This is a genomic window from Amycolatopsis sp. NPDC114505 (genome assembly GCF_055633615.1).
Genome location: NZ_JBVKDV010000003.1, coordinates 109701 through 166773 on the forward strand (window position 1 = coordinate 109701; position 57073 = coordinate 166773).

Consider the following 57073-nt stretch of genomic DNA (forward strand, 5'->3'; position numbering starts at 1 on the left):
AGCTGCGGCTGCTCCTGCGGGGCCCGCGCGGGGTGTGGGGGACGCTCGCGCTGTTCCGGGAGCACGGCGGCAGGCCCTTCGAGCAGGACGACGTCGGCCGCGTCGCCCGGCTCGTCGCCCCGCTCGTGGCGGCGTCGCGCAGCTACATCAAGGCACCCGCCTTGCGGCCGCCCGACCGGGACCTGCCCCCGGGCGTCATCCTGGTGGGCGCCGACCACGCGGTCCGCGGGATCACGCCGGAGGGGCACGCGTGGCTGCGGGAGATCCGCCTGCCGGGGTCGCTGGCCGATCCCGGGTGGGCGGCGACGGCCCTCTCGTGCGAGGTGGCGATGGCCAGCCGGCGGTTCGCGCGCGATCCGGCGACCCCGCGCCCGGTGGCCTGCCTGCCCTCGGCCTACGCCGGGCGCTGGGTCAGCGTCCACGGCCAGCCCCTCGACCCCGGCGGCCGGGGCGACGTCGCGGTGATCGTCCAGGCGGCCGGCGTGGAGCTGCTGCCCGCGCTGTCGTCGTGGTACGACATCACCGGACGCGAGCGCACCGTCATCGGCCACCTGCGCGACGGCATCCCCGCCAAGCAGATCGCGCGGCGGCTCGACGTGTCGGTGCACACCGTGAACGAGCACCTCAAAGCCGTCTACCGGAAGGCCGGCATCAGCAGCCGCGAGGAGATGGTGGCCGTGCTGTCCCGGTGACACCCCGGCGTCACGGGTGCGGGTTGCGCCGGAAGAAGGTCCACATGCGATCGGTGATGTCGGTCCGGTCGTCGCCCCCGGGCCAGAAGTGGGTGCCGCGGTAGACCCGCCAGACCACCTCGACGCCCCCTCGGCACGGGCCGTACGCGGCGGCTTCCACCGGCACCCCGGGTTCCGTGACCGGGGTCGCCGGGCAGCCGTCGCGCCGCACCCAGTCGTCGCGGTGCGCGACGGCCAGCGGCGGAAGGCTGATCAGGTCGCCGTCGCTGTGGAACAGGCCCACCGAGATCGGGCGGCCCGGTTCGCAGGGACTGCCGGTGAACGAGGGCGACACCCCCGCGTAGGCGGCGACCGAGGCGAAGACGTCGGACGCGTCGCACGCGAGCCGCGCGGACATGTTGGCGCCGCTGGAGAAACCCTCGACGTGGACCCGGCGGGGATCGACGCACCAGGTCCGAGAGACGTCCTCGACCACCGCGCGAAGGTAGGCGACGTCCTCGGAGTTCCGGGCGGCGTCCCACACCAGCCCGGCCGCCGCGGACGGATAGGCGACGACGAAGTGCCGATCGGCCGCGATCGACGACCACCGGGTTTCCCTTTCGTGCAGGGCATACGGCTGGAGCGCGCCGTGCAGGCTGAGCAGCAACGGCACCGAAGCTCCGGACAGGCCTGGCGGCACGTTCACGTGGTAGGCCCGGCCCGCCGCCTCGCGGGCGACGGTCCCCGATGTGGGTGACAGGGTGCAGGCCGAGCCGCTGGCCGTGGCAGCGGCGGACGGTCCGGCGCCGAGGAAGCCCACGCCCATCAGGACGGCGAGAACCCCGGCGACGAGCCGCCTGCGGACGCGGGTGGATGTGGGCACCATGGTTCGAACTCCTCTTCGACGGTCTGCCGCGGTCGGTCGTGAGTGAGAAACAGTGTTCTAACGCTGTTTCTCACTCACGACCCTGGGGTGGGATCAGCCGAAGTTGCCGGTGGCGACGGCCTTCCAGTCGTTCGCGCAGCCGGGGCCGCACTTCCAGGACAGGCGCGGGTCTCCGGTCACGCCGCCGCGGCCGTCCAGCGTCCAGGTCGCGACTTCACCCGTGGTGGCGTTGTGCCAGACCACGTCGTTCTTGAAGTCGTTGTTGAAGTCGTTCACCCCGACGATCTTCCACTGGTTCGCGCAGTCGGGCCCGCACTTCCAGGACAGCTTCAGGTCGCCGGTCACCGTCTGCTTGCCGTTCAGCAGCCAGGCGGCCACTTCGCCGGTGGTGGCGTTGTGCCACAACAGGTCGTCGAGGCCGTCCTCGTCGAAGTCGCCGGCCCCGACGACCTTCCACTGGTTCGCGCAGGTGGGCCCGCACTTCCAGCTGAGGTCGGGGTTGCCGGTGACGCGCCCCTTGCCGTCGAGCAGCCACGTGCTCACCTGGCCGGTGGTGGCGTTGTGCCAGACGATGTCCGACTTGTTGTCGGCGTTGAAGTCCCCGATGGCGACGGCCTTCCACTGGTTGGCGCAGTCCGGACCGCACTTCCAGTCGAGGGTCAGCGCCTCCGTGACGGTGCCCTTGCCGTCCAGGATCCAGGCCGACAGCTCACCCGTCGTGGCGTTGTGCCACAGCACGTCCGAGGTGAAGTCGTTGTTGAAGTCACCCGCGCCGACCACCCGCCACTGGTTCGCGCACTCGGGCCCGCATTTCCACGACAGCCGGTTTTCGCCGACCACCGTGCCGTGCCCGTCGGTGAGCCAGGCACCGACGTCACCGGTCCTCGGGTTGTGCCACAGCAGATCCGCGTTGCCCGCCACGGCCTGGGCCGGCGCGACGGTGAACGCGAGCGCCGCCGCGGTCACCCCGAGCACGGCCGCGATCTTCTTTCCCAGCATGGTTTCTCCCCCTCATGGTCAACGATGTCGACCACCGAAGGGTCCGCCGGCGCGGGGGAGCGCGGGAACCCCCAGCGTTGAGGGTTGACAGGACGAGGTGCCGCCGGTAAGCCGGAGTCAGCCGCGGATCGGCACGTCTGCCCCATCGCGCAGGAACACCGGGATCCGGTCCGCCGGCGCCGCCGCCGCGACCGTGACCCCGCCCTCGCGCCGGGCGCCGGTCACCGCGTCCGTCCACACCGCACCCGCCGGAAGGTACACCTGCCGGGAAACGACGCCCGGCGACAGCACCGGCGCGACCAGGATGTCCGGCCCGAGCAGGAACTGGTCGTCGACGTCCCACGCCGGCGCGTCCGCGGGGAAGTCGACGAACAGCGGCCGCATCGGGGGGACGCCGTGTTCGTGCGCGACCCGCATCTGGGCCATCAGGTACGGCCGCAGCCGCTCCCGCAGCCGCAGGGACTCGGTGATCGCCGCGTACGCGGGAGCGCCGTAGGACCAGGCTTCGTTGGGCCCGCCGGTCATCTCCGGGCCGAACGGTGGCCGCGGGTCGCGGAAGCCGTGCAGGCGGAACAGCGGGCAGAACACGCCGTACTGGAACCACCGGACCATCAGTTCCCGGTAGGAGGGCGACGCCGGGTCGCCGCCGTGGAAGCCGCCGATGTCCGTCGTCCACCAGGGGATCCCGGCCAGCGCCACGTTCAGCCCCGCGCGGACCTGCACCCGCAGCGACGCCCACGTCGCCGGGACGTCACCCGACCACAGCGCCGCGCCGAACCGCTGGCTGCCCGCCCACGCCGAGCGGGACAGCAGTACCACCTCATCGTCGCCCTCGGCGCGGATGCCGTCGTGGAACGTCTGCGCGTTCGCCTGCGGGTAGAGGTTGAACACCTCCGCGCCCGGGCCCGCGTGGAAGCCGAGGTTGTGCGGGTGGCCGGGCTGGATCTCCGGCTCGTCGCCGTCCAGCCACCACGCGCGCACGCCGAGGTCGTAGTAGTTCTCCTTGACCTTCGACCAGACGAACCGCCGCGCCGCCGGGTTGGTCGCGTCGTAGAACGCGACCGGCATCTCGGTGCCGAACCCCTTGTCCTTCCACGGCGCGTGCGCCGGGACCCCGCTCTCGGCGGCGACGAGCAGCCCCTTCTCGTGCAGCTCGCGGTAGTTCGAGGACAGCGGGCTCACCGACGGCCACACCGACACCATCAGCTTGACGCCCAGCTCGTCGAGCTCGCGTACCAGCCCGGCCGGGTCGGGCCACTCGGCGAGGTCGAACTTCCAGTCGCCCAGGTGCGTCCAGTGGAAGAAGTCCGCCACGATCACCGACAGCGGCAACCCGCGTGCGTGGTATTCGCGCGCCACGGACAGGAGCTCGTCCTGGGTGCGGTAGCGCAGCTTCGACTGCCAGAACCCGGCCGCCCACTCCGGCAGCATCGGCGCGTAGCCGGTCGCGTCGGCGTAGTGGCCGAGGATCTCGCGTGGGCCGTCGCCGGTGGTGACCCAGTAGTCGAGCTGGCGGGCGTCGTCGGCGACCCAGCGGGTGCCGTTGGCGGCGAGCTCCACCCGGCCGACCGCGGGGTTGTTCCAGAGGAACCCGTAGCCGCGGCTGGACAGCAGGAACGGCACCGTCACCTCGGCGTTGCGCTGCACCAGGTCGAGCACGAGGCCCTTCTGGTCGAGCCGGCCGTGCGTGTGCTGGCCGAGACCGTAGATCCGCTCGTGGTCATAGGCGGTGAACCGCTGCTCGAGGCGGCCGTACCCGTTGCGCGAGGGCATGAACAGCCGTGCGCCGGGCCACCAGAAGTGCGCGCGCTGCTCGGACAGCAGTTCCTCGCCGGTGCCGGTCCGGACGAACTTCAGCTGCGCGTCGATCCCGGTGTCGGTGTCGGCGATCTCGACGATCGCGGTGAGCGGGCCGTTGACGAGCTTGCCGATCCGCTCGTCGGCCGAGGCGGTGGCGGCCGACGGCTTCGCGGGCAGCAGCGCTCCCGGGACGTCGTCGAGGATGCGGTGCCGGCCGGCGCGCACGCGCACGCTGCCGTCACCCCACGGTTCGACGCGCAGGACCTCGTGCCGCACGGTGACTTCGAGCGAGCGGCCGTCTTCCGAAGTGATCACGCGGTCTCCTTAGTCTTTGACGGCGCCGCTGGTCAGCCCGGCGACGACGTACCGCTGGGCGACGACGAGCAGGACGGCCGCGGGGACCGCGGCGAGGACGGCGGTGGCCATGATCCCGTTCCAGTCGGCGGACTGGTTGCCGACGAACCGGTAGATGCCGACCGTGATGGGCTCGAAAGACTGCCCGGTGGTGAGGGTGACGGCGAACAGGAAGTCCGCCCAGGCGAACAGGAACGAGAACAGCCCGGCGGTGACCAGGGCGTTGCGGCTGACCGGGAGGATGATCGAGCGGAACGTCCGCCAGTACCCGGCACCGTCCACTCGCGACGCTTCGGTGAGCTCCCTCGGCACCGAGATCATGAACGCCCGCAGCAGGAGCACCGCGAAAGGGATGGTCGCGGTCGAGTCCGCCAGGACGAGCCCTAGGTAGTTGTCGATCAGGCCGAGGTTGCTGAACACGGTGTAGAGCGCGTTGGCCATCACGATGCCCGGGATCATCTGCACGATGAGCAGCACGAACACCAGCACCGGCCCACCGCGGACCTTCAGCTGGGCCAGCGCGTACGACGCGGGCGCGGCGATCACCAGCGACACGAGCACGGTGCCGAGCGCGATGACGACGCTGGAGAGCAGGTGCGGCCCTTGGGACGAGACCGCCTTGCGATACCCCTCCAGGGTGCCGCCGACGGGGAAGAACGCCGGCTCCGGGGCCAGCAGCGCGCCGCTGGGCTGCAGGGACGCGTTGACCATCCAGTACAGCGGGAACAGCAGGACCGCGACGATCAGGACTCCGGCCACCGTCCGGGCTTTCACGCCGCCGCCTCGGCCAGGGTCGCCTTCGCCGAGCGCAGGTACAGCAGCCCGAACGCGGTCGCCACGAGGATGAGGACGTTGCCGACGGCGGCGCCTTGCCCGAACGCGAAGTCCCCGAAGCTCAGCCGGTAGGACCACGTCGTGAGCGTCTGCGTCGCGTTGGCCGGGCCGCCGCCGGTGACGACCATGATCACGTCGAACACCTTGATCGTGTAGACCAGCCCGAGCATGAGGACGATGCCGGTGACCGGCCGCAGCAACGGCCAGGTGACGTGCCGGAACCGCTGCCACGCGCCCGCGCCGTCCAGCGACGCGGCTTCGTAGAGCGACGCGGGGATAGCGCGCAGCCCGCCGTGCAGGATCACCAGGTTGAACGGGATGCCGATCCAGATGTTGGTGAGGATCACCGCCGGCAGTGCCCAGCTCGTGCTGCTCAGCCACGGCACCGCGTCGAAGCCCAGCAGCCGCAGGGCCGCGTTCAGCACGCCGTGGTCCTGGTCGAACATCCACCGCCAGACCGCGCCGCTGACCACCAGCGGCAGCAGCCAGGGCAGCAGGAGCAGCGACCGCAGCAGCTGGCTGCCGAGGAACCGGCCGCTGAAGAAGACCGCGAGCGCGAGGCCGATGCCGAACTGGAAGACGAGCGACCCGGCGGTGAACAGGACGGTGTTGAGGACCGCCGTCGAGAAGAGCGGGTTGTCGAACACGGCGGCGTAGTTGGCGAAGCCGACGAAGGGCGCTTCGCCGGTGTAGAACGACTTCACCGTGTAGTTCTGCGTGCTCATCACGACGTTCGCGGCGAGCGGGTAGCCGAAGAACACCCCGATGTAGACCAAGGCCGGCAGCAGGAACAACCACGCGGCGGACCGGTTGTCCCGCCGGGGTTTCCGGCCGGCGCGGGGAGGTGCCGCGACGGCCGGAGCCACCAGGGTCACGAACCGCTCGCCTGTTGCGCGGCCTTCAGGGCCTGGTCGGCCGGCTGCTTCCCGGTCAGGGCCGCCTGCAGCGCGTCGGCCAGTGCTTGCGAGACCTTCGGGTACTTCTCGCCGAGCTCGGCGGTGCGGGAGCGGGCGGTGCCGACTTCGTCGACGAACGCCTGCATGGCGGGCTGCTCCGCGCCGAACTTGGTCGCGGCGGCCGTCTTCGACGGGATGTAGGCGTGGGCTTTGCTCCACTCGAGCATCGTCGGCTCGGAGAGGATGCAGGAGAGCACCTTGCCGGCCGCCTGCTGGGCGGGGCCGCTGGTGACCGGCACGGTGCCGACCTCGCCGCCGAGCGCGACCACCGGCTTCGCGCCCGCCTGCGGCACCGGGATCGGCACGACGCCGTAGTGCAGGGACTTCTGCTCGTCGAGCCGGGCCAGGTTCCAGGACCCGTTGACCATCATCGCCGCGTTGCCCGCGACGAACTGGTCGGCGACGTCGTTCTGGTTCCACGTCACCACGGACTTCGACGCCGAGCCGGAGTTCACGAGGTCCGTGACGAATTGAAGCGCTTTCACGGACTGCGCGGAGTCCAGCTGGGACAGTTCGGCGCCGTTGCTCCAGAAGAACGGGAGGAACTGCCAGGTGCCCTCTTCGGACGGGATGGCGGAGAAGGCGAGGCCGTACTTGCCGTCCTTGGTGAGCTTCGCCGCGGCGGCCTTCAGCTCGTCCCAGGTTTTCGGCGGTTCCACGCCCGCCGCGGTCAGGAGGTCCTTGTTGTAGATGAGCGCGAGGCCGTTGACGCCGGGGGCGACGCCGTACACCTTGTCCTGGTAGGTCCCGGCCTTGACGATGCTCGGGTAGTAGCCGTCGGTGGTGATGCCGTAGCCGTCCAGCGGGGTGAGCGCGCCGGTCGCGGCGACCTGCTGCAACGTCGGGTTGTCGGTGAAGAGCAGGTCCGGCAGCGTCTTGGAGCTGGCGCCCTGCAGGACCTTGGGCAGCATCTGCGCGGTCGGCACGGTCTGGCGCTGGATCTTGATCCCGGTCTGCGACGCGCAGGCGTCGAGGATCTTCTGCCACGCCGCGGAACCCTGCTCGTCGGCGTAGTAGTCGAGTTCGGTGATGGACGAAGCGGGCGCGGCACCCGAGCCGGTGGACGGGGGAGCGGGGCTGGGGCTGCAGGCGGCCAGCAAGGCGGCGCTCGCGGCCAGGATCAGGGCGCGACGGGGTAGGGACATGGTGATCCTCCTTCGACGCTGGAGCAGAACCGGGGCTAGGCGCGGGGCGCGGCGGTGCTGTCGCGCCGGGTGAGGCGAGGCCCGAGGAGCCGGACCTCCGGGGTGGTGTGGCCGGCGAGCCGGCGCATGGTCATCTCGACGGCCTGGGCCCCGACCTCCTCGGCCGGGATGGCGACCGTGGTCAGCGCGACCGGGTGCTGCGCGGCCATGGTGTCCGGGCAGACCGCGACGACGGAGATGTCCTCGGGCACCCGCAGGCCGCGGTGGCGCAGGTCCGAGAGCAGGCCGGGCAGCACGGCCTCGTTGTGCACGACCAGGCCGGTCAGGTCCGGGTCGGCGGCGAGCAGGTCGTCGAGGCAGGCGCTCACCGCTTCGTAGGAGTGGGCGCACGGCCGGTTGGTCGCCCGGATTTCCCGGTTCTTCGCGGCTTCGTCGAACCCGCGCAGGAACCGCGTCGCGTAGCTCGTGCCGCGCCGGTACACGGCGGGGGAGGGGCCGATCAGCGCGACCGAGCGGTGGCCGAGGTCGGCCAGGTGCGCGACGCACGCCGAGCCGGCGGCGGTGAAGTCCAGGTCGACGCAGCTCAGCCCGGCCGGGTGGTCGGGCACGCCGATGAGCACCACCGGCAGGTCGAGCGCGATGAGCATCGGCACCCGCGGGTCCGCGGCTTCGATGTCCATCACCATCAGCGCGTCGGCGATCGCCGACGACGCCACCCGCTGCAGCGCGGCGGGGCCTTCGTCCTTGGTGAGCAGCAGGAGGTCGTGGTCGTGCGCGCGGGCCGCGGTGACCGCCGAGGCGACGAACTCCATCACGACGGCGACGTTGAGGTCCGTGCGCAGCGGGACGACCAGGGCGAGCACGTTCGTCTTGCTGCTGGCGAGCGCACGGGCCCCGGCGTGCGGGTGGTAACCGAGCTTGCGGATACTCTCCTCGACCAGCCGCCGGGTCTTCGGCGAGATCGAGCGCTTGCCGCTGATCACGTACGACACCGTGCTGGGTGCCACGCCCGCCGCCGTGGCGACGTCGTTGATCGTGACCACGGGCGGCCTCCTGGGGACGTGACGGGGCTGAACTCTGTCGAAGCGCATCGACAATGGCACGAAGGTAGGGGACACCCGGCCGAAACACAAGCAGGATTCGCCATCGGAAGATATTCGATTCGCATTCGACGATCATCGCTCGCGTCGAAACTGTCGAACGCACCTGATGGGAGATCTTTCCGCAGCTCAAGCGGCAGTTTCCGAAGCCGGCCGGACTTCCTGGGTGCGCTCCCAGAAAGTCTTGACCCGATGCTCACACGACTGTAATAGTCGTCACCATCCTCACCTTCGACGCGAATGGTTCCGCGTCGCACTGTCGAAACGATTCGACGATTCCGGGAGGCCGTCCGTGCGCCAGTCCCCGCTCCGCCGTGCCCTCGTCCCGCTGGTGGCCGCCACCCTGCTGCTGGCACCCGCGCCGGCGCTCGCGGCACCCCCGCCGCCGTTCCGCGACCCGGCCCTGCCGCTCGCGACGCGGATCGACGACCTGCTGTCCCGGCTGACGGCCGACGAGAAGATCTCGCTGCTGCACCAGTACGAGCCGGCCATCCCGCGGCTGGGCATCGGCGTGTTCAAGACGGGCACCGAGGCGCTCCACGGCGTCGCCTGGTCGACGGACTACGACGACAACGGTGCGGTGGTGAAGGCCGACGGCACGGTGTTCCCGCAGGCCATCGGCTTGGCTTCGACGTGGGACCCGGCGCTGGTGAAGCAGGTCGGTACGGCCGTCGGGCAGGAGGCGCGCGGCTTCAACGTCCGCAACCCGACGCTGTGGGGCCTCAACCTCTGGGCGCCGGTGGTCAACCTGCTGCGCGACCCGCGGTGGGGCCGCAACGAGGAGGGCTACTCCGAAGACCCGTACCTCACCGGGGCGCTCGCGACGGCATACGGCCGCGGCATCCAGGGCGACGACCCGAGGTACCTGCAGGCCGCGCCGACGTTGAAGCACTACCTCGCCTACAACAACGAGGTCAGCCGCGACACGAGCAACTCCTCCGTGCCGCCGAAGATCCTGCACGACTACGACGAACAGGCTTTCAAGATCCCGCTGCAGGCCGGCGCGGCGAACGGCGTCATGCCGTCGTACAACCTGGTCAACGGGCGGCCGAACACCGTGAGCCCCGACCTCGGCGGCCTGCTCCGCAAGTGGGCGCCGCAGGACATCGTCGTCGTCAGCGACGCCGGCGCACCGTCCAACCTGGTCAACTCGGAGAAGTACTACGCCACCAAGGCCGAAGGGGACGCGGCGGCGATCAAGGCCGGGCTCGACAGCTTCACCGACAACGACACCAACGGCTCGATCACCGTCGAGGCCGTCAAAGAGGCGCTGGCGCGCGGCTTGCTGACCATGGCCGACGTCGAGAAGGCCGACCGGCACCTGCTGTCGCTGCGCTTCCGGCTCGGCGAGTTCGACCCGCCGGGCCGCAACCCGTACGCGAAGATCACCCCGGCCGTCATCGACTCGCCCGAGCACCGCGCCCTCGCCCGGAAGGTCGCTGACGAGCAGGTCGTCCTGCTGCGCAACAACTCGAACGCGCTGCCGCTGGACGCGGGCAAGAAGAAGGTCGCGGTCGTCGGCCCGCTGTCGGACACCCTCTACGAAGACTGGTACAGCGGTTCGATGCCGTACCGCGTCACGCCGAAGCAGGGCATCGAGGAGCGGCTCGGGACCTCGGTGGCGTCGTCCGAAGGCGTCGACCGGATCGCGCTGAAGGACCTCACCACCGGTCGCTACCTGACCGCGCCCGCGTCGCCCGGCAAGGTGACCGCGGGCGGGACCGTCGCGGGCACCGCGGAGTCCTTCGACGTCTTCGACTGGGGTGCGGGCAAGAACACCCTGCGCGCGGCGGCGAACGGCAAGTACCTGGGCTATGCCGGCGGCGCGCTGGTGAACGACGCCGACCAGCCGTCGGGCTGGTTCGTGCAGCAGCAGCTCAAGCTCGACCCGCAGCCCGACGGCAGCTACGTGCTCGAATACGGGGGCAACGAGGTCACCGAGCCGTGGTTCGGCCCGAACCGCTTCGCCGTCGTCGGCGCCGACGGGGTCCTCACGATCTCCGCGCCCGACGCGGCCCACGCGACGAAGTTCGGCCGCGAGGTGCTCACGAGCGGCGTCTCCTCGGCGGTCGCCGCGGCGCGGGGCGCGGACACGGCGGTCGTCGTGGTCGGCAGCATGCCGTTCATCAACGGCCGCGAGGCGAACGACCGGACGAGCACGGAACTGGCGCCGGCGCAGCGGGCGTTGATCGAGGCCGTGCAGAAGGCCAACCCGCACACGGTCGTCGTGGTCGAGAACAGCTACCCGACGACCGGCTGGGACACGCTTTCGGTGCCGGGGATCGTGTGGACGAGCCACGCGGGCCAGGAGACCGGGCACGCGGTCGCGGACGTCCTCTTCGGCGACCACGACCCGACCGGGCGGCTCACGCAGACCTGGTACGCCTCCGACGCGGGACTGCCGAGCATCCTCGACTACGACATCGCGAAGACCGGTCTCACGTACCAGTACTACCGCGGGAAGCCGTTGTACCCCTTCGGTTACGGGCTGAGCTACACGAGCTTCCGGTACGGCTCGCTGCACGCGGTCCGCGCCGGCAGTTCGGTCCAGGTGAGTGTGGACGTGACCAACACGGGCGCACGGTCCGGAACCGACGTCGTCCAGCTGTATTCGAGCAAGGCCGGCGTGCAGCGATTGCGGGACTTCACCCGCGTGACGCTCAAACCGCACGAAACACGCACGGTGAAGTTCTCCGTGCCGGTGGCGGACCTGGCGTCGTGGAACGTCTCGGTCGACCGGTCCGTGCTGGCCGACGGCGTCTACGAGTTCTCGGTGGGCCGCAACGCGACCGACCTCTCCGCGGCACAGCGGGTGTACGTGCCGGGGGAGCGGATCCCACCGCGCGACCTGAGCCGGCCGACCGCGGCGCAGAACTTCGACGACTACGCCGGGACGACGTTGACGGACACGGCGAAGACCTCCGGAACTTCGGTCGCGGCGTCGTCCGGGAACTGGCTGGCGTACCGCGATGTCGCGTTGAACGGTCCGGCGCGGTTCTCCGCTTCGGTGTCCACAGTGGAGTCAGCGCATGTCACCGTGCGGCTGGACTCGCCGACCGGCCGCGTCCTGGGCACGGCGTCGGTACCGTCCACAGGGGACCGGTACGCGTACACGACGGTCACGGCCGCGCTGGCCAAGGTCACCGGCCGCCACGACGTGTACCTGACCTTCGACGGGCCGGTGAACCTGGCGACGTTCTCCCTGCGGTGACTAGGGTTTCCGGCCGACCCCGGCGTACGGCAGCGCGTTGATGGCCGGGTCGTCGGACATGTCGCCGGCGCCCTCCGGTTTCCACATCGCGCAGCCGACCACGCCCGGCTCGACCACCTCGAAGCCGTCGAAGAAGGCGAGCACCTCGTCGTGCGTGCGGGGGACCGGCTGGTTCTGCTGGTCCTGGTTGCTCCTGTACACCTCGACCGCTTCGTCGAGCCGGCCCGCCTCGGAGTCCGCCGCGACGTGCGTCACCGCCAGGAAACTGCCCGGGGACAGCCGGTCGCGGTAGCGGGCCAGGATACCGGCCGGCTCCCACGAGTCCGGCACGAAGTGCAGCAGCAGCAACATGAACACGCCGACCGGCTGGTCGAGGTCGAGCAGCTTGCCGGCGCCGGCGAACACGTCGTTGACGTCGCGCAGGTCCGACTGCAGCACGAGGCAGTTCTCGTTGTCCTGCAGCAGCAGCTCGCTGTGCGCCACCGCCACCGGCTCGCGGTCGACGTACACCACCCGGCACGACGGGTCGGCCTGCTGGACGATCTCGTGCAGGTTCCCCACGGTCGGGATGCCGGAGCCGATGTCCAGGAACTGCCGGACGCCGGAGTCGACCATGAACCTCGCCGCGCGGCGCAGGAACGCGCGGTTGAGGCGGGCCGCGTCGCGCACGCCCGGCATGATCTTGAGGATCTGCTCCCCGAGCGCGCGGTCGGCGGCGAAGTTGTGGTCGCCGTCGAGCCAGAAGTCGTACACCCGCGCCGGGTTCGGCACCGTGGTGTCGATCTCCGGCGGTACCCAGCTCAGTTCCCCGGTCACGGGACCTCCCACCCTCGCTTGACGAGGCCGGAGTGTAGCGCCCTCATCCGTTCGTGTGGACCGACACTCGACGCGCTCGCCGTACCGCTAGGGTTTCCGGGTCGCGAGGAGACGAGACATGACCGACGCGCGTCCCGTTCCCGGCCGGTGGCCCGTGCTCGGGCACACGGTGGCCCTCCTGCGCGACCCGCTGAAGCTCTTCACTTCCCTTCCGTCGCACGGAGATGTCGTCGAACTCCGCCTCGGGCCGTTGCCGGTGCACGTGGTCACGACCCCGGATCTCTCCTGGCAGGTCCTCGCCACCGACGCCGACAAGTTCGACAAGGGCCTGGTCTTCGACAAGATGCGCCCGCTCTTCGGCGACGGCCTGGCCACGTCGAACGGCGAGGTCAACCGCCGTCAGCGCCGCCTGGTGATGCCCGCCTTCGGCCGGACGCGGATCGCGGGGTACGCCGAGACCACGATGACGAAGCTGGCCGACGAGCTGGCGAGCTCGTGGCAGCCGGGCGAAGTCGTCCAGTTCGACCGGCGGATGCAGGACCTCGTGCTGACGATCGCCGGCCAGACGCTTTTCTCGACCGCGCTCGGCGACGAGGCACTGGCGGAAATCCAGCATTCGATTCCGATCATGCTGAAATACGTGCTGATCCGCGCTTTTTCTCCGAAATTCGTGGAGAAACTGCCGATTCCGCCGAACCGGAAGTTCGACGCCGCGGCCGCGCGCCTGCGGGACGTCATCGGCGAAACCGTCGTCGCCGCCCGGGAACAGGGCGCTGACCACGGTGACCTGCTGTCGATGTTGCTGCTGGCCCGCGACGAGGACACCGGCGAGGGCATGTCCGACCGGCAGGTGCACGACGAGGTCATCACGATCCTCACCACCGGCGCCGAGACCACCGCCGTCGCGCTGGCCTGGTTCTTCCACGAGCTCGGGCAGCACCCGGAGGTCGAACGGCGGTTCCACGCGGAGGTCGACGCGGTCCTCGGCGGGCGGCCCGCGCGGTTCGAGGACCTGCCGGACCTGGTTTACACGCAGCAGATCGTCAACGAGGTCGTGCGCCGCACCCCGCCGCTGATCCTCATGCGCCGCGCCCGCGAAGACGTCGAGCTCGGCGGCGTCACCATCCGGGCGGGCACCGAGGTCGCGGTCAGCCAGCACACCCTGCACCGGGACCCGCGCTGGTTCCCCGATCCCGGTCGCTTCGACCCGGATCGCTGGACGCCCGGCGAGACCGCGGAACTGCCGAAGGGCGCGTACATCCCGTTCGGCGCGGGCGCGCGGCTGTGCCCGGGGCACGTGTTCGCGCCGACGGAGATCGGCATCGTCGCCGCCACGATCGGGGCGCGGTGGCGGCTGGTTCCGGTGCCGGGCAAGAAGGTCCGTGCCCAGCTCAAGGCCACCATGCAGCCGAACCGGCTGCCGATGACGGTGGTGCCGCGGACCTGACGGTGTCCGTTCGGCTACCGGGTGTAGTGTTTCCGAGTTCGTTCACCTGTCCGAGTCCAGAGGGAGTGCGGCGTGAAGCTGCCCGTCAAGGTGACGTCAGCCTTGTTCGCCTGCGGAGTCCTGCTCGCTTCGCTGACCGCCGCGATGCCCGCCGAGGCCGCCGCGATCTCGTGCACCGACACGGATCTGCCGGTCGGCGGTCCGGGTCTGCCGCCGCTGGTGCCGGGCGCGCCGGCGACCATGCACGGCAGGTTGTGCCTGCCCGCCGGCGACGCGCCGGACACCGTTCAGCTGCTGGTGCACGGCGGGACGTACAACAGCGCGTACTGGGACCTGCCGTACCAGCCCGAGCGCTACTCCTACCAGCGCGACATGGCCGCGCACGGCTACGCGACCTTCGCCGCCGACCAGCTCGGCGCCGGCCGGAGCAGCCGTCCGCTGAGCCTGCCGCTGTCGGTCTGGGCGGCGGCGGAGTCGACGCACGAGGTGGTCGGCCACCTGCGCGCCGGGCACGTCGGCGGTGTGCGGTTCGCGAAGGTCGTCATCGTCGGGCACTCGGTCGGGTCCGGGGTCGTCGCCGTGGAGGCGTCGACCTACCACGACGTCGACGGCGTGGTCCTCACCGGCATCACGCACCTGCCCGCGCTGCCGGTGCTCGCGATCGGCGCGGCGCTCGGCCTGCAGCCCGCGCTCCTCGACGGTCAGCTCGGCCGGCTCGGCAGCGACCCGCTGTACTTCACGACGAGGCCGGGCGCGCGAGCCGGGCTGTTCTACGACACCGGTGACGCCGACCCGGCCGTGATCGCCGCCGACGAAGCCACGAAAGACCAGGTTTCGGTGCCCGGGATGGGCACGGTCGCGCTGTTCGGGATCGTGTTGCCGGCGACGAAGGGAATTACCGTACCGGTTTTCCAGGTGGTGGGGGAAAAGGACGTTCTTTTCTGCGGCCTGCTCGCGCTGCGTGACTGTTCGGACGCCGGCGTGCTGCGAGCGCAGGAGGCGCCGTATTACGCCGACCCGTCGAAACTGTCGATGTACGTCCTGCCGGGTGCCGGTCATTCCGTTGCGTTGCACGAAAACGCGGCGGACTACCGCGACGCCACCCGGTCGTGGCTGCGGGATCGCCTGGCGATCACTCCGCAGGGTTATCACTCGATTGGATGAATGCTGTTTCGTGCACCGGACGCAATTTCGCGCCAAGATATATCGGCTACCCGACCGGAGTGTTTACTGGACCCCAGGACAGGCTGAGGTGACTGCTCCCCATCCCCGCGGTGACGACCCGCGGAAGAAGCCGTCCGCCGAACGTGCGGCGAGACGGCTCGCCACCTTGGCGCGCAAGTGGGGCTACCTGATCAGCACGACCGCGTACCTGCCGCACACGCCCGAGGAGATCGAGCGCGAGCTGGCGGTGCTGATCGGCCGGCTGTTCGACGCGATCGCGAGCGACCCGCCGGAGCTCGGCGAAGCCGCCGCCGCGGGCGCGCGCCTGGTCGAACTGCGCTGTGTCGGGGCGGACAGCCTGCGCCGCAGCCTGGAGGTCCTCGGCAAGGCCCTGCTGCGCGAGCCGGAGCTGCGTCGCGTCGACGGCCTGGCCGAGCGGGTCGTGCTGGTGCTCGGAGCGCTCAGCTCGGGCTACGGCGAAACGTTGCGCGAAGACATCCAGAAGCGCCAGGAAGGCCTGAGCCGCGCGCTGCTGAAGGTCGAGCAGGAGACGCGGCAGAAGCAGGTCATCACGCGCGCGCAGTTCGAAGAGGTGTTCGCCGGCTCGGCCAGCGGCGTCGCGCTCACCGAGCTGGACGGCCGGGTGCTGCGCGCCAACGCGGCGCTCGCCAAGACGCTCAACCGCACGCCGGCCGAGATCGCCGCGATGTCGCTGTTCGACCTGGTGCACCCGGACGAGGTCGAGCAGCTGCGGGAGGCCTACGGGGAGCTGGTGGCCGGCCGGCTGCACCGGCTGCGCGTCGGACGCCGGCTGGTCGGCAAGGACGGCGAGCCGATGTGGGCCACCTTCGCCGCGTCGGTGATCCGCGACGCCGTCGGCGCGCCCCGGCAGCTGATCACCATCGTCGACGACGACACCGAGGTGTCGCTGCTGCAGCGGCGCCTGTCCCACCAGGCCCTGCACGACGTGCTCACCGCGCTGCCGAACCGGCAGTTCTTCAGCACCCGCCTGGAGAACCTGCTGCGCGACGCCGACGCGTCGCGGGGCGTCACGCTCTTCCACCTCGACCTCGACGGCTTCTCGCAGATCACCGGCGGGCTCGGCCAGGACCTCGGCGACCGCGTGCTGCGCGGCGTCGCGGCGAAGCTGAAGGCGGTGTTCGACGGCGAGAAGGCCCTGATCGCGCGCCTCGGCGGCGACGAGTTCGGCGTGCTGGTGCAGAACACCGAGGACACCCCGGGCGTCCTGACGCTCGTCCGCCGCATCACCCACGAGCTGGCGGAGCCGGAGTACGTCGACGGCGACCGCGGCGTCGCGGTGTCGGCCAGCATCGGTGTCGTCCACCGGCCGCCGCGCGACATCACGCCGGCCGAGCTGCTGCGCGCGTCCGACCTGACGCTGCGCCGCGTGCAGCGGGCCGGCGCCCAGTGGGGCCTGTTCGACCGCGAGCTGGACCGCCGCGACCGCCACGACTTCGGGCTCGCCGCGGCGATGGCGGGTGCCTGGGAGAACGGCGAGATCGAGGTCGGCTACCGGCCGCTGGTGGCCGCGGCGGACGGCTCGGTCCAGGGCGTCGAGGCGCGGCTGCGCTGGACCCACCCGGTCGAAGGCGTGCTGTCGCACGAAACGTGCGTCCGGCTGGCGGCGGAGACGGGACTGGCGCTGCCGCTGGGCATGTGGCTGCTGCGCACGGCGGCCGAGCGCGTCGCGGCGGCCGACGGCACGCTGCCGCTGACCGTCGAGCTGACCGCGCACCAGGCGACCGACCCGGAGCTGGTCGGCGAGATCCGCGGCGTGCTGGAGGCGACCGGCCTGGCGCCCGCGCGCCTGCGGCCGGGCTTCCCGGCCGCGACGCTGCTCGCCGACTCCGGTGACGCGGCCGACAACCTCAAGGTGCTGGCGGAAATCGGCGTGGGCGCGGAGATCCACGAGTTCGGCGCGGCGGCCGACGTGACGTGCCTGGTCGACATGCCCACGCGTACGGTGCGTCTCTCGGCCGGCGTGCTGGCCCACCGCAACCACCCGCTGGTGGCGGGCTCCCTGGCCGCGTTGGTCGACGCGGCCCACCAGGCGGGCGCGGCGGTGTCCGTGACGGGCGTGCACGACCACGCTCAGGCGGAGTGGTGGCAGGAGCGCGGCGCCGACGTGCTCTGCGGCCGGCTGTACGCGTCCCTGCCGGTCGCTCTGCCGCCCTGCTGAGCCTTCAGATCCGCACGAGCACCTCGTCGAGGGACTTGCGCCGCAGGTCCGGCACCACGCAGTCGTCGGCCGGGTAGCCGACCGGGATCACCGCGAAGGCCCGTTCGTTGCGGGGCCGGCCCAGCAGCTCGCCCAGGAACCGCATCGGTGACGGCGTGTGCGTCAAAGCCGCCAGGCCGGCCACCTGCAACGCCGTCAGCAGCATGCCGACCGCGATGCCCACCGACTCGTCGACGTAGTAGTGCTTGTGCACGCCGCCGTCGTCGTCGAGGGCGAACCGTTGCTGGAACACGACGATCAGGTACGGCGCGTCGGTCAGGTGGGGCTTCACGGCGTCCGTGCCCAAGGGCCGCAACGCGTCGAGCCACTCGTCGCCGAGGCGGCCGTCGTAGGAGATCCGCTCCTCCGCCTCGGCGGCTTCCCGGATCGTCCGGCGCACCGCGGGGTCGGTGACGAGGACGAACGTCCACGGCTGCTGGTGCGCGCCGCTGGGGGCGGTGGAGGCCACCGCGATCGCGTCGAGGACCGCGCGCTCGGGGACCGGGTCGGGGGAGAACATCCGGACCGAGCGCCGGGCTTCCATCCGCTGCCGCAGGGCGGCGGCCTCGGCGACGGCTTCGGCGGCGGGGACGCGGGACGGCCGGTACGGGACGGGGCGATACGTCATGCCCGGATTGTGGCGGGGGACACCACCGGGCCAGCAGGGCCGAACGTACGATTTCCGCGACTGCCGCGTCCGATATACGGACAGTAAGGTCAACCTTGCCTCGATTATTACGCTGAACGGCGCAATATAACTAGGCCGAATGGTCCTGTCGCGCGAAGTGACCTCCTCATTACCCTCCAGTAGTCAGTGGTGCCGATCACAGTCGCCGGAGGAGGCCCCATGGCGTCGCGCGTCCGAGGACCCGGCTCCGAAGACCGGCGCGCACTGCGGCTCAGGCACATCGCCGGCTGCCTCTCCTGCACCCTCAAGTGCGGGTACTGCGGCCTGCCCGTCCGGCTCACCGGGCCGGGCGACCACCCCGGCTACGGCGTGGTCGAAGAAGTCATCGGGGAACTGGTGCTGCTGCACCGGTTCTGCCGCGCCGCGCTCGGCTGCGGGACGCGGGGGTGCGTGCTGCGGCGCGCCCACCTCGGCCGCGCGACCGAGCGGTACGAAACCGGCCATCGCCGTCCCGGGCGCTACCAGCGCCTCGGCGTCCGCCGGTCGCCCGACCTCGATCTGTACCGGAAACACTGGCGGGTCGCGAAGATGCGGTACGCGTGCAAGGCGTGCCGCTACTACACCGGCTCGCACTGAGCCGATCCTCGAAGTACGACCGGAGGACCCGTGCTCGTTCGTCTCATCCTCGGCCTGCTCATGACGGTCGTCGGCCTCGCCGTCGCCGGCAAGCGGGTCGCGTTCCTCTACCGGCTGATCAAGGCCGGTCAGCCCGACACCAAGCGGTCGGACGACCTGGGCGCCCGGATGTTCGCGCAGGTGCGCGAGGTGTTCGGCCAGCGCAAGCTCCTGAAGTGGTCGGTGCCCGGCCTGGCGCACTTCTTCACGTTCTGGGGCTTCGTGATCCTCGCTTCGGTGTACCTCGAGGCGTACGGCGCGCTCTTCGACGAGAAGTTCGCGATCCCGTGGATCGGCCACTGGGCGGTGCTCGGCTTCCTGCAGGACTTCATCGCCGTCATGGTGGCCGTCTCGCTGGCCGTGTTCACGGTGATCCGCATCCGCAACGCTCCCGCGCGCAAAGACCGCGCGTCGCGCTTCTACGGCTCCCACACCGGCGGCGCGTGGCTGATCCTCTTCATGATCTTCAACGTCGTCTGGACGATGTTCTTCTTCCGCGGCGCCTCTTCGGCGTCCGGCAACTTCCCGTACGACAGTGGTGCGTACGTCTCCCTCGGAGTCGGGAACCTCCTCGAGCCGCTCGGGCACTCGACGACCGAGGTGCTTGAGACGATCGGCCTGATGCTGCACATCGGCGTCATGCTGGTGTTCCTGTCGATCGTGCTCTACTCCAAGCACCTGCACATCTTCGTGGCGCCGATCAACGTCTCGGCGAAGCGGCTGCCGGACGCGCTCGGCCCGCTGCTGCCGATGGAGTCCGCCGGCAAGCCGATCGACTTCGAGGACCCGGGCGAGGACGACACGTTCGGCCGCGGCAAGATCGGCGACTTCACGTGGAAGGGCATGCTCGACTTCTCGACGTGCACCGAGTGCGGCCGCTGCCAGTCGCAGTGTCCCGCCTGGAACACCGGGAAACCGTTGTCGCCCAAGCTGCTCATCATGAGCCTGCGCGACAACCTGTTCGAGGAGGCGCCCTACATCCTCGCCGGCACCGAGCACGAGGAGGCGCGCCCGCTCGTCGGCTCGGAAGCCGACAACGGCGTCATCGACCCGGACGTGCTCTGGTCGTGCACCACCTGCGGCGCGTGCGTCGAGCAGTGCCCGGTGGACATCGAGCACGTCGACCACATCGTCGACATGCGCCGCTACCAGGTCATGATCGAGTCGGCGTTCCCGACCGAGCTGGGCGGGCTGTTCAAGAACCTGGAGACCAAGGGCAATCCCTGGGGCCAGAACAACTCGGAACGCCTGGCCTGGACGAAGGACCTCGACTTCGACGTCCCGGTGTTCGACGGCGAGCTCGCCGAAGACGTCGAGTACGTGTACTGGGTCGGCTGCGCGGGCGCGTTCGACGACCAGGCCCGCAAGACGGTCCGCGCCACGGCCGAGCTGCTGCACATCGCCGGCGTGAAGTACGTGGTGCTCGGCAAGGAGGAGTCGTGCACGGGCGACCCGGCGCGCCGCGCGGGCAACGAGTTCCTCTTCCAGATGATGGCGCAGCAGACGGCGGAGACGCTCAACGCGGTGTTCGAGGGCCGTGAGCCGAAGCTGCGCAAGATCGTCACGACGTGCCCGCACTGCCTCAACACGCTCGGCCGCGAGTACCCGGACCTGGACGGGCACTACGAGGTCGTGCACCACACGCAGCTGCTCAACCGTCTGGTGCGTGGTGGCCAGCTGACGCCGGTGAAGGCGGTCGAAGACGGTCCGAAGGTGACCTACCACGACCCGTGCTACCTCGGGCGCCACAACAAGGTCTACACGCCGCCCCGCGAGCTCGTGGGCGCGACGGGAGCGACGCTCGAGGAGATGCCCCGCCACGCCGACCGCGCTCTGTGCTGCGGCGCGGGTGGAGCGCGCATGTGGATGGAGGAGCAGATCGGCAAGCGCATCAACCTGGAGCGCGTGGACGAAGCGATCGCGACCGACGCGGAGACGATCGTGACGGGCTGCCCGTTCTGCCGGGTGATGCTGACCGACGGGCTGGTGCAGCGGCAGAGCGAGCAGAAGGCGGAGAACGTCGATGTCCGGGACGTGGCCCAGTTGCTCTTGGAGCGGGTGAAGACCCCGGCGCCGAAACCCTGACCGCTACCGGTCGACGGCTTTGACCGTCGCGCAGAACCCTTCGATGGCGGCGAGGTCCTGCTTCGGGACCTCGTCGCCGGAGAAGTGCATGAGGTCGTTCCGGATCCGGCGCGCGTCCTTGAGCAGGCCGAGGAACGCCTGGTGGTCGAGCGGCCAGTTCAGCAGGTCGAAGTGGCGCTGCTCCTCGAACAGGCGCACGTAGTTGCCGAAGGTCGGGTTCCCGTTCGCCCACGGGGGCGCGACCTTGTCGACCAGCTCCTCGGGCAGGCTGCGTTTGGTCTGGCGCCGGAGCCGCAGCTCGGCTTCTTCCAGGAGCGAGAACGGCCGGGCGAGCGCGCCGAACTGGCGGGCGAGGTCGTGGGCGGTCACGACCCCGATGAGCTTCCGGCGGTCCTCTCCCCGGACGAAGACGTAGCCACGACGGTAGATCTCCTCGATCTGCTCGAAGAGCTCGTCGTCGAAGTCGACGACCCGGACCTGGGTGGTGGCGTCCCGCAACGTCGGCGCGGCGCTCGCCAGGCGGGCCCGGCCGATCGACTCCCAGCTGACCGCGCCGACGCAGAACCCGTCGTCGTCGGTGACCGCCAGCTGCGAATAGTTCTTGGCCAGCATGAGCGTCACCGCGGTGGCGAGGGGCTTCCCGGCCGTGACGGCCTCGACGGCGGGCTCGTCCGGCAGGACCGCGCGCACCATCCACTTGGTGGGCAAGTCGTCCTGAGCCTCGGCTTCGGGTGGATCCGGCACCGGGTCGGCGGTGCCCGGCTCGTCGGCGAGCGGGACCAGCTCGACGACGGCGTCCATCCGGGCCGAGGTGAACGGTGGCCGGGTCGTGACGCCGTGCTCGGCCAGCTCGGACCGCACGGTCACCAGCGAGGTCGCGGTGCGCCGCCGGTAACCCCATCGTGACAGCAGGGTCCGCACAGTCAGCTTCACCGGTGCCGCACCGGTCTCGACGGCTTCCCACAGGTCGGTCCGGGCCGCGTCGGGATCGAGGTTCGCCGACGCGTGCTGCCAGCCCGGGTCCGCCCGGCCGGCCGCGACTTCGGCGATCCGCCGGGCGGCGTCGTGACGGCTCAACCGGCAGACGGTGAGCAGGGAACCGAGGCTGCCGCGCAGGTCGGGGCCGAACTCGCCGGGCTCGACGTCCGTCCGGAGCCACTGGACCGGCCGCGCGTGCCGGCAGTCGTCGCTCGCGCCGGGGCGGTAGTGGTACTGCCCGGTGATCTCGCCGATCGCGAAGCGCCGCACGGTCTTGAGCGGCATGACGACGAGATCGCCCTCGCTCATCTCCCGGTAGAAGCGCCACAGCTGGCCGGCCCAGTTCCCGAGCACGGCGGGGGAGCGGTGCGGGTAGCACTCCCGGAGCCCCGCCTTGAGCGCTTCCTTGTCGTCGAACCGGCCGAGCGCGGGGACGCCGCCCCATCCGACGATCGAGAGCCCTTCGGCGAGGGACTCCTGGTCGCGCTCGCCTTGCCGGCCCGCGCGGACTTGCCAAGCTGACTTCATCGTTCTCCCGGTTTCCTGGGCACCCAACTGGCCTACGCACCCCTGTCGGTGGGAGGACGGTGATCGTCGCCCGAACGCCGGCCGGTTCACCCGTTCGCCGCGCATCTTCACGCCCCCGTGCCGCTCTGTCCGTCGGGGGAAGCGAGGGGAGGGGCGATGGAACACCAAGCGACCATCGAGACGCTCGGAGGCGCCGTCGCGCGGCTGGAGGTGCGGCGGGGCTCCTGGCTGGTCGGGCGCGCGCCCGAAGCGCACCTGAAGCTCTATTCGGACCGGGTGAGCCCGCGGCACGCGTGGCTCCGGCGTGACGCGCGCGGGACCTGGGTGTCCGACGCCGGCTCGCGTGCCGGCACGCTCGTCAACGGCCAGGCACTGGCGCCGGGGCGGGCGCGGCTGCTGCACGACGGCGACCGGGTGTCCTTCGGGTCCATCACCACCGTGTACTCCGACGTCGGCGCGGCCGCGGGAGGGCAGCCGGTGTTCGCCGCCGTGCCGACCGAGCGGAAGGGCACGGTCGCGCTGGTGGCCGGACCGGTCCTGGTCGTGACCGGCTTCGCGCTCGGCGCGGCGCGGGTGTTCCGGCACTTCGGCGCCGGGCCGGAGTTCGGGGTCACGCTGCTGGTCGTGGGCCTGGTCGTGTCGGTGCTCGGAGTGGTCCTTGCGCGCCGGAGCCGGGCGCGCGGCAAAGGGGTCTGACGCGCCTCGAGCGACGTCCCGGGGGAGCCTTCCCCGGGGCGTTTTCGTTGCGCCGTACGGGTGGCCGCGCGGTGAACCTCGCGTGGCCACCGGTGAAAAACGTTCCGGACACCCTCCTATTCGGACGACTTCCCCCGCAGGTCGCGGCGATGCCGGTGACCGTCCGACTACACCCCGTCAGACTCCCCGGTGCGTTTACAACGTTCCGGCAACCGCCTTGACAGGGCCTGTGGTACGTACCACTCTAACCCCAACATTGGTCTACACCATTTGGGGCGCTTGGCCACGGTGGCCAGGCAGGGAAAGGACGGCATCGAGTGAAGCGCTGGCTCAAGCTGGCGGCGGGCGCCGCCGCACTCACGCTCGCGACCGCAGGGTGCGCGGGCTCCAGCGGCTCGGACACGGCCGCTTCGTCGAGCGGCGCTCCCGCGCAGCTCAGCGGCACGGTGACGGTCTGGCTGATGACGGGCTCCGCGCCCGCCACCCTGACCGACGCGCTCAACAAGGAGTTCGAGGCGGCGCACCCCGGCGTCAAGGTCAAGTACGAGGTCCAGCAGTGGGACGGCATCCAGCAGAAGCTGACCACCGCGCTGGCCGGCGGCACCCCGCCGGACGTCATCGAGATCGGTAACACGCAGACCGCGGCGTTCGCCTCGAACGAGGGCGTCCTCACCGATCTGACCGCCGACAAGGACAGCTTCAACGGCGCGCAGTGGCTGAAGGGCCTCGCCGACTCGGGCACCTACGACGGCAAGATCTACGGTGTCCCGTTCTACGCGGCCAACCGCGAGGTCATCTACCGCAAGGACATGTTCGAGCAGGCCGGCATCACCAAGACGCCGGCGTCGAACGACGAGTGGATCGACGCGATCACCAAGCTGAAGACGAAGTTCGGCTCCGACCCGGACTTCCAGGCCCTCTACATGCCGGGCCAGAACTGGTACTCGCTGCTGTCCTTCATCTGGGACAACGGCGGCGACATCGCGCAGCCCGACGGCAAGAACTTCAAGGCGACGCTGGACAGCGCCGGTGCGAAGGCGGGCCTCGAGTTCTACAAGAAGCTCGTCGACACCTCCGGCACCAAGGCGCCGAAGGACGCGGACGAGGCCAAGCCGCAGCAGGCGACCGTGTACGGCGCCGGCAAGGTGGCCATGATGATCGGTCTCCCGTGGGAGGTCGCGACGGCCGCGAAGACGGACGCGAGCCTGACCGACAAGACGGGCGCGTTCGCGATCCCGGGCAAGACCGCCGGCCAGAGTGCCCCGGTCTTCCTGGGCGGCTCCAACCTGGCCATCCCGGCCAACAGCAAGAACGTGGCCGCGGCCAAGGAGTACATCAAGCTGCTCTCCAGCCCGAAGTACCAGAGCCAGCTCGCCGCCGCCGGCGTCGTGCCGGGGACGTCGACCGACCTCACCGGCCTGGACAAGGACCCGATGGGCAGCGTGATGGCCAAGGCCTCCACCAACGGCAAGGCCGTGCCGGCCAGCCCGAAGTGGGGTGACGTGGAGTCCGGCCAGAACCCGGTCAAGGACATGCTGACCGCGTACCTGACCGGCAAGAAGACGCTCGACCAGGCGACCGCCGACGCCAACGCCGCGCTGAACAAGCTCATCGGCGGATGACAGCGACCGCCAATGTGACGATGCCGGCGGGGGCGACCCCGCCGGCATCGCCGCGCGACCCGCGGGTCAAGAAGCGCAGGCGGGGCCGGTTCGGCGACCGGGTGCTCCCGTACCTGCTCCTTCTCCCCGCGCTCGCCGCGATCCTGGTGCTGCTCGCCTGGCCGCTGGTCCAGGTGCTCGCCATCAGCTTCCGCAAGCTCGACATCGGCCAGCTCGTCTCCGGCAAGACGGTCTGGATCGGGTTCGACAACTACTCGAACACGCTCTCGGACCCGGAGTTCTGGACGGTCACCTTCCGGACCCTGGTCTTCACCGCCGCCATCGTGGCCGCCACCATCCTCGGTGGCCTGCTGCTGGCGGTGCTCATGCGCCACCTCGGCCCGGTCGTGCGGATCATCGTGCAGGTGACGCTGGTGCTGGCCTGGGCGACGCCGGTGATCGCGACGACCACGGTGTTCCAGTGGATCTTCGACGAGCAGTACGGGATCCTCAACAAGACCCTCGACCGGCTCGGGTTCCACGGCTTCATCGGCTTCTCGTGGTTCTCCAGCGGTCCCAGCACACTGACGGTGATCGGGCTGCTCATCGTGTGGCAGGCCGTGCCGTTCGTGACGTTCTCGCTGTACGCGGGCATCATCGGCGTCTCGCGCGAGCAGTACGAGGCCGCCGGCATCGACGGCGCCAGCGCGTGGCAGACGTTCCGCGCGGTCACCTGGCCCGCCATCAAGCCGATCACCACGATGGTGACGTTCCTGTCCGTGCTGTGGGACTTCAACGCGTTCGCCCAGATCTGGGCGATCCGCGAAGGCGGCCCGGACGGCGGAAGCACCACCCTGGCCGTCGTGCTCTACCTCAAGGGCATCGCGGGCAACCACTTCGGTGCGGCCGGCGCCATCGCGACCTTGATGCTGATCGTGCTCGCGCTCATCACGGGCCGGTACATCCAGCTGCTCACCCGGACCCGGGAAGGTGATCTGAAGTGAGGAAATCGCTCTCGCAGCGGATCGTGCTCTCGGTGGTCGGCGTGCTCGTCGCGCTGGCGATCGTGTTCCCGACGTACTGGATGTTCGTCACGTCGCTGCGCACGCCCGGCGAGATCCTCTCGCCCAAGTACGACCTGATCCCGACGTCGATCTCGTTCGGCAACTTCAGTACCGCGCTGGGCAAGGACAACTTCCCGACGTACCTGCTCAACAGCCTGATCGTCACGGTCGGGTCGGTGCTGTGCGCGCTGGTCGCCGGGACCCTGGCGGCGATCCCGCTCTCGCGGCTGCGCTTCACCGGCCGCAAGGGCTTCCTGGTGCTGGTGATGGTGGCGCAGCTGGCGCCGGTGTCGGCGCTGTTCATCCCGCTGTTCCTGCTGATGCGGGACGCCGGGCTGCTGAACACGCTGCCGTCGCTGCTGCTGATCTACTTCGCCACCACGCTGCCGTTCACGGTCTGGATGCTCTACGGCTTCGTCAACGGGATCCCGTACGAGCTGGAAGAGGCCGCGATGATCGACGGCTGCAGCCAGACCGGCGCGTTCCGCCGCGTCACGCTGCCGCTGCTCGGCCCGGGGCTCGTCACGACGTCGGTGTTCAGCTTCATCACCGCGTGGAACGAGTACCTCTTCGCGCTGGTCTTCATCCAGGACAAGCCGAAGGAGACGCTGCCGGTGTGGCTGGCGTCGTTCCGCACGGCGTTCGCCACCGACTGGGGCGGCGTCATGGCCGCGTCGGTCATCTACGCGATCCCGGCGCTGGTGTTCTTCCTGCTCGTGCAACGCAAGCTGGTGTCCGGCGCGACCGCCGGCGCGGTGAAGGGATAGCGGGTGTCCACACCGGAGAAGCTCGCCGAAGCCGTCCTGCTGCCCGGGTTCGCCGGGACCACCGCGCCGGACTGGCTCCGGCGGCGCGTGGCCGGCGGGCTGGGCGGGGTGGTGCTGTTCGGCCGCAACGTCGTCGACGACGAGCAGGTCGCCGCGCTCACCGCGCAGCTGCGGGGTGAGCGCGACGGCGTGGTGGTCGGGATCGACGAGGAGGGCGGCGACGTCACCCGCCTCGACGTGAACACCGGGTCGTTCGTGCCGGGGCCGCTGGCGCTCGGCGCGGCCGACGACCCGGAGCTGACCACGGCGGTCGCCGCCGCGCTCGGCGAGCGGCTCGCGGCCTGCGGCGTCACGCTCAACCTCGCGCCGTGCGCGGACCTGACCCTGGCGGCCGAGGACCCGATCATCGGCGTCCGGGCGTTCGGGTCCGACCCGGCGAAGGCGTCACCGCACGTCGCGGCCTACGTGACGGGGCTGCAGAAGTACGGCGTCGCGGCGTGCGCCAAGCACTTCCCGGGCCACGGCGCGGCGACCGAGGACTCGCACGTCGCGCTGCCGGTGCTGCCGCGCACGGTCGAAGAGCTGCGCGAGATCGAGCTGGTCCCGTTCGCCGCGGCGATCCGGGCCGGGGTGCGCTCGGTGATGTCGGGCCACCTGGTCGTGAAGGCGTGGGGCGAGGAGCCCGCGACGCTCAACCGCGTCGCGCTCACCGACGTCCTGCACGGCGAGCTGGGCTTCGACGGCGCGGTCATCACCGACGCGCTGGAGATGGGCGCGGTCTCGGGCGCGTACGGCAAGCACGACGGCCTCGGCCGCTCGGCCGTGCGGGCCCTCGCCGCGGGCGCGGACGCGCTCTGCCTCGGCGGCGCGGCGTTCGAGGCCGAGCACCTCGACGCGTGCGTCACGGCGATCGTCGCCGCGGTCGCGGCGGGGGAGCTGCCCCTGGAACGCCTGGCGGAGGCGGCTTCGCGGACGGCGGCGCTGGGCACCGACCCGGCACCGGCTTCGGTGGGCCCGGTGGATCGGCGGCTCGGCCTCGAGGCGGCGCGCAAGGCGCTGCGCGTCCGAGGTGACGTCCGGCTGGACGGCCCGGCGCTGGTCGTCGACGTCCAGACCGAGCCGACCATCGCGGCCGGCCCGATGCCGTGGGGCCTCGGCGCGCACCTGGCCGAGCTGGTGCCGGGCACGCGGACGCTCACGGCGACCCCCGACGACGCCGACGCGGTCATCGAGGCGGCTCGCGGGTTCCGCAGCGTCGTCGTGGTGACCCGGGAGGCACACCGGCACCCGCGGGTGCGGGCGCTGCTGGCCGCGCTGTCCACGGTGGACTACATCCGGGTGGAGACCGGCGTGCCGGGGCCGGCCGACGGCGACGGCCCGCGGATCGACACGTTCAGCGGCTCCTACGTGAGCCTGCGCGCGGCGGCCGAGTACCTGGCCTGAGCTCGTCCTCGGTGAAGCCCCGCCGGTGTTTCCGGCGGGGCTTCGTCCTTTTTGCCGCATCTTCAGAGGGTGTTCGCGCTTTTGTACGGGCCTTGTACCGGCGGTCGCCATGCTGTCCCCACAACGAATCCTGGAGGGACGCACACATGAGAATTCGGATCGGGAAGCGGGCGGCCGGCGTGGTCGGCATCGCCGCGGCGATCGTGCTCGTCGGCGCCACCCCGGCCCTGGCGGCCACGGGCACCGTGCACACCGACTCGGGCATCGCGCTGACCGTGCGGGCCACCCCGAGCACCAGCGGGAGCCCGGTCGGCACCGTCGCCGACGGCACCGCCGTCACCATCTCCTGCCAGACCAACGGATCGACCGTCGACGGCAAGTACGGCACCTCGGACATCTGGGACAAGGTGGGCGACGGCTACATCAGCGACGCCTACGTCTACACCGGCTCGGACGGCCGCGTGGCCCCGGACTGCGCGGGCTCGACGCTGACCTGCACCACCGCGGGCACCGGCGACCCGAAGACCTGCGCGCAGGCGGTCGCCTACGCCAAGACCCGGATCCACACCAACGACCTGGACTCGTACGAGGGCTGGTGCGACCGGATCAACGCGCAGAACTACGGCTGGACCGCGTCGGGCTCGGAGACCGCCTACGTCCACTGGACCCAGATCCCGGCCTCGTTCAAGCACCCGGGCGACACCCAGGTCCCGGCCGGCGGGCTCGCGTTCTTCAAGAGCAGCGGCGCCGGGCACACGATGATCTCGATCGGCGACGGCAAGTTCCTGTCGAACGACATCAACGGCTACGGCAGCTACACCGAGACGACCATCGCGCAGATCAAGCAGAAGTGGGGCCAGACCTACCTCGGCTGGTCGCAGCCGTGGTTCAAGGTGAACCACTGACGCGCTGAGCGGTGCGGGTCTCGCCCGGCCCTGGGGGTGGGCGAGACCCGCGCGGACGGCCCCTGCCCACCTCCCCCGGGCAGGGGCCGCGCGGCATCAGTCGACGACGCCGCCGATGTCCCCGTTCGGGGTCCGGCACACGCAGGAGGCGCCGACCGGCAGGGATTCCACCATGGGGCAGGTGCCGAGCCGGGTGACGCACACGGTGCCGGAGTGTGGTGGTGGCGAGCTCCCGCTGTCGACCGCGACCGCGACGACGACGCCCACCGCCGCGGCGATCAGGAACGCGGCGAGGCAGCCGAGCGGTTTGGCCCACCCGGAGGACTTGGCCGGCGCGACCGGGGCGGGACCCAGGCCGGTTGGTGGGGAGGCGATCCCGGCTGGGCGAACGTCGGGCCCGGCGGGAGTTGCCCGGCCAGAGGCGGCCCCGGCTGCGGGCCCGGACGCGGCGGAGTTCCGCCACTTCTCCGCGTACCGGCTGGCGAGCTCGGCTTCGATCGCCTGCCGCCGCGCGGGCGGGAGGTCGCCGCCGCGCAGCAGGGCCTCGAGCTCCGGCAACGGGGTGCGGGAGTGGTCGGAGGGAAGAGTGTTTCCGTAACAATTCCTACGTCGTCAATCGGAATCGAAGCGGCAAAGTCGAGATTCATCGACGCTTCCGGCCCGCCACGTGGTGCAGCACGAAGATTCCGCCCACCGCCGGCCGGTCGGGCCGCTCGTGGTCGGTCGCGACGTATTCGTCGAGTACCGCGAGGATCCGGCGGTCCAGCTCCTCGATCTCGTCGGGGGACAGGTGCAGCAGGAACTTCTCGTGCACCGCCACCGACTCCGGCCCCGCCGCGCGGATCTCCTCTTGGAAGATCTCGATCGGCGCGAACCGCGTCTCCGCGTCGGCTTCGGACAGCGGTCCGTCCAGCCACCACGTCTCGTTGTTCGACTTGTACGGCTTCTCCAGCGCCCCGCTCGGCCCCGTGCGGACCGGCGCCGGTTCCAGCAGGCCCGCCGACACGAGCTGGCGCACGTGGTGCAGGACCGTGCCGGGGTCGCGGTCGAGGCGGTCGGCCAGCTGCTTGTTCGTCAGCTCCTCGACCAGGCACATCCGCATGATGCGCAGCCGCAGCGGGTGGCCGAGGGCCTTGGCCTCCGCCGGCGTCGCCGGGCGCCGTCGGCGGGGTTCCGTCATGAGCGGAGCGTAGTCCATCGATGGAATCCGGTCACATCGATGGAGAAAACCCCATCGATGTGCGATCCTCCATTCATGAACCCCGTGTTCTGGCGGCTGTGGTCCGCCGCCGGCCTGTCCAGCCTCGCCGACGGCGTCCTCAAGGTCGCGTTACCGCTGGTCGCGGTCGGCTACACCCGCGAGCCGGCCCTCGTCGCCGGGCTCGCCTTCGCCTTCAGCCTGCCGTGGCTGCTGTTCGCGCTGCCCGCCGGCGCGCTGGTCGACCGGCTCGACCGGCGCCGCGCGATGCTCGCCGCCAACCTCGTCCGCGGCGGGCTCCTCGGCGGCGTCACGCTGCTGACCGTGTTCGGCGGGGGATCGATCTGGGCGCTGTACGTCGCCGCCGTCGGCGTCGGGTGCGCCGAGACGATCTACGACACCGCGGCGCAGTCGATCGTCCCGCAGGTCGTCGGGCGGGAACAGCTGGCCCGCGCCAACGGCCGGATGTTCGCCGCCGAGCAGACGGCCAACGAGTTCGCCGGCCCGCCGCTCGCCGGAGTGCTGGCCGCGGCCGGCGTCGTCGCCGCGCTCGTGACGCCGGTGGCGCTGTGGGCCGTGGCCGTCGCGGCGCTGCTGCTCGTGCGCGGCGAGTACCGGATCCCCCGGGAAAAGCCCACCACCCTGCGCGCGGACATCGCCGAAGGGCTGCGGTTCCTGGTGCGCCACAAGGTGTTGCGGACGTTCTCGCTCATGGTCGGGACGTTCAACTTCGCCACCGGGGCGACCTTCGCCGTCCTCGTCCTGTACGCGGTCGGGCCCGGCTCGGCGATGGGCCTGTCCGCGCCGGCGTTCGGCCTGTTGATGGCCACGAGCGCCGCGGGCGGCCTGACCGGGTCGCTGGTCGCCGAGGCGGTCGAACGCCGCCTGGGCCGGGTCCGCGCGCTGTGGATCTCCTGGCTCACCGGCGGCCTTTCGGTCGGCACGCTCGCGGTGACCGCGAACCCGTACGCCGTCGGCGCGGGGTTCTTCCTCGGCGGCACGGGTGTCATGGTGTCGAACGTCGTCATGGTGTCGCTGCGCCAGCGCCTCACCCCGGACCGGCTGCTCGGCCGCCTCAACAGCAGCTACCGCCTGGTCGCGTGGGGGACGAAGTCCCTCGGTGCCCTCGCCGGCGGTGCGATCGCGCAGCTCGCCGGGCTGCCCGCGGTGTTCGTGGTGATGGCGGTGCTGGCGTTCTCGGTCGTGGCCGGCCTCCTCGTCGTGACCGAGGAGGCGCTCGCTCAGAGCGAATGCATCTCCGCGTAGGCGTTCCAGACCTTTTTCGGCACGCACATCCGCCACGCGTCCAGGACGAGCTCGCGCATCTCGTCCGCGTCGATCGCCGCCAGGCGGCAGCGCACCCACTGGTACCGCAGGTCCGCCCCCTCGGGCATCAGGAACTTCTCCGGTTCGCCCGTGACCAGCGCTTCCCGCTGGTCACGGGGAAAACCGAAGCCCAGCTCGGTTTCGTCCCGCGATAGCGCGGCGAACACGATCTGCCCGACCCGGAACTTGGCCCGGTCGCGCACGACGGCTTCGTAGGCACGGGGGAGCGTCAGGGCGAACGCGCGGACTTCGTCACCGGTGACCATGCCGGTCATTCAACCGCAAAAGCCGGCGGCGCAGGCGCGCCGCCGGCTTTTGGCGTGGAGTGTCAGGCCCGGCAGGTCTTACCGCGGTTGACGCAGTTGACCAGCCCGTTCATGATCCGCTGCGACATCACGTTCGCGAAGTCGTCGTGGTCGGAGCCCGGGTTGTGCTTCTCCTGCGGGAAAGCGTCCACTTTGTACTGCTTCTTGACCTGGATGTCGTGCGGGACGTCGTAGGTCAGCGTGATCTGCAGCTGCGGCACGGCCTTGAACCCCTGGGCGCACCGGCCGGACTGGTCCGGGAACACGATGTGCGTGCGGTGGTTGGTGCTGTCGGTGTTCTTCCCGTCCCAGCAGCTCGGGAACGTGTGGATCCGCTTGACCTTGCTGTTCGGCGGGCAGATCGGGTACTTGTCCGTGACGCGGTTCTCGAACCCGCTGCACGTCCAGCTCGCGCGGGCGTTGGCCGGCCCGTTGGTCGAGACCTTCGCGTCGCCGTAGAGCACGCGCAGGAACTTCGGCATCGCCACGACCTTGCCCACCGAGCTGCCGCGGAAGGTGATCTGCACCCGCTGCGGGCGCAGGATCTTGCCGTCGTTGCCCGGCAGCTCGTTGTTCTCGTCCTGCCCGGGCAGCGCGCCGCCCGCCGTGGTGCTCGGCGGCGGGGTGGGCGTCCCGGTGTCCTTGCCCGGCTTCGGCGCGCACGGCGCGAGCCCGCCGAGGTCCTTCGGCTTCGGGGCGAACCGGGCGATGATGGTGGCGATCCGCTCGAGGATCGCGGCGCGCCGGTCCTTCAGCGGGCCGAGGATGGCGTTCTGGACGAAGTTCGCGCCGCCCTGGCCCTGCGTCTGCGCGACGCGCTGGTTGGCCTCGTCGGTCTGCGTGTCGAGCTGGTCGAGGTTGCTGTCGACCTCGGCCATGGCCTGGTCGGGAACGTCGGTGAGCTTGCTGGCGACGTCCGGGCACGCGACCTGGACGGTCTTGGCCTCCTGGTCGGCCTGCGCGCGGTCGCCGTCCGGCTTCTTCGCGGGCTCGTTCTTCTCCTCCTCGCCGGTGTCGATGCGCACGACCGGCCAGAAGTAGGCGGACTTGTCGCCGTTGCGGCAGGTGGTGCCCGCCTTGGCGAGGCTCTTGTTGTTCGAGTCGGCGTTCGTCGAGAGGTTGCCGACGTAGTCGTGCAGGTGCTGGGCGCCGTTGCGGACGCCGGGCTGCGCGATGAAGTTGTCGGGGTTGAAGTGGCCGTTCTCGTTGCGGCCGCAGTCGACGGTGAACGTGCCGGTCGACGCGCCGTACACCGGGCGCGGGTCGAACTGGTTCGGCTGCACCTTGAGGATGTCGACGAAGAACGCGGGGTTGGCCTCGTCGGCGCTCGCTTCACCGGTGTTGCCGGTGGTCGTCGCGACGACGATGCCGCCGACCGCGAGGGCGAGGGCGATGCCGCCGGTCGCGATCTTCGTTCTGCGGGAGATGCGATGGCGCCCTTGGGTGCTGGACCTGGACATGGGTGGATCCTCCGGGGTGTCGGGCTGGCGGGAGCGCGCGACACTGACGGGACGAGCCCAGGCTCATCCGCATCAGGCTTGTGTCTTTCAAGCGACGTCGGCGGGAGGAACGATTTCCGTGCCGGCCACCGACCCGACATCGATGGGTGCGCCGCCACCTGCCCGTGGCCACGCCGTCAACCGGCTGGTTATCGTTCCGTGATGGAAGCTACACCGGGGTTTGACACTGGGCAAGAAGGGATTTCCGACAATTACGAACCGTTAACCCGGGGTTCCGTTTCCGTAGTCGCGGGAGATCGCGAAAAGTGCCGGGAATGGACGCAAGAATGGGGGGCGCGGAAAAAGCGGGCACGACGGCCCGCGACTGGATCACGCTGGACGGCCGCGCGTGTCCCTCTCCGGCGTACTCGGGGTGTGCGGTCATCCTGGGCCGCCGACCAGGGCGTTGTCCAGCTCCGGAGGGTGTGGCGAAAAACTTTGAACCGATCCGAACCCGCATCCGTATCCCTGGGTGAGACCCGCCGAATGCCCGCTCGGCGAATGACCGGCCGAACCGGCTGTGAATGGCTGATTCCTGCCGCTCGGCGATCAGAACCCGCCATTCACAGCATCGGGTCAGCGCAGCGCCGCCGGAACGGCGGGAATCGCGGACAGCGCCGAGTCCAAGCGGTGGCCCACCGCGAGTCCCACCTGGTCCCGTAGTTCGGCCAGCTTCTCCCCGTCGAGGCCCGTCGCGATGCCTTCGCGGTGGAAGAAGTCGACCAGGTCGTCGGTCGCGACGTTGCCGGACGCGCCGGGCGCGAACGGGCAGCCGCCGAGGCCGCCCAGCGCCGAGTCGAACCGCCGGATGCCGAGCGTCAGGCCTTCCCACGCGTTGGCGGCCGCGCGGCCGTAGGTGTTGTGCAGGTGCAGGCCGAGCGGGACGTCCGGCAGCTCGTCGCGGACGGCCGAGACGACGGCGCGCAGCTGGCTCGGCCGCGCGGCGCCGATCGTGTCGGCGAGGTGGACCACGCGCGCGCCCATCGTGCCCAGGCGCGCGGCCACGTCGGCGGTGCGGTCGGGATCGGTGTCCCCGTCGAACGGGCACACGAACGCCGTCGCGACCGACGCCTCCACGGCCACCCCGGCCGCGGCGAGCAGCGCGGCGCACCCGGCCAGCCGGTCGAGCGCGGCGGCCGTCGGGACGCCCGCGTTGGCGACGCTGTGCCCGTCGCTGGCCGATACGACCAGCCGGACGGTCCGCGCGCCCGCCTCGATCGCCTGCCGCGCGCCGCGTTCGGTGAACACCAGGGTGTGCAGCGCGGCGGGCGCGTCCAGCAGCGTCTTCAGGACCTCGCCGGTGTCGGCCATCTGCGGCACCCGGCGCGCGGAGACGAACGCCCCGACCTCCAGGGACCGCACGCCCGCGTCGATGAGGCCGCGGGCGAGCCGGACCTTCTCGTGGGTCGGCACGGTGACGGCTTCGTCCTGCAGGCCGTCGCGCAGGACGACCTCGGTGAGGAGGACTTCGGTCATGTCAGATCACTCCGCTCTCGCGCAGGCGGGTGACCGCCTCGCCGGTGACGCCGAGCTCGGCGAGCACGGCCTCGGTGTGTTCGCCCAGCTCCGGCCCGAGCGCGCGGGTGCGGCCGGGACGCTCGGTGAGTGTGGGCACGATGCCGGGAAAGGTGACTTCGCCGTCGTGGCCGCGCACCCGGTGCCGCTCGTGCATGCCGCGTGCCTCGAAGTGCGGGTCCTTGGCGATGTCGGCGGCGGTCAGGATCGGTCCACACGGGACGGACGCCCCGCGCAGCACGCCCTCGGCGGCGTCCTGGGTGCGCGTCGCCGTCCACGCGCCGATGGCGTCGTCGAGCAGGGCGGCGTGCTCGACGCGGCCGGCGTTGTCCGCGAGCCGCGGGTCGACGGCGAGGTCGTCCCGGCCGATGCCGTGCATGAGCCGCCGGAAGATCGCGTCGCCGTTGCCGCTGACCACGATGTACTTGCCGTCGGCGCAGCGGTAGGTGTTGGACGGCGCCACCCCGGGCAGCGCGGAGCCGGCCGGGCCGCGCACGACGCCGGACGCCTCGAAGTCCGCGACCAGCGACTCCGTCAGCGAATAGACGGCTTCGTACAGCGCGACGTCGACGACCTCACCCGGGGTGGCGCCCGGCTCGCGGTCGCGCCGGAGCAGGCCCATCAGCGCGCCGATCACCGCGTAGAGCCCGGCGACGGAGTCGGCGAGGCTGACCCCGACGCGCGTGGGCGGCCGGTCGGGGTAGCCGGTGAGCGCGCGCAGGCCGCCGATCGCCTCGGCGACGCCGCCGAAGCCCGGCCGGTCGCGGTAGGGACCGGTCTGGCCGTACCCGGAGACGCGGACGACGACCAGCCGCGGGTTGAGCGCGCGCAGCTCGCCGGGGCCGAGGCCCCAGCGTTCGAGGGTGCCGGGGCGGAAGTTCTCCAGGAGGACGTCACTGCGGGCGGCGAGCGCGCGGACGAGCTCCTGGCCTTCGGGGCGGCGCAGGTCGACGGTCACCGAGCGCTTGTTGCGGCCGAGGGCACGGAACAGCAGGGACGTGTCGCCGTCGTGCAGCCGCCACCGCCGGAGCTCGTCCCCGGTGCCCGGGCGCTCGACCTTGACGACGTCGGCGCCGAAGTCGGCCAGGAGCCGGCCGGCGGTCGGCGCGGCGATGAAGTTCCCCAGTTCGACCACCCGGATGCCCGCCAGGGGTCCGGTTTGCTGACTCATGCCCGACTCCAAACCACGATGTGAGTTCTAAACCCAGAATACGGGCGAGTGTCGCGGAGTCAACAGCGTCGAGCGTGGATAGACTGTGCGGCACACCACGGGCACGGGGCGGGGCGATGGCAGAGGAAGAACGCAGCGGCACGACGCCGGTGCTCGTACTGCGCAAGTTCAAGCAGATCCTCGAGTCGTTCACGATCGACGACCCCGAGCTGACGCTGCAGCAGATCACCCGCTCGACCGGGCTGCCGGCCAGCACGTGCCAGCGGCTGGTGCACAACCTCGTGCGCGAAGGCTTCCTCGACCGCTACGACGACACCTACCGCGTCGGGCTCGGCCTGGTCCGCTGGGCGGCGCCGGGCACGTTCGGCCTCGACCTGGTCCGGCTGACCCGGCCGGTGCTGCAGCAGCTGCGCGACGAAACGGGCGAGACTGCCTGCCTCTACGTCCGCGACGGCGCGTACCGGACGGTGATCTCGCTGGCGGAGTCCCGGCACCCGGTGGTGCGGCTGTTCGTGGTCGGCATGGTGATGCCGCTGCACGCCGGTTCGGCCGGGAAGGTGTTCCTGGCCTGGGACAAGCTGGCGGTCAAGGACGCGATCGGCCACGGCCTGGCGCGCTTCACGCCGCGGACGACCGTCGACATCGACCTGCTGTCCGAGCAGCTCGGGCAGATCCGCGACGTGGGGTACGCGGTCAGCTTCGAGGAGCGCGACCTCGGCGCGGCGTCTCTCAGCGCCCCGGTGTTCGGGCTGAACGGCGAGGTCAGCGCGGCGATCGGGATCGGCGCGCCGACCCAGCGCATGACGCCGGCGGACGTGCCCCGGCTGGCACCTGTCGTGGTCGAGGCGGCCCGGCGCGCCTCGGAGCGGCTCGGGTACCGCCCCGGCGTCGAGCGGGTCGCCGCGCTCTGACTCTTCCGGCACCCGATGGCGGTGCCCGATTCGTGCCGGGCTGTGCGCTGTTGCCCGTTGACGCACTCGGACTCGGGCTTGACTGTCCTTGACTCCGCGCGGCCGCCGTCACATTATGGGTCGGCCAACCACATAGTGGAGAAGTCAAAGGAGACGACGGATGGCGAACATCCCCGACGCCGCCGTGCCGGACACCGGCACGATCGCGGGCAGGCTCGACCGGCTGCCCATCACCCGCACGCACCGCCGGGCCACCGTCGCCGTCGGGCTCGGCCTGTTCTTCGACTTCTACGAGGTCTTCCTGACCGGCGTGCTCAGCTCGGTGCTCGTCGAGGAGTTCTCCCTCACGAAGGCGGAACTGCCGCCGCTGCTCGCGTCGACGTTCGTCGGCATGTTCTTCGGCGCCCTGCTGCTCGGCCGGCTCGCCGACCGGTTCGGCCGCCGCGGCGCGTTCCTGCTGAACCTCGGGCTCTACTCGCTCTTCTCGCTGCTCGGCGCGTTCAGCGGCGGCGCGCTGATGCTGCTGGTGACGCGGTTCTTCGCCGGCATCGGCCTGGGCGCGGAGCCGCCGCTGGCCGACACCTACCTCACCGACCTGCTCCCGGCCCGCAAGCGCGGCCGGTTCATCGCCTGGGCGTACACGCTCGCGTTCTGCGGCTTCCCGGTCGTCGGCTTCCTCGCCCGCGGCCTGACCGAGCACGAGGTCTTCGGCATCGCCGGCTGGCGCTGGCTGTTCGTGATCGGGGCGCTCGGCGCGGGCGCGGTGTTCCTGCTGCGGCGCGGCCTGCCCGAGTCGCCGCGGTGGCTGGAGTCCGTCGGCCGCACCGAGGAGGCCGAGCACCTGGTGGCCGGGCTGGAAGCCGAGGCGCGCGGCGTCGCCGACGAACGCCCCGCCCCGCCGCGCGGCACCACCCGCAAGCGCGCCGCCGCGCCGGTGCGCGAGCTGTTCGGCGCCGCGCTGCGCCGCCGGACGTGGATGATGGTCGTCTTCCACATCCTGCAGACGCTCGGCTACTACGGCTTCGGCACGCTCGTGCCGCTGGTGCTGGCCGCCAAGGGGTACGCGCTTTCGCAGTCGCTGCTGTTCGCCGCGCTGACCTACATCGGCTACCCGGTCGGCTCGGCGCTGTCGCTGCCGCTCGTGGAACGCGTCGAGCGGAAGTACCTGGTGGTCGGCTCGGTGCTGGCGATGGCGGTGTTCGGCATCGCGTTCGGCTACGCGGGTTCGATGGGGCTGATCCTCGTGTTCGGCTTCCTCTACACCGCGACCAGCAACGTGTTCTCGAACGCCTACCACATCTACCAGGCCGAGATCTTCCCGACGGCGCTGCGCTCGACGGCGTCGAGCGGCACCTATTCGCTGTCCCGCCTGGCGAGCGGCGCGATGCCGTTCGTGCTGGTGCCGCTGCTGAACTCGCACGGCCCGACGACGCTGTTCCTGGTCGTCGCCGGAGCGCTGGTGGTGGTCGCGGTGGACATCGCGGTCCTCGGCCCGCGCACGACCGGCCGCCGCCTGGAGAGCGTCAACGACGAAGCCGCGTCACCGCTTCGGTGACCGTGACCGCCTCCCCCGACCGGCCGGGAACGCCGCATCGGGGGAGGCCAAGTCCCTCGATACGGCTGCTCCGGCCGCGCGGCCGTCAGGAGGCCTCGCGCTTCTGTGCCAGCAGGCCGCGCCGCAACGCCGTCAGCGCGCGGTGCTGGGCCACCCGGACCGCGCCCGCGCTGCCCAGCCCCACCGCCGCGGCCGTCTCTTCGGCCGAGAGACCCAAGATGATGCGCAGCACCAGGATTTCCCGCTGCCGCGCCGGCAGCGTGTCGAGCAGCCCGGCCGACCAGTCCAGGCCCGCGGCGCGCTCGACCTCTTCGCCCGTCGGGTCGCCGCCGGTCCAGCGGTCGGCCGGCGGCTCGGCCACCGGGCTCGTGCGGTCGCGCGCCCGGCGGCGGTGGAAGTCCGACACCTTGTGCGCCGCGATGCCGAACACGAACGCCAGGAAGCCGTCCGCCTCGTAGCGGTACCCCGGCAGCGCGCCGACGACGGCCAAGAGCACCTCCTGCGCGCAGTCCTCGGCGTCCGACGAGCCGTCCTGCCACGTGCCGAGCCGGCCGAGGCAGTAGCGGAACACCGTCGGCCGCAGCGCGCGCAGCACCCCGGCGACCGCGGCGCGGTTGCCGGTCATCGCGGACCGGACCTGCTCCGGATCGAGGGTGAACGTCGCCGTGGGCACGGGTTCTCCCGCGGCGGACTGCGGCGGCATCGAGGTGACCTCTCTTCGGCATCGGACGATCACGACGCTAAGTCACCCCGCGTCGCCGCCACACCGGCCGGGCGGCCGCCGCGGCCCGGGTCTTCCGGCCCTGGTGCGGGCTCCCGCGACGTGCCTGCCGGGACCCGCCCGGAGTGGCCGGGCCGAACGGCCCTACCGGCCGCCTCGGCCCACCGATCACGCTGGAGGCCGGGGATTTTTCACAGGAGAAACACAGGGACGCGATGGTGGACGACGTGGGCTTCGGGCTGCTGCTCGACCGGCAGCAAAGCCTGGCCCTGCTCCGGACGGCGAGCCTCGGCCGGGTGATCTTCACCCACCGGGCGATGCCGGCCGTCCGGCCGGTGCGCTTCACCGTCGTCGACGAGGCCGTCGTGTTTGCCGCGCCGACCGGCAGTCCCCTCTACGCGGGCGCGCGCGACGCCGTCGTGGCGTTCGAGGTCGACGACTTCGCCGACGACTTCGGCGCCGGCTGGTACGTCAGCCTGCTCGGGCGCGCCACCGAGTCGCCGTCCGACGGCGCCGGGATCGCCTGCCTGTGCCCGTGTCCGGGCCTCGCCGGCCGCCGGTTCCTGCGGATCCCGGTCGAGGCGATCACCGGTCACCGCATCGCCTGCCACAGCGAGTAACAAAGGCGCTCCGCCGATCGACCCACCGGATGGACGAACCGGATTGGGCCGACACGGGCAGTCGCCTGTGGGACCCTTGACGGCCCGGGGACACCCCCGGGATCGGGCTCATGTGGGGTCGGCGGGAAGTGGCGGACGAAATCGGCATGCCGGCGATCCTGGCCGCGGTGGCCGGGATCGCGCGGGAGCTGGATGTCCCGGCGGTGCTGCGCACCGCGGTGGCGACGGTGTGCGACCTGGTCGGCGCCCGGCACGCCCGCGTCGAGGTGACCGGTCCCGAAGGCGGCGTCGCCGAAACCGGCCGGGCCGGCGGCAACGGGGTGGTCGAGCTGCCCGTGCGGGCCGGGCCGAAGGAGTTCGGCCGGTTCGAGATCGAGCCCGCCGCCGGCCGCGAGTTCGGCCGCCGCGAGCGGGAGGTCCTCGGCGCGCTCGTCGCCGCGACGGCGATGGCCGTGGACAAGGCGATGCTCGTCGACCGGCTGCGCCGCCGCGAACGCTGGCTCGAAGCCTCCTACGACGTCACCCGCGAGCTGCTCGGCTCGCAGGACCTGCTCGCCACCCTCCGGCTGATCGCCGAACGCGCGCGGATCGTGGCCGGCGGCACCGCCGGGGCGATCGCGCGGCCGGACGGGCCGGGGCGTCTCGTGTTCGACGTCGTCGAGCCGCCGGGGGAGGACGCCGACCGGCTCACCGGGGCGACCGTGCCGACCGAAGGGACGGCCACCGGGGTCGCGTTCACCACCCGCCGCCCGGTCGTCGTGCGCGACTACGGCGACCGCGTGCAGGAGCAGCAGCGCGACCGCCCCGGGACGATGCCGGCGATGATCAAGGACCTGGACTCGGCGATCTCGGTGCCGCTGGTGGTCGGCGACGAGACGCTGGGCGTGCTGGTCGTCGCCAAGTTCCGCGACAAGACGCCGTTCACGCCGACCGAGGTCCAGCTGGCCGAGACCTTCGCCGGGCACGCCGCGCTCGCCGTCGAGTTCTCCCGGGCGCAGGAGGTGCGCCAGCAGCTGGCGGTGTTCTCCGACCGCGACCGGATCGCCCGCGACCTGCACGACCTGGTCATCCAGCGGCTGTTCGCGACCGGGCTCGGGCTCGAGGGCGTCAGCAGGCTGATCGCCGACCCGGCGGTCGGCGCGCGCGTCGCCGGGTTCGCCCAGGACCTCGACGGCACGATCCGCGAGATCCGCAACAGCATCTTTTCGCTGCAGGCGCCCGCGCAGGCGCAGGGGAGCCTGCGCGCCGAGCTGCTGCGGGTGGCCGTCGACGCGCGGGACACGCTGGGCTTCGAGCCGCGCGTCGGCTTCGACGGGCCGCTCGACGCCGCGGTGCCGGACGCCGTCCGGTCCGACCTGATCGCGTCGCTGCGCGAGGCGCTGACGAACGTGGCGCGCCACGCCGGGGCGACGTCGTCTTCGGTCGAGGTCACCGTGGACGGGGCCGGCCGCCGGCTGAGCCTGGTCGTGCGCGACGACGGAACCGGCCCACCGCCGGAACGCGAGCGCGTCAGCGGGCTCGCCAACCTGGCCGCCCGTGCGGCCCGGTGGGGCGGGAACTGCGAGCTGGTGGCCGCCGAGCGCGGCGGCGCCCGGCTGGAATGGACCGCGGAGCTGCCGGCCCGGACCGGCGAGCAGGGGAGTGGACGATGACGATCTCGGTGTTCCTGCTGGACGACCACGAGCTGGTCCGCACCGGGCTGAAGACCGTGTTCGAGTCCGAAGAGGACATCGAGGTGGTCGGCGAGGCGGGGACCGCGGCCGAGGCGCTGGTCCGGATCCCGCAGGCCCGCCCGGACGTCGCGATCCTCGACGTCCGGCTGCCGGACGGGCAGGGCGTCGAGGTGTGCCGCGAGATCCGCTCGACCGTCGAGCCGGCCCCGGCCTGCCTGATGCTGACGTCCTATTCGGACGACGACGCGCTCTTCGGCGCGATCATGGCGGGCGCGGCCGGCTACATGCTCAAGCAGGTTTCCGGGCGGTCGCTGGTCGACGCCGTCCGCACGGTCGCCGTCGGCGGCTCGCTGCTGGACGCCACGCTGACCGCGTCGGTGATGAACAAGCTGCGCGGCGAGGACGTGGCGGCCCCGGACCCGCGGTACGCGCAGCTCAGCCCGCAGGAGCGGCGGGTGCTGGACCTGGTCGCCGAAGGCCTGACCAACCGGCAGATCGCCGAGCGGCTTTTCCTGGCGGAGAAGACGGTGAAGAACTACGTGTCGTCGGTGCTGCACAAGCTCGGGGTCGAGCGGCGCACGTCTGCAGCGGTGTACGTGTCGCAGCGACGCGCCGACGGCGGCCGTTCGAGCTGATCAAGCGACCACTCGGCGGAAACCGGTGGGGCATCCGACGTATCTGGCCTCCGATGCGATACACCTGTCGGGTGACGCACGAGTTGTCGTGCGCGGCAGAGGGGACAGCATGTCGGGGTTGTCGAGCGGGGACTATGTCACGCAGCAGATCAAGGCGCTGGCCAGATCCGTGCGCCGGGAAGGCGCCGGTGGCGTCGGCACGCGCAGCTTCCAGCTGGCGGAGCACCTGGCGGCGGAAGGGGGCATCCACCGCGGCGACATCCTGACGGCCACGGCGACGCTCCTGGCGATGGCGGCGTGGTGCGACGGCGAAGCCGAGGCGGCCTGCCGGTTCGCGGAACTGGCCGGCGAGCACGACGAGGACTCACGCGAGCTCGTCACGCACCTGCTGCGGCTGGAAGCCGGGGCGGACCAGGGGTGGCTGCCGCAGGAACAGGTGGAAGCGCTGCTGGAGTACGCGCGCCGGGCCCGCCGAGGAGACCTGGCGCTGCGGGTGCGCGCGATCGCCGGCCCGTCGCGCGGCGGCCGGCACCGACGGAACAACTAGCGGACGTCGTGAGTGGGAAACAGTGTTAGAACACTGTTTCCCACTCACGACTCTGCAGCCGGCGCGGCTAGCTCGTGAGGGAATGCGCGGGGTCGGCCAGCTCGGCCGGGTCCACCGTCCTTCCGCTGCGGATCAGCTCGCGGACCGCGTCGAGGCCGTCGTCCCACCGGTTGACGTGCAGTCCGGCGACCACCCGGCCGCCCGCCAGCCAGAACGCGTGGAACGCCTCGTCCGTCCCGCGTTTCACCACGCGGTCGTAGCCGCCGGGCGGGAACCAGCCCGTGAACTCCATGCCCGCGTCGTACTGGTCCGAGAAGAAGTACGGCAGGTCGTCGTGGACCACCTCGAGGCCGAGCATCGACCGGGCCGCCGCCGGCCCGCCGTTCGTCGCCGCCGCCCAGTGCTCGACGCGGAGGTGGCGGTCGTACCTCGGGTGCCAGACGCTCGCGACGTCGCCCGCCGCGAAGATGTCGGGGTCCTCCGTGCGCAGAAACGCGTCCACGCGGACGCCGTCGTCGACCGCCAGGCCCGCGTCGGAGGCCAGCTGCGTCTCGGGCCGGGCGCCGATCCCGACGATCACCACGTCGGCCGGGATGTCGCCGGCGTCCGTCCGGACCGCCGTGACCGCGGAGTCGCCGGCGAAGCCCGTGACGCCGGTGCCGAGCCGCAGGTCGACCCCGTGGCGGCGGTGCAGGTCGGCGAAGTACGAACCCAGCTCCGGCCCGAGCGTCGCGTGCAGGGGAGACGGGCCGGGCTCGACGATCGTCACCTCGCAGCCGTAGGTCCGCGCCGCCGCTGCGGTTTCCAGGCCGATCCAGCCCGCGCCCGCCACGACGACCCGGCCGCCCGCGGCCAGCGCGTCGCGCAGCCGGTCCGCGTGCGCGAGCCGGCGCAGGTAGTGGACGCCCTTCAGGTCGGTGCCCGGCACCCGCAGCCGCCGCGGCGACGCCCCGGTCGCCAGCAGCAGCTTCGTGTAGCCGAGGCGTTCGCCGCCCGCCAGCTCGACCTCGTGGGCGGCCCGGTCCAGCGCCGTGACGCGCCGGCCGGTGAGCACCTCGACGCCCTGGTCGGCGTACCACTTCTCGTCGTGGACGAAGACCGACGCCCGGTCGTCCTGCCCGAGCAGGTAGCCCTTCGACAGCGGCGGGCGCTCGTAGGGCAGGTCCGGCTCCGCGCCGACGATGACGACCCGGCCCGCGAACCCTTCCGCGCGCAGGGTTTCCGCGGCCTTCGCGCCGGTCAGCCCGGCGCCGGCGATGACGTGGGTGTCCATCAGGAGACCACCCCGGTCAGCGCGAAGAACTCCTGCCGCGTCTTGGGTTCCTGCCGCAGCAGGCCGTGCAGGGACGACGTCACGGTGAGCGCGCCGGTCGCCCGCACCCCGCGCAGCGACATGCACAGGTGCTCGGCTTCGATCACGACGCCGACACCCTTCGGCGCCAGGTGCTCCTGCAGCCAGTCCGCGACCTGCTTGGTCAGCCGTTCCTGCACCTGCAGGTCGCGCGCGAACATCTCGACGACGCGGGCGAGCTTCGAGAGGCCGAGGATCCGCTCGCCGGGCAGGTAGCCCACGTGCGCGACGCCACGGAAGGGCAGCAGGTGGTGCTCGCACAGCGACTGCACCGGGATGCTCTTCGCCAGCACGAGCTCGTCGTAGCCCTCGTCGTTCGGGAACGTCGTCAGCTGGAAGTCGCGCGGGCGCAGCATCTCCGCGTAGGCGTTGGCCACCCGCCGCGGCGTGTCGCCCAGGTGCTCGGACGACGGGTCCTTCCCCAGTGCCCGCAACAGGTCGGCGACCGCGCGTTCGGCCGCGTGCAGGTCCATGTCGTCGCGGTCGGGGACGACACCGAGGTGCCGCAGCGGGATCGGATCGACGGTCACGGAGGCCTCCTTCTAAAACCAAGTCGAGCCGACGTTAGAAGGCCGCCGGGGTTTTCGTCAACGGTTATTTGTTTTAGAGTGCTCGGATGCAGAAGTCCCAGGCCGGCGCGCTGGCCGCGGTCGCGGCGCTCGACGAGCCGACGCGCCGGCGGCTGTACGAATACGTCGTCCGGCGCCCGGATCCGGTGAGCCGCGACGACGTCGCTTCGGCGCTCGGCGTGGCCCGGCCGACCGTCGCCTTCCACCTGGACCGGCTGGTGGAGGAGCGGCTGCTGGTGGCCGAGTACGAGCGGCGCAGCGGGCGGACCGGACCGGGCGCGGGCCGCCCGGCGAAGCTCTACCGCCGGTCCGACCGGCAGGTGAGCGTCTCGGTGCCCGAGCGTCACTACGAGCTGGCCGGCGAGCTGCTCGCGTCCGCGATCGAGGAGGCCGACGACACCGGCGGCTCGGCGCGCGAAATCCTGGGGCGGCGCGCTCGCGACCACGGAGCCGCGCTGGCCGCCGGCGCCCCCGACGTCGTCGCCACGCTCGAGGAGCACGGGTTCGAACCGCGCGTCGAGGGCGACGGGGTGCTGCTCGGCAACTGCCCGTTCCAGCGGCTGGCGGTAGCGCACACTCGGCTGGTCTGCGAGATGAACCTCGGGCTGGTCGAAGGCCTGCTCGACGGCGCGGGCGAGCGTCGGCTGCGGGCGTGCCTGGACCCGAGCCCCGGCTCGTGCTGCGTGCGCCTCGCCCCGGCCTAGCGCGGGAGGAACGAGAGGACGAAGAGGAACGCGCCGAAGGCGACGAGGGCCGCCGAGGCGACGCGGTGGAGGCTGCGCCCGCGCAGCCGCCGGGCCAGCCGCGTGCCGAGCAGGGTGCCGGCGCCGGCCAGCACGCCGAGGACGCTGCCGAGTCCGAAGTGGACGGAGTCCTGCGCCGCGTAGCCGAGCGTCGCGAACCCCACGAGCGGGAGCTGGATCAGCTGTCCCGCCGCGATCGTCGTCAACGCGGGCACGCCGAGGGCGAGCAGCACCGGGACGAGCAGCACCGGCCCGCCCGTGCCGGTCAGCGCCGAGCCGAACCCGACCACCGCCCCGACCGCGGCGGCGGCGGGCGCGGGCAGCTCGCGCCCTTCGCGTGGCCGTGCCCAGAGGTTGAAGGCGCCGGAGCCGGCGGTGACGGTGGCCAGGAACAGCCAGAGGACCGTCGCCGGGACGACGCCGTTCACGAGGGCGCCGGCCGCCGCGGCCGGTGCCGCGCCGAGGGTGAGCCAGCCGCCGAAGCGCCACGGCATGGCCTGGTGACGCGCGTAGGCGGCGGTGCCGACGATGCCGGTGAACAGGAAGCACCAGCTGCTGGTGCCGGCCGCCGCGTGGATGTCGAGCCCGGCGAGCCAGGTGAGCGCGGGCGGCAGGAGGACCCCGCCGATGCCGATCATGCCGATGAAGATCCCGACCGGTACGGCCAGCAGCAGGACGGCTAGCACGGCGGCGGATCGGCGCCGTCCACCACGGACCGCGCCGGCGCGGTGGTCCTCCCGGTCGTCATGAGCCGACCGTAGCCGGTGGCCGGCCGGCGCCCCGCCCAGGGCGCCGGCCGGTGCGCTACTTGGCCGGGACCTCACCGAGGCGACCGGCGACCGCGGTCGAGATCGCGCTCGCGCCGATCTCCGTGCCCGGCTTGATCCACGGCTCGTCCGGCTCCGCGCCGGCGACCTGGCGCTCGCCGATGAACTGGCCCGTCACCGGGTCGACGATCAGCTGCCGGATCTCGTGGCGGTCGTCGAGGCCGAGCGCGACGCCGGTGCGGCCGTCGAGGTTCGTCTCCGCCGCCAGCACCGTCATGCCCGGGATCCTCGCCAGCGCCCGGTACCACTGCGCGCGCAGCTCGGCCGGCATCACGCCGGCCCGGAGGATCTCGGTGCCGAAGTGGAACATCGCCGACGGCGTCGAGCCGCGGCCCTTCGTCAGGCTCTGCAGCTTCGCGTACAGCGCCGCCGGGTCGTGCGGCAGTGTCGCGTAGAACGCCGGGCTGTCCCAGTCGGTGGGGTCGTCGCACTTCTTGGGCGGCTTGGCCTTCGGGAAGAAGTCGCCGCACCGGCCCTGCCACTGGCCCTGGTCGGTGTCCGTGATCTCCGGCTCGGGCGACTGGGCCTGCGGCCGCGAACCGCCGAGGAACTTCCCGGTGTTCAGGATCTTGCGGTTCTCCTGCCAGACGTCGTGGGCGTCGGCCGGGATCCAGCGGTCGATCTGCTGCTCCCACAGGTAGGTGTAGCCGGTGGCGTCGCCGGACTGGACGCCGCGCCCGACCCACGTGTGCTCGGCGACGTACCGGAACTGGCCGGGCCCGACGGGCTGGTCGACCGCGCCGACGCTGAGGTCGGCCGCCCGGTTCAGCACCTGCACCGCCGACATCAGCTTGATGTCGGGCCAGTTCGCGGTCGGGTTCGTGCTCGGAGACGGTGCCGACGGCGGGGGCATGGCCACCGGCCCGGACGAGCCCGTCTGGACGACGACGACCGTCACCGCGACGACGCCGGCCACGGCGGCGGCGACCGGCAGCGCGAACCGGCGGGTCCGCTTCGGCCGCAGCGGGACCACGGCCGATCCGGCGTCCAGCTCGGCCATCAGCCGCGCGCGGGCCGCGGAGAGGTCGGCGGGCGCCGTGCGGGCGTCGCGGTGGAGCAGCTCGAGGGTTTCGTCGAGCTCAGGCATGGGGGTTCTCCTCGGTGGGGACGAGCAGGGCCTGGAGGCGGTGGCGGACGCGGTGCAGGCGCGAGCGGACCGTGCTGGCGGGCACGCCGAGCGCTTCGGCGACTTCGCCCGGTTCGAGCCCGGCCCAGGACGTGAGCAGCAGGACGTCACGGTCCTGTTCGGACAGCGCGGCGAGCTCGCCGGCGAGGACGCGCAGGCGCGCGGCCGCGTCGACCCGGCCGGCCACCGCGGCGTCGTGGTTCTCTTCCGGACGCTCTTCGGCGCCGGCATTCGCCGTCAGCTGGAACCCGCGGACCTCCTGGCGCACGTGGTTGCGCAGCAGGTTGGTCGCGATCCCGTAGAGCCAGCCGCGGATCGGCGCCTTGGCGGGGTCGTAGCTGGCGCGTCTTCGCAGCGCGACGACGAACGTCTCGGCCACGAGGTCGTCGGCGGCGTGCACGCCCACCCGCCCCGCGAGGTACCCGCGCAGCGGATGGGCGTACTCGTCGAAGAGCCGCGAGAAGACCTCTTTCGGATCCCTGGCGGCGAGGTCGGGCCGGTCGAGCCGTTCCACGATTCTGGTCACGGTACTGGTTGTCGCGACCCGCCGCCCGCGTCCCCGATGGCCCGGCCGGATGAGACGCAGGCCACATTCTGCCCCGATCGGGCGAACAGTGCCGGGGGGTGCGGACAAGAAGCCGGTATGCACAGGGGAAACGCGATGCTGCTGGCCGGGACGTGTGCCGGCGCGGTGGTGGCGATGCTCGTCGTGGCCTCGGCGGTCCGGCCGGCGGGCCCCGACGCGGCCGCCGGCCCGTCGCTCGGGACCGCGCCTCCGCTCACGACGAGCGTGGCCACGACGGCCACGTCGGCGCCGCCGGAGACCCCGGCGAAGCCGCGGGAGGAGCCGGTGCCGGACGGCGCCTCGCTGGCGAAGCTCGTGCCCGGGAAGCTCAGCGTGCTGGTGTACGACCGCAAGAACGACCGCGCCCTCGTCTCCTACCGCCCGGACGCGACGTACACCTCCGCGTCGCTGGTCAAGCTGTTCATCGCGTTCGAAGCCCTGCGGCGGGGCCGGCCGGCCGACGAGGTCGCCGAGATGCTTTCGCGCAGTGACGACGACGTCGCGAGCCGGCTCTGGACGACGCTCGGCGGCCCGGCGATCGTCACGTCGTGGGCGGCGCGGATCGGCCTGAGGTCGACGATCCCGCCCGGCGACGCCGGGCACTGGGGCAGCACCCTCGTCACGGCCGCCGACCTCGTCCGCACCTACCGGTACCTGATGGACCAGGCCCCCGCCGCCACCCGGCAGGTCGTCCTGCCCGCCCTCGACGGCGCCACCGAACACGGCGCGGACGGCTTCGACCAGTTCTTCGGCATCCCGGGCGCGGTCACCGCCACCGACTGGGCGGTTAAGCAGGGCTGGTCCTGCTGCGACCCGGGCCGCGACCTGCACACCAGCGGGCTCGTCGGCGGGCGCCGCTACGTCGTCGTCGTGCTGAGCGCCCAGCCCGCCGCCACCACGTGGGCGAAGGCGTCGCAGAACGTCACGGCGGTCGTGAAAGCGCTCTCCGGCCCGCTCGGCTGGTCCTGACGCGCCCGGCGTCCGCCGGTGGCGGCCCCTTCGGCGGTACGGTCTCGTGCGTGGGGACACGGCGTGAGGTGGAAGGGGCCAGGGTGGTGGACCGGGCGAAGCCGGGGGAGCAGGCCAGGACGTCGGCCCCGGGGCCGCGGCAGCCCAGCCTGGCCGACGTCGCCGGCCTGGCCGGGGTGTCGCACATGACCGTCTCGCGCGTGGTCAACGAGAGCGGGCCGGTGCGCCCGGAGACCCGCGAGCGGGTCCTCGCCGCGGTGCACAAGCTCGGGTACCGGCCCAACACCGCCGCGCGGACGCTGGTCACCGGTCGGTCGGGCACGCTCGGCGTGGTCGCGCTGGAGTCGAACCTCTACGGGCCGGCGAGCACCCTGTACGGCATCGAGAACGCGGCGCGCGAAGCCGGGTACGGCGTCGCGATCTGCAGCGTCACCCGGCCGGGCCGGACGTCCATCGGCGACGCGGTCGAGAGCCTGCGGCGCCAGGCGGTCGAAGGGATCGTCGTCATCGCTCCGCACGTCACGGCCGGGCGCGCCCTGGCCGCGGTGCCCGGGGACATCCCGGTGGTGGCGGTCGGCGGCGGGGAGTCGGCGCCGGTGCCGGTGATCTCGGTCGACCAGTACGACGGCGCCCGCCGCGCCACCGAGCACCTCCTCGCCCTCGGGCACCGGACGGTCTGGCACCTCGCCGGTCCGGAGGACTGGCTGGAGGCCCGCGACCGCGAACGCGGCTGGCGCGAGACCCTGGAACGCCGCGGCCTGCGGGTCCCGGCGGTCGTGCGCGGCGACTGGAGCCCGCGCTCGGGCTACGAGGCGGGCCGGGCGCTGGTCGGCAAGCGCGGGCTGAAGGCCGTGTTCTCGGCCAACGACCAGATGGCGCTGGGCCTGCTGCGCGCGTTCACCGAGGCGGGGATTCGGGTCCCGGAGGACGTCCACGTGGCGGGCTTCGACGACGTTCCCGAGGCGGCGTACTTCACCCCGCCGCTGACGACGGTCCGCCAGGACTTCATCGAGGTCGGCCGGAAGACGTTCGGGCTCTTGGAAGACCGGATGGCGGGCGGCGACACCCGCGCGCGGCACCTCGTGCCCGCGGAGCTGATCGTCCGGGAGAGCACCGGGCCGCGCTGATGTCCCGTGGATGACTCGTTCGAGACAGCGGACCTGGACAGTTAGCGCTAACACTACGTCGGCACTGATCCATCCCGGTGTTGTATCTTGACCGCTTCTGTGTGATCGGCAAAGGATCGTGTTCGGTTCTGGTCCCCGACGCCCGGAGGTCCCCGTATGCGTGCCGTCGTCCGGACTCTGCTCGTCGCCGTGCTCGCCTTGGTCGGGGTGACCGTCCCGCAGGCCACGGCCGCGCCCCCGAAGGCGGCGGCGCACACCGTCACCTACGACGGCTACTCGTTCCTGGTCGACGGCAACCGGACGTACCTGTGGTCGGGGGAGTTCCACTCCTACCGCCTCCCGAGCCCGGACCTCTGGCTCGACATCTTCCAGAAGATGAAGGCGGCCGGCTTCAACTCGACGTCGCTCTACTTCGACTGGGGCTACCACTCGCCGCGCCAGGGCGTCTACGACTTCACCGGCGTCCGCGACCTCGACAAGCTCCTCGACATGGCCCAGCAGGCCGGGCTCTACGTCATCGCGCGGCCCGGGCCCTACATCAACGCCGAGGTCGACGGCGGCGGCTTCCCGACCTGGCTGTCCACCACCCCGGGCCACACGCGCAGCGCCGACCCCGTCTACCTGAAGTATTCCGACGAGTGGCAGACGCAGATCGACCGCATCATCGCGCGCCACCAGCTGACCAACGGCACCGGCAGCGTCCTCGCCTACCAGGTCGAGAACGAGTACTACAACGGCAACGCCGACGGCCGCGCGTACATGAAGCACCTCGAGGACAAAGCCCGCGCCGACGGCATCACGGTTCCCTTGGTGGGCAACAACAACGGCACCTTCAACGCCGGCGACGCCGCGCTCGACGTCGACGCCGCGGACTCCTACCCGCAGGGCTTCGACTGCTCCAACCCCACGCGGTGGAACGGCGTCCCCGACATCAGCTACGACCACGTCCCGGGCAAGCCGCTGATCACCGCCGAGTTCCAGGGCGGCGCGTTCGACCCGTGGGGCGGCCCGGGCTACGAGAAGTGCGCGCAGCTGATCAACGACCAGTTCGCGAACGTGTTCTACAAGCAGAACATCGCGGTCGGCGCGACCGGCCAGAGCTTCTACATGCTGCACGGCGGCACGTCGTGGGGCTGGAGCGCGATCCCGCAGAACTACACGTCCTACGACTACGGCGCCGCGATCACCGAGGGCCGCCAGTTCGACCCGAAGTACACCGAGGACAAGCTGATCGGCTACTTCACCCAGTCGGTCGCCCCGCTGACCAAGACCGACGGCCTGGCGAGCGCGCCGCTCACCGACGCGTCCCTCACCGACACCGCCCGGATCAACCCGGACACTCGCACCCAGTTCCACACCCTGCGGCACACCGACTCGACGTCCACCGCTACGAACACCACGAGCCTCGCGCTCGACCTTGCCGCCCACGCCGGCTACACCTACGACGACCGCGCCGGCGAGGTCGGCTACACCGGCACCTGGAGCCACGTCGGTCCCGAGGTGAACTACACCGGCGGCGACTACCAGCACACCGAGTCGTTCTCGGAGGTCACCGGCGACAGCGTCAGCATCCCCTTCACCGGCACTGGCATCCGCTGGGTGACGTCGAAGGACCCGAGCCACGGCATCGCCGACGTCTACCTCGACGACGCGAAGGTCAGCACCGTCGACCTCTACGCGACGAGCAAGCAGAACCAGGTCACCGGGTACGAGGTCCGCGGACTGCCCGCCGGCGCCCACACGCTCAAGATCGTCGTCACCGGGCAGAAGAACGCGAACGCGACCGGGCCGTTCGTCGTGGTCGACGCCGTCGACCTGCTCTCGGGCAGCACCGACTACTACCCGGTCGTCCCGCAGCAGCCCGGCACCGGGATCACGCTGAACGGCCGTCAGTCGAAGATCGTCGTCGCCGGGTACGACCTCGAGCAGACGCGCATGCAGTATTCGACGTCGGAGGTCATGACGAACGCGGCCATCGGCGGCCGTGACGTCGCCGTCCTCTACGGGGACAAGGGCGGGCCGGGCGAAACCGTCTTGCGGTTCGCGAAGCAGCCCACCGTGCAGGTGCTCGGCGGCGCGGCGACGTCCACTTGGGACGCGGCCCGCGGCGACCTGCGGCTGAACTACACCCACGACGGCCTGACGCGCGTGCTCGTCACCGCACCCGGGCAGCGGCCGCTGCTCCTGCTGCTCGCGGACAAGGCGACGGCGGCGACGTTCTGGCGCCAGGACACCGCGGCGGGCCCGGTGCTGGTCCGCGGCACGCACCTGGTGCGGACCGCGGCCGACGACCACGGCACCCTGAACCTGACCGGCGACACCGGGAGCGACGGTGCCTTCGAGGTCTTCGCCGCCGAGAAGTCGTTGTCGTGGAACGGATCCCGGGTCGCGACCCAGCCGACGCCGAGTGGCAGCCTGACCGCCTCCGCGCCGACCGCGAAGGCCGTAACGCTGCCCGCGCTGACCGGCTGGAAGCACCAGCAGGAGTCACCGGAGAGCCAGCCGGGCTTCGACGACTCGGCGTGGCCGGTGGCCGACAAGGACACGTCCAACAGTTCGACGGCGGTCGGCACGAAACCCGTGCTTTTCGCCGACGACTACGGCTTCCACACCGGCAACACCTGGTACCGCGGCCGGTTCACCGGCGACGGGAAGCAGACCGGGATCACCCTGTCGAGCCAGAGCGGCGGCCCGGCCGGCGCGTTCTCGGCGTGGCTCAACGGCGTCTTCCTCGGCAGCTCGAAGGATCCGCAGCACACGTTCCCCTTCCCGGCCGGCACCCTGCGCGCGGGGGAGAACGAGATCTCCGTGCTGACCGTCAACATGGGACACGAGGAGGACTACGGCGCCAACAACGGCAACAAAGCCGCGCGCGGGCTCACCTCGGCGCGGCTCACCGGGACACCGCTGACGTCGGTGACCTGGCGGCTGCAGGGCGTGCGCGGCGGCGAAACCGGGCTCGACCCGGTCCGCGGCCCGCTCAACACCGGCGGTCTCTACGGCGAGCGCGCGGGCTGGTCACTGCCGGGCTTCCCGGACGGGCGCTGGACCGCGGCCACCCTGCCGGCGAAGGACACGACACCGGGCGTGTCGTGGTACCGGACCACCGCGGACCTCGATCTGCCACGCGGCCAGGACACCTCGCTCGGCCTGACGATCACCGACGACCCCGCGCGGCAGTACCGGGCGCTGCTCTTCGTCAACGGCTGGCAGCTCGGGCAGTACGTCAACTACCTCGGGCCGCAGCACAGCTTCCCGATCCCGAACGGGATCCTGAACCCCAACGGCCACAACACGATCGCCGTCGCCGTGTGGAACCTCGACGGCAGCACGGGCGGCCTGGGCACGATCGCGTGGACGAACTACGGCAGCTACCGCTCGCCGTTGATGGTGAAGCAGAACGCCTCGCCGGGCTACGACCCCCAGCGGTACGCGATGCCGGCGGCGCCCACGGCCGCGGTCTCGCTGACCGCGCCGGACACCGTGACCGGCGGGCAGCGGTTCACCGCGTCGGCGACGGTGCGGGTGCCCGCGGGAGCGCCGCCGGCGTTCGACGTCAAGCCGGTGCTGACCGCGCCCGCCGGGTGGACGGTCGGGGCGGCCTCGCCGCCTTCGGTGGCGAAGATCGACGGCGGTAAGGCGGCGACCTTCACCTGGCCCGTCACCGCTCCCTCCACAGTGGACACGTCCGCGCTGAAGGTGGCGGTGTCCTACCGGCAGGCCGGGCGGCCGGGTTCGGTGTCCGGCGAACGGATCGTCGGCGCCGTGCCACCGGCGCCACCCGCGGGCGAGGTGGCGGTCAGCTCGCTGCCGTTCCTGACGGCGACGAACGGCTGGGGCCCGGTCGAGCGCGACACGAGCAACGGCGAAGCGAGCGCGGGCGACGGCAAGCCGATGACCATCGGCGGGGTGGCGTACGCGAAGGGGCTGGGCGTCCATGCGGCGAGTGACGTCCAGCTCTACCTGGCCGGCACCTGCACGCGGCTGACCGCTTCGGCCGGCGTCGACGGCGAGACGGGCAACGGCGGCAGTGTGAGCTTCAGCGTCTCGGTCGACGGCGCCACCCGCGTCACGACGCCGGTGGTGCGGGGCGGCCAGGCCGCGGTGCCGATCGACGTCGACGTCACCGGCGCCCAGGTCCTGGACCTGCTGGTGGCCGACGGCGGCGACGGCAACGGCAACGACCACGCGGACTGGGCCCTGCCGACGCTGACCTGCGCTACGCCGCCTGCCGGGTGAGCTCCGGGACGGGCTGGAGGAAGAAGGTGGCGCGGACCTCGCGGCGTTCGCGCCACAGGTGGTACAGCGCCAGGCCGAAGATGATCGAGCCGATCACGTTCGCGACGAAGTGCCACCACACGCGGTAGGTCGTCAGGCCGATGCCCGGGTCGACGAGACCGAAGAACGTCGACAGCCCGATCGCCCGGGGCGCGCCGAAGCCGATCGACAGCGTGAGGACGAGGTGTTCGAGCCCGTGCAGGCCCTGCATCCAGACGCCCATCTTCGCCCAGCGGCGGGCGCGCGTGCCGAGCGCCCGCCGCGTGATCACCATGACCCCGGCGAGCCCGGCGAGGAAGATGAAGTTGCCCGTGAGGTGCAGCAGTTCCATGCCGAACGTCTTGCGACCGGGGAGGAGCATCTGCAGGCCATTGGCGAGGCCGGTGCCCCACGGCGTCATCCACGCGGGGGAGTTCGGGTGCCCGAGCCAGTAGCCGACCTGCGCGATGTGCTCCTGGACGTGCCCGAGCTGCCCGAGCACGCCGACGCCGATCACCGCGACCGAGCCGCGGTACACCCACGGGCGCACCGGCCCCCGGTTCGCGTACGCCAGCACCCCGACCGCCGCCCACATGGCCAGCGCCCAGAGCACGAGCAGCGTCGCCCCCGTGACGTCCCAGCCGGACATCGTTCCCATCGGCATCGTCATGGCCGCCTCCGATCCGCGTCCCGCCCAGGCTAGCGTCGAACCGGCCCGCCGAACGTCTTTGTCCGTGCGGCCGGGAACCGGACAAACCGTTGCAGGGCAATGGTTTCCGTCTCAAGAGAGGACAAGCCGGACGGCCAGGGCGGCGATCACCGCACTCGACACCAGGGCCGTCAGCAACCGGCCCCGCGGTCCGGTGAGGACCCGTCCGAGCAACGCCCCGCCACCGGCCAGGAGGGCTTGCCAGCTCGCCGAGGCGGCGAACGCGGCGAGCACGAACACGACCTGCTCGGGGACCGACACCGCGGTGCCGGCGCGGTCGCCGACGACCAGGGCGGTGAAGTAGACGACCGTCGTCGGGTTCACCAGCGTGATACCGAGCAGGCTGACGTAGGCGCGGCCGGGCGCGAGCGGCGTCACGGGACGGGCGCTGGTGTCGCGGTGGGACCGCAGCGCCTGGACGGCGCCCCGGACCGCCAGCACGACCAGGATCCCCGCCGACGCCAGCCGCAACGGCCCGGCGACCGGGGCGACCAGGCTGGCGATCGCGGCGCCGCCGAGCACCGCCACCAGCGCGTACACGCCATCCGCCGTGGCGACGCCGAGGGCCGCGGCCAGGCCGGTCCGCAGCGAAGTGCGGGCGGTGAGCGCGACGAGGTAGGTCGCGACGGCACCGACCGGGATCGCGATGCCGTAGCCGGCCAGCAGGCCGGCGAGGAGCGCGCCGGTCACGGCGCTGGGGTGATCGACCTCCGCGGACGCCGCGGCTGCTGCTGGACCGGCGCGGTGGTCGCGGCGACGGTCGGCAGTAGCGGGGTGCGCGAGGAAGTCATGCGCAGAGGGTGTCGGTGACCGGGCCGGTCCGGCAACCGGATTTCCCAGCCGGTGCGCACCGGGCAGCCGTGCTTGAATCGGCCGGAGGACACGCCGGGCGCGAGAAAGGGTTTTCACGATGCGGGTCGATCTGAGCGGGAAGACGGCCCTGGTCACCGGGTCCACCGGGGGCATCGGCTCGGCGATCGCGGCGGGACTCGCGGCCGCGGGCGCGCGGGTCGCGATCAACGGCCGGAGTGACACCGGGGTCGCCAAGGCCATCGCCCGGGTGAAGGAAGAGCTGCCCGACGCCGACCTGGTGCCGGCCCCGGGCGACGTCTCGGACGAGGCCGGCGCGGCGCAGGTCGTCGAAGCGGTGCCCGACGCCGACATCCTCGTCAACAACCTCGGCATCTTCGGCGCCCAGGAGCCCCTCGACATCACCGACGCGGACTGGCGGCGCTACTTCGAGGTGAACGTCCTGGCCGCGGTGCGCTTGACCCGCGCCTACCTGCCCGGCATGACCGAGCGCGGCTGGGGGCGGATCCAGTACATCGCCAGCGATTCGGCGATCGTGATCCCGGCGGAGATGATCCACTACGGAGTGTCGAAGACGGCGCTGCTCGGGGTCTCGCGCGGGTTCGCCAAGCACGCGGCGGGGACCGGCGTCACGGTCAACGCCGTGATCGCGGGCCCGACGCACACCGGCGGCGTCGAGGACTTCGTCTACGAGCTGGTCGACAAGGACCTGCCGTGGGACGAGGCCCAGCGCGAGTTCATGAAGAAGCACCGGCCGCAGTCGCTGCTGCAGCGCCTGATCGAGCCCGAAGAGATCGCGAACCTGGTGGTGTACCTGAGTTCCCCGCTCGCCTCGGCGACGACGGGCGCGGCCGTGCGCGTCGACGGCGGGTACGTCGACTCGATCGTTCCTTAGCGGGGACCCGTTCCCGCCCGACGGCACGGGGGAACCGCGGGTGGGAACGGGAGTTTGGCGTCGGTACGGGGGCCGCCTCGCGGCGGAAGGCACGACACGGCTCCAGCGTGACCGGTATTCCGTGAAGGCAAGGGGTGAGGCCCGGGGGCACCGCCGTACCGACAGTGGGTACAACGCACGGGCCGGTCCGGTGTTCCCGGAGCCGGGAGTGACGTGCGTCGCCGCCGTCCGGGGTACCCCGCGCAGGGGTCGCCCGGACGTGGGCGCGGACTGTCCCGATCGGCCCGCGTGGTTCATGATCGACTTCATGGACCACATCGAGACACCGGCGAAACCCGTCCTGGCCCTGCGCCGGGTGCTCCTGGCCGTGGCGGCGGGCGCGTTGCTCGCCGCCACGGCGTGGGTGGCGCTCTGGCTGGCCATGCACCTGTGACCTAGGGCGTGACCGGGATGTTCG

At 71.7% G+C, this 57073-nt stretch carries 51 protein-coding genes (2 of these 51 only partly in view); 26 read left to right on the forward strand and 25 right to left on the reverse strand.

Annotated features, from left to right (window positions below; translation table 11 throughout):
• Nucleotides 1–692: the 3' portion of a helix-turn-helix transcriptional regulator gene (locus tag ACZ7OU_RS29890; RefSeq protein ID WP_470257763.1), read on the forward strand. 343 nt of this gene lie to the left of the window's left edge; 692 of the gene's 1035 nt are visible here — the last part of the coding sequence; its start codon lies beyond the left edge, outside the window; the stop codon is at nt 690–692.
• Between the two features lie 10 nt (nt 693–702).
• Here the strand turns inward: ACZ7OU_RS29890 and ACZ7OU_RS29895 are convergent, their stop codons facing one another.
• The 7 genes from ACZ7OU_RS29895 to ACZ7OU_RS29925 form a co-directional block, all read right to left on the reverse strand.
• On the reverse strand, nt 703–1557 hold the full coding sequence (locus ACZ7OU_RS29895; protein WP_470257764.1) for a CE1 family esterase: 855 nt from the start codon (nt 1555–1557) through the stop codon (nt 703–705).
• A gap of 93 nt (nt 1558–1650) precedes the next feature.
• Complete coding sequence (locus ACZ7OU_RS29900; RefSeq protein WP_470257765.1) at nt 1651–2556, reverse strand: FG-GAP repeat domain-containing protein; 906 nt, start codon at nt 2554–2556, stop codon at nt 1651–1653.
• 117 nt (nt 2557–2673) lie between these two features.
• Nucleotides 2674–4671: a glycoside hydrolase family 31 protein gene (locus ACZ7OU_RS29905; protein ID WP_470257766.1), complete on the reverse strand. Its 1998-nt coding sequence runs from the start codon at nt 4669–4671 to the stop codon at nt 2674–2676.
• A 9-nt stretch (nt 4672–4680) separates the two neighbouring features.
• The gene (locus tag ACZ7OU_RS29910) at nt 4681–5484 is read right to left on the reverse strand and encodes a carbohydrate ABC transporter permease (protein ID WP_470243767.1); all 804 of its coding nucleotides are present in this window, start codon (nt 5482–5484) and stop codon (nt 4681–4683) included.
• Entirely contained in the window at nt 5481–6410 is a 930-nt protein-coding gene (locus ACZ7OU_RS29915; protein WP_470259011.1) for a carbohydrate ABC transporter permease, read from the reverse strand. The genes ACZ7OU_RS29910 and ACZ7OU_RS29915 overlap by 4 nt, the downstream gene beginning before the upstream one ends.
• Nucleotides 6411–6415: 5 nt before the next feature.
• Nucleotides 6416–7645 carry a sugar ABC transporter substrate-binding protein gene (locus ACZ7OU_RS29920; protein ID WP_470257767.1) on the reverse strand — a complete coding sequence of 410 codons (1230 nt, stop codon included), beginning with the start codon at nt 7643–7645 and terminating at the stop codon, nt 6416–6418.
• Between the two features lie 35 nt (nt 7646–7680).
• Nucleotides 7681–8688 (reverse strand): LacI family DNA-binding transcriptional regulator, encoded by a 1008-nt coding sequence (locus tag ACZ7OU_RS29925; RefSeq protein ID WP_470257768.1) that lies wholly within the window; start codon nt 8686–8688, stop codon nt 7681–7683.
• Between the two features lie 349 nt (nt 8689–9037).
• Between ACZ7OU_RS29925 and ACZ7OU_RS29930 the strand changes: the two genes are divergently transcribed.
• Complete coding sequence (locus tag ACZ7OU_RS29930) at nt 9038–11956, forward strand: glycoside hydrolase family 3 C-terminal domain-containing protein (protein WP_470257769.1); 2919 nt, start codon at nt 9038–9040, stop codon at nt 11954–11956.
• On the opposite strand, the gene ACZ7OU_RS29935 is transcribed toward ACZ7OU_RS29930, so the two are convergent.
• Entirely contained in the window at nt 11957–12772 is an 816-nt protein-coding gene (locus ACZ7OU_RS29935; RefSeq protein ID WP_470257770.1) for an SAM-dependent methyltransferase, read from the reverse strand.
• A 118-nt stretch (nt 12773–12890) separates the two neighbouring features.
• On the opposite strand from ACZ7OU_RS29935, the gene ACZ7OU_RS29940 reads away from it, so the two are divergent.
• The 3 genes from ACZ7OU_RS29940 (at nt 12891) to ACZ7OU_RS29950 (ending at nt 17583) form a co-directional block, all read left to right on the forward strand.
• Nucleotides 12891–14219: a cytochrome P450 gene (locus ACZ7OU_RS29940; protein ID WP_470257771.1), complete on the forward strand. Its 1329-nt coding sequence runs from the start codon at nt 12891–12893 to the stop codon at nt 14217–14219.
• A 78-nt stretch (nt 14220–14297) separates the two neighbouring features.
• Nucleotides 14298–15383, forward strand: coding sequence for an alpha/beta hydrolase (locus tag ACZ7OU_RS29945; RefSeq protein WP_470259012.1), 1086 nt, complete (start codon nt 14298–14300; stop codon nt 15381–15383).
• 88 nt (nt 15384–15471) lie between these two features.
• The gene (locus ACZ7OU_RS29950) at nt 15472–17583 is read left to right on the forward strand and encodes a putative bifunctional diguanylate cyclase/phosphodiesterase (RefSeq protein ID WP_470257772.1); all 2112 of its coding nucleotides are present in this window, start codon (nt 15472–15474) and stop codon (nt 17581–17583) included.
• Nucleotides 17584–17587: 4 nt separating this feature from the next.
• Here ACZ7OU_RS29950 and ACZ7OU_RS29955 read toward each other — a convergent pair whose 3' ends face one another.
• A complete protein-coding gene (locus ACZ7OU_RS29955; protein WP_470243775.1) occupies nt 17588–18250 on the reverse strand; it encodes a nitroreductase family protein in 663 nt (220 codons plus the stop codon).
• A gap of 219 nt (nt 18251–18469) precedes the next feature.
• On the opposite strand from ACZ7OU_RS29955, the gene ACZ7OU_RS29960 reads away from it, so the two are divergent.
• Nucleotides 18470–18886 carry a hypothetical protein gene (locus ACZ7OU_RS29960; protein ID WP_470243776.1) on the forward strand — a complete coding sequence of 139 codons (417 nt, stop codon included), beginning with the start codon at nt 18470–18472 and terminating at the stop codon, nt 18884–18886.
• A 30-nt stretch (nt 18887–18916) separates the two neighbouring features.
• Nucleotides 18917–21010: a (Fe-S)-binding protein gene (locus ACZ7OU_RS29965; RefSeq protein WP_470257773.1), complete on the forward strand. Its 2094-nt coding sequence runs from the start codon at nt 18917–18919 to the stop codon at nt 21008–21010.
• 3 nt (nt 21011–21013) lie between these two features.
• On the opposite strand, the gene ACZ7OU_RS29970 is transcribed toward ACZ7OU_RS29965, so the two are convergent.
• Nucleotides 21014–22516 (reverse strand): CBS domain-containing protein, encoded by a 1503-nt coding sequence (locus ACZ7OU_RS29970; RefSeq protein WP_470257774.1) that lies wholly within the window; start codon nt 22514–22516, stop codon nt 21014–21016.
• A gap of 156 nt (nt 22517–22672) precedes the next feature.
• Here ACZ7OU_RS29970 and ACZ7OU_RS29975 point away from each other — a divergent pair, with 156 nt between their 5' ends.
• The 6 genes from ACZ7OU_RS29975 (at nt 22673) to ACZ7OU_RS30000 (ending at nt 28992) form a co-directional block, all read left to right on the forward strand.
• Nucleotides 22673–23212: an FHA domain-containing protein gene (locus ACZ7OU_RS29975; protein WP_470257775.1), complete on the forward strand. Its 540-nt coding sequence runs from the start codon at nt 22673–22675 to the stop codon at nt 23210–23212.
• Between the two features lie 317 nt (nt 23213–23529).
• Entirely contained in the window at nt 23530–24834 is a 1305-nt protein-coding gene (locus tag ACZ7OU_RS29980; RefSeq protein WP_470243780.1) for a sugar ABC transporter substrate-binding protein, read from the forward strand.
• A complete protein-coding gene (locus tag ACZ7OU_RS29985) occupies nt 24831–25817 on the forward strand; it encodes a carbohydrate ABC transporter permease (protein WP_470243781.1) in 987 nt (328 codons plus the stop codon). The genes ACZ7OU_RS29980 and ACZ7OU_RS29985 overlap by 4 nt, the downstream gene beginning before the upstream one ends.
• On the forward strand, nt 25814–26644 hold the full coding sequence (locus tag ACZ7OU_RS29990) for a carbohydrate ABC transporter permease (protein WP_470243782.1): 831 nt from the start codon (nt 25814–25816) through the stop codon (nt 26642–26644). The genes ACZ7OU_RS29985 and ACZ7OU_RS29990 overlap by 4 nt, the downstream gene beginning before the upstream one ends.
• A gap of 3 nt (nt 26645–26647) precedes the next feature.
• Nucleotides 26648–28087, forward strand: a complete 1440-nt coding sequence (locus ACZ7OU_RS29995; RefSeq protein ID WP_470257776.1) for a glycoside hydrolase family 3 protein — start codon at nt 26648–26650, stop codon at nt 28085–28087.
• A gap of 146 nt (nt 28088–28233) precedes the next feature.
• Nucleotides 28234–28992 carry an SH3 domain-containing protein gene (locus ACZ7OU_RS30000; protein ID WP_470243784.1) on the forward strand — a complete coding sequence of 253 codons (759 nt, stop codon included), beginning with the start codon at nt 28234–28236 and terminating at the stop codon, nt 28990–28992.
• Between the two features lie 96 nt (nt 28993–29088).
• Here ACZ7OU_RS30000 and ACZ7OU_RS30005 read toward each other — a convergent pair whose 3' ends face one another.
• Nucleotides 29089–29550: a hypothetical protein gene (locus tag ACZ7OU_RS30005; protein ID WP_470257777.1), complete on the reverse strand. Its 462-nt coding sequence runs from the start codon at nt 29548–29550 to the stop codon at nt 29089–29091.
• 85 nt (nt 29551–29635) lie between these two features.
• Complete coding sequence (locus ACZ7OU_RS30010; RefSeq protein ID WP_470257778.1) at nt 29636–30172, reverse strand: ArsR/SmtB family transcription factor; 537 nt, start codon at nt 30170–30172, stop codon at nt 29636–29638.
• 75 nt (nt 30173–30247) lie between these two features.
• Here ACZ7OU_RS30010 and ACZ7OU_RS30015 point away from each other — a divergent pair, with 75 nt between their 5' ends.
• A complete protein-coding gene (locus ACZ7OU_RS30015) occupies nt 30248–31456 on the forward strand; it encodes an MFS transporter (protein WP_470257779.1) in 1209 nt (402 codons plus the stop codon).
• On the opposite strand, the gene ACZ7OU_RS30020 is transcribed toward ACZ7OU_RS30015, so the two are convergent.
• From ACZ7OU_RS30020 to ACZ7OU_RS30035, 4 genes are all read right to left on the reverse strand, one after another.
• Nucleotides 31432–31782 (reverse strand): MmcQ/YjbR family DNA-binding protein, encoded by a 351-nt coding sequence (locus tag ACZ7OU_RS30020; RefSeq protein ID WP_470243788.1) that lies wholly within the window; start codon nt 31780–31782, stop codon nt 31432–31434. The genes ACZ7OU_RS30015 and ACZ7OU_RS30020 overlap by 25 nt on opposite strands.
• Nucleotides 31783–31844: 62 nt before the next feature.
• Nucleotides 31845–33281, reverse strand: coding sequence for a DUF1996 domain-containing protein (locus tag ACZ7OU_RS30025; RefSeq protein ID WP_470243789.1), 1437 nt, complete (start codon nt 33279–33281; stop codon nt 31845–31847).
• A gap of 615 nt (nt 33282–33896) precedes the next feature.
• A complete protein-coding gene (locus ACZ7OU_RS30030; RefSeq protein ID WP_470257780.1) occupies nt 33897–34796 on the reverse strand; it encodes a hydroxymethylglutaryl-CoA lyase in 900 nt (299 codons plus the stop codon).
• A gap of 1 nt (nt 34797) precedes the next feature.
• On the reverse strand, nt 34798–36006 hold the full coding sequence (locus ACZ7OU_RS30035; RefSeq protein WP_470257781.1) for a CaiB/BaiF CoA transferase family protein: 1209 nt from the start codon (nt 36004–36006) through the stop codon (nt 34798–34800).
• A 116-nt stretch (nt 36007–36122) separates the two neighbouring features.
• Between ACZ7OU_RS30035 and ACZ7OU_RS30040 the strand changes: the two genes are divergently transcribed.
• The gene (locus ACZ7OU_RS30040) at nt 36123–36917 is read left to right on the forward strand and encodes an IclR family transcriptional regulator (protein ID WP_470243792.1); all 795 of its coding nucleotides are present in this window, start codon (nt 36123–36125) and stop codon (nt 36915–36917) included.
• Nucleotides 36918–37077: 160 nt separating this feature from the next.
• Nucleotides 37078–38472: an MFS transporter gene (locus ACZ7OU_RS30045; protein WP_470243793.1), complete on the forward strand. Its 1395-nt coding sequence runs from the start codon at nt 37078–37080 to the stop codon at nt 38470–38472.
• 85 nt (nt 38473–38557) lie between these two features.
• On the opposite strand, the gene ACZ7OU_RS30050 is transcribed toward ACZ7OU_RS30045, so the two are convergent.
• Nucleotides 38558–39175, reverse strand: coding sequence for a sigma-70 family RNA polymerase sigma factor (locus ACZ7OU_RS30050; RefSeq protein WP_470243794.1), 618 nt, complete (start codon nt 39173–39175; stop codon nt 38558–38560).
• Between the two features lie 233 nt (nt 39176–39408).
• Between ACZ7OU_RS30050 and ACZ7OU_RS30055 the strand changes: the two genes are divergently transcribed.
• The 4 genes from ACZ7OU_RS30055 to ACZ7OU_RS30070 all read left to right on the forward strand — a co-directional run bounded on the left by ACZ7OU_RS30055 (nt 39409) and on the right by ACZ7OU_RS30070 (nt 42668).
• On the forward strand, nt 39409–39813 hold the full coding sequence (locus ACZ7OU_RS30055) for a pyridoxamine 5'-phosphate oxidase family protein (RefSeq protein ID WP_470257782.1): 405 nt from the start codon (nt 39409–39411) through the stop codon (nt 39811–39813).
• A gap of 146 nt (nt 39814–39959) precedes the next feature.
• Nucleotides 39960–41465 carry a GAF domain-containing sensor histidine kinase gene (locus tag ACZ7OU_RS30060; RefSeq protein ID WP_470259013.1) on the forward strand — a complete coding sequence of 502 codons (1506 nt, stop codon included), beginning with the start codon at nt 39960–39962 and terminating at the stop codon, nt 41463–41465.
• Nucleotides 41462–42121, forward strand: coding sequence for a response regulator (locus ACZ7OU_RS30065; RefSeq protein ID WP_470257783.1), 660 nt, complete (start codon nt 41462–41464; stop codon nt 42119–42121). Before ACZ7OU_RS30060 ends, ACZ7OU_RS30065 begins: the two co-directional genes overlap by 4 nt.
• A 109-nt stretch (nt 42122–42230) precedes the next feature.
• Nucleotides 42231–42668: a hypothetical protein gene (locus ACZ7OU_RS30070; protein WP_470257784.1), complete on the forward strand. Its 438-nt coding sequence runs from the start codon at nt 42231–42233 to the stop codon at nt 42666–42668.
• A gap of 67 nt (nt 42669–42735) precedes the next feature.
• Here ACZ7OU_RS30070 and ACZ7OU_RS30075 read toward each other — a convergent pair whose 3' ends face one another.
• Complete coding sequence (locus tag ACZ7OU_RS30075; RefSeq protein WP_470257785.1) at nt 42736–43941, reverse strand: NAD(P)/FAD-dependent oxidoreductase; 1206 nt, start codon at nt 43939–43941, stop codon at nt 42736–42738.
• Nucleotides 43941–44492, reverse strand: coding sequence for a GTP cyclohydrolase I FolE (gene folE, locus ACZ7OU_RS30080; RefSeq protein WP_470244711.1), 552 nt, complete (start codon nt 44490–44492; stop codon nt 43941–43943). Before folE ends, ACZ7OU_RS30075 begins: the two co-directional genes overlap by 1 nt.
• Before the next feature lie 143 nt (nt 44493–44635).
• On the opposite strand from folE, the gene ACZ7OU_RS30085 reads away from it, so the two are divergent.
• Nucleotides 44636–45292, forward strand: coding sequence for a helix-turn-helix transcriptional regulator (locus tag ACZ7OU_RS30085; protein WP_470257786.1), 657 nt, complete (start codon nt 44636–44638; stop codon nt 45290–45292).
• Here the strand turns inward: ACZ7OU_RS30085 and ACZ7OU_RS30090 are convergent.
• From ACZ7OU_RS30090 to ACZ7OU_RS30100, 3 genes are read right to left on the reverse strand one after another with little or no spacing between them, the layout of a single operon-like run.
• Complete coding sequence (locus ACZ7OU_RS30090) at nt 45289–46155, reverse strand: sulfite exporter TauE/SafE family protein (RefSeq protein WP_470243799.1); 867 nt, start codon at nt 46153–46155, stop codon at nt 45289–45291. The two genes, ACZ7OU_RS30085 and ACZ7OU_RS30090, sit on opposite strands and share 4 nt — an antisense overlap.
• Complete coding sequence (locus ACZ7OU_RS30095; protein ID WP_470243800.1) at nt 46136–47245, reverse strand: CU044_5270 family protein; 1110 nt, start codon at nt 47243–47245, stop codon at nt 46136–46138. Before ACZ7OU_RS30095 ends, ACZ7OU_RS30090 begins: the two co-directional genes overlap by 20 nt.
• Nucleotides 47238–47810 carry an RNA polymerase sigma factor gene (locus ACZ7OU_RS30100; protein ID WP_470257787.1) on the reverse strand — a complete coding sequence of 191 codons (573 nt, stop codon included), beginning with the start codon at nt 47808–47810 and terminating at the stop codon, nt 47238–47240. Before ACZ7OU_RS30100 ends, ACZ7OU_RS30095 begins: the two co-directional genes overlap by 8 nt.
• A gap of 117 nt (nt 47811–47927) precedes the next feature.
• Between ACZ7OU_RS30100 and ACZ7OU_RS30105 the strand changes: the two genes are divergently transcribed.
• From ACZ7OU_RS30105 to ACZ7OU_RS30115, 3 genes are all read left to right on the forward strand, one after another.
• Nucleotides 47928–48818: a serine hydrolase gene (locus ACZ7OU_RS30105; RefSeq protein ID WP_470243802.1), complete on the forward strand. Its 891-nt coding sequence runs from the start codon at nt 47928–47930 to the stop codon at nt 48816–48818.
• 83 nt (nt 48819–48901) lie between these two features.
• Complete coding sequence (locus tag ACZ7OU_RS30110; protein WP_470244712.1) at nt 48902–49945, forward strand: LacI family DNA-binding transcriptional regulator; 1044 nt, start codon at nt 48902–48904, stop codon at nt 49943–49945.
• Nucleotides 49946–50101: 156 nt separating this feature from the next.
• A complete protein-coding gene (locus tag ACZ7OU_RS30115; protein WP_470257788.1) occupies nt 50102–54184 on the forward strand; it encodes a beta-galactosidase in 4083 nt (1360 codons plus the stop codon).
• Here ACZ7OU_RS30115 and ACZ7OU_RS30120 read toward each other — a convergent pair.
• The gene (locus tag ACZ7OU_RS30120) at nt 54165–54872 is read right to left on the reverse strand and encodes a DUF6008 family protein (protein WP_470257789.1); all 708 of its coding nucleotides are present in this window, start codon (nt 54870–54872) and stop codon (nt 54165–54167) included. The two genes, ACZ7OU_RS30115 and ACZ7OU_RS30120, sit on opposite strands and share 20 nt — an antisense overlap.
• Nucleotides 54873–54983: 111 nt before the next feature.
• Nucleotides 54984–55601: a LysE/ArgO family amino acid transporter gene (locus ACZ7OU_RS30125; RefSeq protein WP_470257790.1), complete on the reverse strand. Its 618-nt coding sequence runs from the start codon at nt 55599–55601 to the stop codon at nt 54984–54986.
• Nucleotides 55602–55821: 220 nt separating this feature from the next.
• Between ACZ7OU_RS30125 and ACZ7OU_RS30130 the strand changes: the two genes are divergently transcribed.
• A complete protein-coding gene (locus tag ACZ7OU_RS30130; protein ID WP_470257791.1) occupies nt 55822–56616 on the forward strand; it encodes an SDR family NAD(P)-dependent oxidoreductase in 795 nt (264 codons plus the stop codon).
• A gap of 307 nt (nt 56617–56923) precedes the next feature.
• Nucleotides 56924–57049, forward strand: a complete 126-nt coding sequence (locus tag ACZ7OU_RS30135; protein WP_277875398.1) for a hypothetical protein — start codon at nt 56924–56926, stop codon at nt 57047–57049.
• A gap of 1 nt (nt 57050) precedes the next feature.
• Here ACZ7OU_RS30135 and ACZ7OU_RS30140 read toward each other — a convergent pair whose 3' ends face one another.
• A protein-coding gene (locus ACZ7OU_RS30140; protein ID WP_470257792.1) for a cellulose binding domain-containing protein crosses the window boundary here: on the reverse strand, nt 57051–57073 show its final stretch. 1441 nt of this gene lie beyond the right edge of the window; only the last 23 of its 1464 coding nucleotides appear in the window; its start codon lies off the right edge, out of view; its stop codon occupies nt 57051–57053.

Bases quoted from the DNA above. Each gene is read 5' to 3' on its own strand.
- ACZ7OU_RS29975 (WP_470257775.1), top strand. From the start codon at position 22,673: ATGGAACACCAAGCGACCATCGAGACGCTCGGAGGCGCCGTCGCGCGG.
- ACZ7OU_RS29895 (WP_470257764.1), bottom strand. From the start codon at position 1,557: ATGGTGCCCACATCCACCCGCGTCCGCAGGCGGCTCGTCGCCGGGGTT.
- ACZ7OU_RS30015 (WP_470257779.1), top strand. From the start codon at position 30,248: ATGAACCCCGTGTTCTGGCGGCTGTGGTCCGCCGCCGGCCTGTCCAGC.
- ACZ7OU_RS30025 (WP_470243789.1), bottom strand. From the start codon at position 33,281: ATGTCCAGGTCCAGCACCCAAGGGCGCCATCGCATCTCCCGCAGAACG.
- ACZ7OU_RS30120 (WP_470257789.1), bottom strand. From the start codon at position 54,872: ATGACGATGCCGATGGGAACGATGTCCGGCTGGGACGTCACGGGGGCG.
- ACZ7OU_RS30130 (WP_470257791.1), top strand. From the start codon at position 55,822: ATGCGGGTCGATCTGAGCGGGAAGACGGCCCTGGTCACCGGGTCCACC.
- ACZ7OU_RS30050 (WP_470243794.1), bottom strand. From the start codon at position 39,175: ATGCCGCCGCAGTCCGCCGCGGGAGAACCCGTGCCCACGGCGACGTTC.
- ACZ7OU_RS29970 (WP_470257774.1), bottom strand. From the start codon at position 22,516: ATGAAGTCAGCTTGGCAAGTCCGCGCGGGCCGGCAAGGCGAGCGCGAC.
- ACZ7OU_RS30010 (WP_470257778.1), bottom strand. From the start codon at position 30,172: ATGACGGAACCCCGCCGACGGCGCCCGGCGACGCCGGCGGAGGCCAAG.
- ACZ7OU_RS30065 (WP_470257783.1), top strand. From the start codon at position 41,462: ATGACGATCTCGGTGTTCCTGCTGGACGACCACGAGCTGGTCCGCACC.
- ACZ7OU_RS29985 (WP_470243781.1), top strand. From the start codon at position 24,831: ATGACAGCGACCGCCAATGTGACGATGCCGGCGGGGGCGACCCCGCCG.
- ACZ7OU_RS30070 (WP_470257784.1), top strand. From the start codon at position 42,231: ATGTCGGGGTTGTCGAGCGGGGACTATGTCACGCAGCAGATCAAGGCG.
- ACZ7OU_RS29940 (WP_470257771.1), top strand. From the start codon at position 12,891: ATGACCGACGCGCGTCCCGTTCCCGGCCGGTGGCCCGTGCTCGGGCAC.
- ACZ7OU_RS30095 (WP_470243800.1), bottom strand. From the start codon at position 47,245: ATGCCTGAGCTCGACGAAACCCTCGAGCTGCTCCACCGCGACGCCCGC.
- ACZ7OU_RS30040 (WP_470243792.1), top strand. From the start codon at position 36,123: ATGGCAGAGGAAGAACGCAGCGGCACGACGCCGGTGCTCGTACTGCGC.
- ACZ7OU_RS30045 (WP_470243793.1), top strand. From the start codon at position 37,078: ATGGCGAACATCCCCGACGCCGCCGTGCCGGACACCGGCACGATCGCG.
- ACZ7OU_RS30000 (WP_470243784.1), top strand. From the start codon at position 28,234: ATGAGAATTCGGATCGGGAAGCGGGCGGCCGGCGTGGTCGGCATCGCC.
- folE (WP_470244711.1), bottom strand. From the start codon at position 44,492: ATGGACCTGCACGCGGCCGAACGCGCGGTCGCCGACCTGTTGCGGGCA.
- ACZ7OU_RS29960 (WP_470243776.1), top strand. From the start codon at position 18,470: ATGGCGTCGCGCGTCCGAGGACCCGGCTCCGAAGACCGGCGCGCACTG.
- ACZ7OU_RS30060 (WP_470259013.1), top strand. From the start codon at position 39,960: ATGCCGGCGATCCTGGCCGCGGTGGCCGGGATCGCGCGGGAGCTGGAT.
- ACZ7OU_RS30035 (WP_470257781.1), bottom strand. From the start codon at position 36,006: ATGAGTCAGCAAACCGGACCCCTGGCGGGCATCCGGGTGGTCGAACTG.
- ACZ7OU_RS29955 (WP_470243775.1), bottom strand. From the start codon at position 18,250: ATGACGTATCGCCCCGTCCCGTACCGGCCGTCCCGCGTCCCCGCCGCC.
- ACZ7OU_RS30075 (WP_470257785.1), bottom strand. From the start codon at position 43,941: ATGGACACCCACGTCATCGCCGGCGCCGGGCTGACCGGCGCGAAGGCC.
- ACZ7OU_RS30030 (WP_470257780.1), bottom strand. From the start codon at position 34,796: ATGACCGAAGTCCTCCTCACCGAGGTCGTCCTGCGCGACGGCCTGCAG.
- ACZ7OU_RS30020 (WP_470243788.1), bottom strand. From the start codon at position 31,782: ATGGTCACCGGTGACGAAGTCCGCGCGTTCGCCCTGACGCTCCCCCGT.
- ACZ7OU_RS30115 (WP_470257788.1), top strand. From the start codon at position 50,102: ATGCGTGCCGTCGTCCGGACTCTGCTCGTCGCCGTGCTCGCCTTGGTC.
- ACZ7OU_RS29920 (WP_470257767.1), bottom strand. From the start codon at position 7,645: ATGTCCCTACCCCGTCGCGCCCTGATCCTGGCCGCGAGCGCCGCCTTG.
- ACZ7OU_RS29900 (WP_470257765.1), bottom strand. From the start codon at position 2,556: ATGCTGGGAAAGAAGATCGCGGCCGTGCTCGGGGTGACCGCGGCGGCG.
- ACZ7OU_RS30085 (WP_470257786.1), top strand. From the start codon at position 44,636: ATGCAGAAGTCCCAGGCCGGCGCGCTGGCCGCGGTCGCGGCGCTCGAC.
- ACZ7OU_RS30055 (WP_470257782.1), top strand. From the start codon at position 39,409: ATGGTGGACGACGTGGGCTTCGGGCTGCTGCTCGACCGGCAGCAAAGC.
- ACZ7OU_RS30135 (WP_277875398.1), top strand. From the start codon at position 56,924: ATGGACCACATCGAGACACCGGCGAAACCCGTCCTGGCCCTGCGCCGG.
- ACZ7OU_RS30105 (WP_470243802.1), top strand. From the start codon at position 47,928: ATGCACAGGGGAAACGCGATGCTGCTGGCCGGGACGTGTGCCGGCGCG.